At 38.7% G+C, this 57,671-nt stretch carries 49 protein-coding genes, 1 tRNA gene and 1 riboswitch (2 of these 51 running past the window's edge); of the genes, 16 read left to right on the top strand and 34 right to left on the bottom strand.

Annotation, left to right across the window (positions count from 1 at the left end):
- Window positions 1-265, bottom strand: partial view of a M14 family zinc carboxypeptidase gene (locus tag MM214_RS12245; protein ID WP_241295859.1) — the start only. It extends 2,255 nt beyond the left edge of the window; 265 of the gene's 2,520 nt are visible here — the first part of the coding sequence; its start codon is at window positions 263-265; its stop codon lies off the left edge, out of view.
- A gap of 87 nt (window positions 266-352) precedes the next feature.
- Window positions 353-958 (bottom strand): DUF2179 domain-containing protein, encoded by a 606-nt coding sequence (locus tag MM214_RS12240; RefSeq protein ID WP_241295857.1) that lies wholly within the window; start codon window positions 956-958, stop codon window positions 353-355.
- 152 nt (window positions 959-1,110) lie between these two features.
- Here MM214_RS12240 and MM214_RS12235 point away from each other — a divergent pair, with 152 nt between their 5' ends.
- Entirely contained in the window at window positions 1,111-2,304 is a 1,194-nt protein-coding gene (locus tag MM214_RS12235; protein ID WP_241295855.1) for a serine hydrolase, read from the top strand.
- Window positions 2,305-2,446: 142 nt separating this feature from the next.
- Here the strand turns inward: MM214_RS12235 and MM214_RS12230 are convergent, their stop codons facing one another.
- From MM214_RS12230 to MM214_RS12220, 3 genes are all read right to left on the bottom strand, one after another.
- Complete coding sequence (locus MM214_RS12230) at window positions 2,447-3,187, bottom strand: 1-(5-phosphoribosyl)-5-[(5-phosphoribosylamino)methylideneamino]imidazole-4-carboxamide isomerase (RefSeq protein WP_241295853.1); 741 nt, start codon at window positions 3,185-3,187, stop codon at window positions 2,447-2,449.
- 213 nt (window positions 3,188-3,400) lie between these two features.
- The gene (locus tag MM214_RS12225) at window positions 3,401-4,441 is read right to left on the bottom strand and encodes a YCF48-related protein (protein WP_241295851.1); all 1,041 of its coding nucleotides are present in this window, start codon (window positions 4,439-4,441) and stop codon (window positions 3,401-3,403) included.
- A gap of 4 nt (window positions 4,442-4,445) precedes the next feature.
- Complete coding sequence (locus MM214_RS12220) at window positions 4,446-5,099, bottom strand: Tll0287-like domain-containing protein (protein ID WP_241295849.1); 654 nt, start codon at window positions 5,097-5,099, stop codon at window positions 4,446-4,448.
- A gap of 177 nt (window positions 5,100-5,276) precedes the next feature.
- Here MM214_RS12220 and MM214_RS12215 point away from each other — a divergent pair, with 177 nt between their 5' ends.
- Both MM214_RS12215 and MM214_RS12210 read left to right on the top strand, forming a co-directional pair.
- Window positions 5,277-8,087 carry a YCF48-related protein gene (locus tag MM214_RS12215; protein ID WP_241295846.1) on the top strand — a complete coding sequence of 937 codons (2,811 nt, stop codon included), beginning with the start codon at window positions 5,277-5,279 and terminating at the stop codon, window positions 8,085-8,087.
- A 208-nt stretch (window positions 8,088-8,295) separates the two neighbouring features.
- Entirely contained in the window at window positions 8,296-9,540 is a 1,245-nt protein-coding gene (locus MM214_RS12210; protein ID WP_241295844.1) for a cystathionine gamma-synthase family protein, read from the top strand.
- Between the two features lie 17 nt (window positions 9,541-9,557).
- Here MM214_RS12210 and MM214_RS12205 read toward each other — a convergent pair whose 3' ends face one another.
- The 6 genes from MM214_RS12205 to MM214_RS12180 all read right to left on the bottom strand — a co-directional run bounded on the left by MM214_RS12205 (window position 9,558) and on the right by MM214_RS12180 (window position 18,014).
- Window positions 9,558-10,955, bottom strand: coding sequence for an MltF family protein (locus MM214_RS12205; RefSeq protein ID WP_241295842.1), 1,398 nt, complete (start codon window positions 10,953-10,955; stop codon window positions 9,558-9,560).
- Between the two features lie 180 nt (window positions 10,956-11,135).
- A complete protein-coding gene (locus MM214_RS12200; protein ID WP_241295840.1) occupies window positions 11,136-12,464 on the bottom strand; it encodes a TolC family protein in 1,329 nt (442 codons plus the stop codon).
- A complete protein-coding gene (locus MM214_RS12195; RefSeq protein ID WP_241295838.1) occupies window positions 12,464-15,526 on the bottom strand; it encodes an efflux RND transporter permease subunit in 3,063 nt (1,020 codons plus the stop codon). The genes MM214_RS12200 and MM214_RS12195 overlap by 1 nt, the downstream gene beginning before the upstream one ends.
- A 5-nt stretch (window positions 15,527-15,531) precedes the next feature.
- On the bottom strand, window positions 15,532-16,617 hold the full coding sequence (locus MM214_RS12190) for an efflux RND transporter periplasmic adaptor subunit (RefSeq protein WP_241295836.1): 1,086 nt from the start codon (window positions 16,615-16,617) through the stop codon (window positions 15,532-15,534).
- The gene (locus tag MM214_RS12185) at window positions 16,617-17,444 is read right to left on the bottom strand and encodes an alpha/beta fold hydrolase (protein ID WP_241295882.1); all 828 of its coding nucleotides are present in this window, start codon (window positions 17,442-17,444) and stop codon (window positions 16,617-16,619) included. Before MM214_RS12185 ends, MM214_RS12190 begins: the two co-directional genes overlap by 1 nt.
- Before the next feature lie 147 nt (window positions 17,445-17,591).
- Entirely contained in the window at window positions 17,592-18,014 is a 423-nt protein-coding gene (locus MM214_RS12180; RefSeq protein ID WP_241295834.1) for a VOC family protein, read from the bottom strand.
- Window positions 18,015-18,078: 64 nt separating this feature from the next.
- Between MM214_RS12180 and MM214_RS12175 the strand changes: the two genes are divergently transcribed.
- Both MM214_RS12175 and MM214_RS12170 read left to right on the top strand, forming a co-directional pair.
- Complete coding sequence (locus MM214_RS12175; RefSeq protein ID WP_241295832.1) at window positions 18,079-18,990, top strand: patatin-like phospholipase family protein; 912 nt, start codon at window positions 18,079-18,081, stop codon at window positions 18,988-18,990.
- The gene (locus MM214_RS12170) at window positions 18,977-19,597 is read left to right on the top strand and encodes a class I SAM-dependent methyltransferase (protein WP_241295830.1); all 621 of its coding nucleotides are present in this window, start codon (window positions 18,977-18,979) and stop codon (window positions 19,595-19,597) included. The genes MM214_RS12175 and MM214_RS12170 overlap by 14 nt, the downstream gene beginning before the upstream one ends.
- A gap of 7 nt (window positions 19,598-19,604) precedes the next feature.
- Here the strand turns inward: MM214_RS12170 and MM214_RS12165 are convergent, their stop codons facing one another.
- The 4 genes from MM214_RS12165 to MM214_RS12150 all read right to left on the bottom strand — a co-directional run bounded on the left by MM214_RS12165 (window position 19,605) and on the right by MM214_RS12150 (window position 24,971).
- Window positions 19,605-21,530: an OmpA family protein gene (locus MM214_RS12165; protein ID WP_241295828.1), complete on the bottom strand. Its 1,926-nt coding sequence runs from the start codon at window positions 21,528-21,530 to the stop codon at window positions 19,605-19,607.
- A 58-nt stretch (window positions 21,531-21,588) separates the two neighbouring features.
- Window positions 21,589-22,080 (bottom strand): hypothetical protein, encoded by a 492-nt coding sequence (locus tag MM214_RS12160; RefSeq protein ID WP_241295826.1) that lies wholly within the window; start codon window positions 22,078-22,080, stop codon window positions 21,589-21,591.
- A gap of 525 nt (window positions 22,081-22,605) precedes the next feature.
- Window positions 22,606-23,397, bottom strand: a complete 792-nt coding sequence (locus MM214_RS12155; protein ID WP_241295824.1) for a (Fe-S)-binding protein — start codon at window positions 23,395-23,397, stop codon at window positions 22,606-22,608.
- Between the two features lie 239 nt (window positions 23,398-23,636).
- Window positions 23,637-24,971 (bottom strand): 4Fe-4S dicluster domain-containing protein, encoded by a 1,335-nt coding sequence (locus tag MM214_RS12150; protein WP_241295822.1) that lies wholly within the window; start codon window positions 24,969-24,971, stop codon window positions 23,637-23,639.
- A gap of 106 nt (window positions 24,972-25,077) precedes the next feature.
- On the opposite strand from MM214_RS12150, the gene MM214_RS12145 reads away from it, so the two are divergent.
- Window positions 25,078-25,150, top strand: a tRNA-Phe gene (locus MM214_RS12145).
- A gap of 372 nt (window positions 25,151-25,522) precedes the next feature.
- On the opposite strand, the gene MM214_RS12140 is transcribed toward MM214_RS12145, so the two are convergent.
- Window positions 25,523-26,143 (bottom strand): PDDEXK family nuclease, encoded by a 621-nt coding sequence (locus tag MM214_RS12140; protein ID WP_241295820.1) that lies wholly within the window; start codon window positions 26,141-26,143, stop codon window positions 25,523-25,525.
- Entirely contained in the window at window positions 26,136-27,407 is a 1,272-nt protein-coding gene (locus tag MM214_RS12135; protein ID WP_241295818.1) for a DNA cytosine methyltransferase, read from the bottom strand. Before MM214_RS12135 ends, MM214_RS12140 begins: the two co-directional genes overlap by 8 nt.
- 348 nt (window positions 27,408-27,755) lie before the next feature.
- On the opposite strand from MM214_RS12135, the gene MM214_RS12130 reads away from it, so the two are divergent.
- The 4 genes from MM214_RS12130 to MM214_RS12115 are packed head-to-tail and all read left to right on the top strand — an operon-like array spanning window position 27,756 to window position 29,704.
- The gene (locus tag MM214_RS12130) at window positions 27,756-28,241 is read left to right on the top strand and encodes an RNA polymerase sigma factor (RefSeq protein ID WP_241295816.1); all 486 of its coding nucleotides are present in this window, start codon (window positions 27,756-27,758) and stop codon (window positions 28,239-28,241) included.
- The gene (locus MM214_RS12125) at window positions 28,238-28,666 is read left to right on the top strand and encodes a hypothetical protein (RefSeq protein ID WP_241295814.1); all 429 of its coding nucleotides are present in this window, start codon (window positions 28,238-28,240) and stop codon (window positions 28,664-28,666) included. Before MM214_RS12130 ends, MM214_RS12125 begins: the two co-directional genes overlap by 4 nt.
- Window positions 28,667-28,668: 2 nt before the next feature.
- Complete coding sequence (locus MM214_RS12120) at window positions 28,669-29,193, top strand: DUF4252 domain-containing protein (RefSeq protein ID WP_241295812.1); 525 nt, start codon at window positions 28,669-28,671, stop codon at window positions 29,191-29,193.
- Between the two features lie 25 nt (window positions 29,194-29,218).
- Window positions 29,219-29,704, top strand: coding sequence for a DUF4252 domain-containing protein (locus tag MM214_RS12115; RefSeq protein ID WP_241295810.1), 486 nt, complete (start codon window positions 29,219-29,221; stop codon window positions 29,702-29,704).
- Window positions 29,705-29,778: 74 nt separating this feature from the next.
- Here the strand turns inward: MM214_RS12115 and MM214_RS12110 are convergent, their stop codons facing one another.
- On the bottom strand, window positions 29,779-30,726 hold the full coding sequence (locus MM214_RS12110) for a pyridoxal-phosphate dependent enzyme (RefSeq protein ID WP_241295808.1): 948 nt from the start codon (window positions 30,724-30,726) through the stop codon (window positions 29,779-29,781).
- Between the two features lie 83 nt (window positions 30,727-30,809).
- Between MM214_RS12110 and MM214_RS12105 the strand changes: the two genes are divergently transcribed.
- Window positions 30,810-31,478 (top strand): peptidoglycan DD-metalloendopeptidase family protein, encoded by a 669-nt coding sequence (locus tag MM214_RS12105; protein ID WP_241295806.1) that lies wholly within the window; start codon window positions 30,810-30,812, stop codon window positions 31,476-31,478.
- Here the strand turns inward: MM214_RS12105 and MM214_RS12100 are convergent.
- The gene (locus tag MM214_RS12100; RefSeq protein WP_241295804.1) at window positions 31,462-32,244 is read right to left on the bottom strand and encodes a type III pantothenate kinase; all 783 of its coding nucleotides are present in this window, start codon (window positions 32,242-32,244) and stop codon (window positions 31,462-31,464) included. The two genes, MM214_RS12105 and MM214_RS12100, sit on opposite strands and share 17 nt — an antisense overlap.
- A gap of 92 nt (window positions 32,245-32,336) precedes the next feature.
- Between MM214_RS12100 and MM214_RS12095 the strand changes: the two genes are divergently transcribed.
- Entirely contained in the window at window positions 32,337-32,819 is a 483-nt protein-coding gene (locus MM214_RS12095) for a GNAT family N-acetyltransferase (RefSeq protein ID WP_241295802.1), read from the top strand.
- A 523-nt stretch (window positions 32,820-33,342) separates the two neighbouring features.
- Here the strand turns inward: MM214_RS12095 and MM214_RS12090 are convergent.
- The 9 genes from MM214_RS12090 to MM214_RS12050 form a co-directional block, all read right to left on the bottom strand.
- Window positions 33,343-34,530 carry a CynX/NimT family MFS transporter gene (locus MM214_RS12090; protein WP_241295800.1) on the bottom strand — a complete coding sequence of 396 codons (1,188 nt, stop codon included), beginning with the start codon at window positions 34,528-34,530 and terminating at the stop codon, window positions 33,343-33,345.
- Window positions 34,531-34,577: 47 nt separating this feature from the next.
- A complete protein-coding gene (hemH, locus tag MM214_RS12085; protein WP_241295799.1) occupies window positions 34,578-35,612 on the bottom strand; it encodes a ferrochelatase in 1,035 nt (344 codons plus the stop codon).
- Window positions 35,613-35,837: 225 nt separating this feature from the next.
- Window positions 35,838-36,392, bottom strand: coding sequence for an OmpH family outer membrane protein (locus MM214_RS12080; RefSeq protein ID WP_241295797.1), 555 nt, complete (start codon window positions 36,390-36,392; stop codon window positions 35,838-35,840).
- 19 nt (window positions 36,393-36,411) lie between these two features.
- Complete coding sequence (locus MM214_RS12075; protein ID WP_241295795.1) at window positions 36,412-36,945, bottom strand: OmpH family outer membrane protein; 534 nt, start codon at window positions 36,943-36,945, stop codon at window positions 36,412-36,414.
- 2 nt (window positions 36,946-36,947) lie between these two features.
- A complete protein-coding gene (locus MM214_RS12070) occupies window positions 36,948-39,674 on the bottom strand; it encodes a BamA/OMP85 family outer membrane protein (protein WP_241295793.1) in 2,727 nt (908 codons plus the stop codon).
- Window positions 39,675-39,682: 8 nt separating this feature from the next.
- Complete coding sequence (locus MM214_RS12065) at window positions 39,683-40,420, bottom strand: isoprenyl transferase (protein ID WP_241295792.1); 738 nt, start codon at window positions 40,418-40,420, stop codon at window positions 39,683-39,685.
- A gap of 84 nt (window positions 40,421-40,504) precedes the next feature.
- The gene (gene porG, locus MM214_RS12060; protein ID WP_241295791.1) at window positions 40,505-41,272 is read right to left on the bottom strand and encodes a type IX secretion system protein PorG; all 768 of its coding nucleotides are present in this window, start codon (window positions 41,270-41,272) and stop codon (window positions 40,505-40,507) included.
- 199 nt (window positions 41,273-41,471) lie between these two features.
- Window positions 41,472-41,894, bottom strand: coding sequence for an organic hydroperoxide resistance protein (locus MM214_RS12055; RefSeq protein WP_241295789.1), 423 nt, complete (start codon window positions 41,892-41,894; stop codon window positions 41,472-41,474).
- Between the two features lie 7 nt (window positions 41,895-41,901).
- Window positions 41,902-42,342 carry a MarR family winged helix-turn-helix transcriptional regulator gene (locus tag MM214_RS12050; protein ID WP_241295787.1) on the bottom strand — a complete coding sequence of 147 codons (441 nt, stop codon included), beginning with the start codon at window positions 42,340-42,342 and terminating at the stop codon, window positions 41,902-41,904.
- A gap of 434 nt (window positions 42,343-42,776) precedes the next feature.
- On the opposite strand from MM214_RS12050, the gene MM214_RS12045 reads away from it, so the two are divergent.
- Both MM214_RS12045 and MM214_RS12040 read left to right on the top strand, forming a co-directional pair.
- Entirely contained in the window at window positions 42,777-44,189 is a 1,413-nt protein-coding gene (locus tag MM214_RS12045; RefSeq protein ID WP_241295785.1) for an aldehyde dehydrogenase family protein, read from the top strand.
- 7 nt (window positions 44,190-44,196) lie between these two features.
- Window positions 44,197-45,324, top strand: coding sequence for a DmpA family aminopeptidase (locus MM214_RS12040; RefSeq protein WP_241295783.1), 1,128 nt, complete (start codon window positions 44,197-44,199; stop codon window positions 45,322-45,324).
- A gap of 418 nt (window positions 45,325-45,742) precedes the next feature.
- Here MM214_RS12040 and MM214_RS12035 read toward each other — a convergent pair whose 3' ends face one another.
- From MM214_RS12035 to lysA, 4 genes are all read right to left on the bottom strand, one after another.
- Entirely contained in the window at window positions 45,743-47,284 is a 1,542-nt protein-coding gene (locus MM214_RS12035) for a cryptochrome/photolyase family protein (RefSeq protein ID WP_241295781.1), read from the bottom strand.
- Between the two features lie 272 nt (window positions 47,285-47,556).
- The gene (locus tag MM214_RS12030) at window positions 47,557-48,582 is read right to left on the bottom strand and encodes a PorP/SprF family type IX secretion system membrane protein (protein ID WP_241295779.1); all 1,026 of its coding nucleotides are present in this window, start codon (window positions 48,580-48,582) and stop codon (window positions 47,557-47,559) included.
- Between the two features lie 4 nt (window positions 48,583-48,586).
- Window positions 48,587-50,215 carry a T9SS type B sorting domain-containing protein gene (locus tag MM214_RS12025; protein WP_241295777.1) on the bottom strand — a complete coding sequence of 543 codons (1,629 nt, stop codon included), beginning with the start codon at window positions 50,213-50,215 and terminating at the stop codon, window positions 48,587-48,589.
- Window positions 50,216-50,712: 497 nt separating this feature from the next.
- Window positions 50,713-51,945, bottom strand: coding sequence for a diaminopimelate decarboxylase (gene lysA, locus MM214_RS12020; RefSeq protein WP_241295775.1), 1,233 nt, complete (start codon window positions 51,943-51,945; stop codon window positions 50,713-50,715).
- Between the two features lie 226 nt (window positions 51,946-52,171).
- Here lysA and MM214_RS12015 point away from each other — a divergent pair, with 226 nt between their 5' ends.
- A complete protein-coding gene (locus tag MM214_RS12015; RefSeq protein ID WP_241295773.1) occupies window positions 52,172-53,884 on the top strand; it encodes a sensor histidine kinase in 1,713 nt (570 codons plus the stop codon).
- Window positions 53,881-54,576, top strand: a complete 696-nt coding sequence (locus tag MM214_RS12010; protein WP_241295771.1) for a response regulator transcription factor — start codon at window positions 53,881-53,883, stop codon at window positions 54,574-54,576. Before MM214_RS12015 ends, MM214_RS12010 begins: the two co-directional genes overlap by 4 nt.
- A 69-nt stretch (window positions 54,577-54,645) precedes the next feature.
- Here the strand turns inward: MM214_RS12010 and MM214_RS12005 are convergent, their stop codons facing one another.
- Window positions 54,646-57,045, bottom strand: a complete 2,400-nt coding sequence (locus MM214_RS12005; protein WP_241295769.1) for a TonB-dependent receptor — start codon at window positions 57,043-57,045, stop codon at window positions 54,646-54,648.
- A gap of 146 nt (window positions 57,046-57,191) precedes the next feature.
- A riboswitch (TPP riboswitch) is annotated at window positions 57,192-57,288 on the bottom strand.
- 43 nt (window positions 57,289-57,331) lie between these two features.
- Window positions 57,332-57,671: the final stretch of a fatty acid desaturase family protein gene (locus MM214_RS12000; protein WP_241295767.1), read on the bottom strand. 725 nt of this gene lie beyond the right edge of the window; the window shows 340 of its 1,065 coding nt (coding positions 726-1,065); its start codon lies off the right edge, out of view; it ends in the stop codon at window positions 57,332-57,334.

The raw sequence follows: 57,671 nt of genomic DNA, 5'->3' as shown, positions 1-57,671 counted from the left end.
CTTTTCGAATTTGCTCCAAGTTATTCATATTGTCAGAGGATGAAGCTATGGCGACAAATAATGGTCTATGCTCTACTGACTCTCCATAATAAACTAGCAGCACATTGGGTAAAGTACTTGCTAAATGCTCAAAGTATGCCACTACCTTATGATGAGGTGTGAACCTTTCTCCGGCCTTGTAGCCGAGAAATTCATCAGGGCTCTTTTGTGCCCATGAAAACCCAACCACCAAGACAGTCAGGAACAGTGTAAAGATTTTTCTCATAACGGATATCAAAACTCGTACTAAGTATAATATCTTGGAAAGATACTGCCTTTGTTCACATGTTTCAAACCATCCTTGGAAATTCAGTTATTTTCTGATTTTGCTCCAAAGCTTCGTGGTGAATTTTGGTCTATCCTCCATCACATTCAAAACATCATCTTCACTCACCCTTTTGACACTTTCTATTGTATAAAAAGCATTCTGATTGAGCTTCTTAACTTTACTCACAAACTCTGGTAGAGCATCCCTTTTCATCACAGTGAAAAGTAAATTTACTTTACCATATCTCCCTTCAGCGCCAACATTGGTAAATCTAAAATTCTGCTCCTTCATGTAATCAATCAATTCAGGCATAGGAGCAGGGGTGATTACCCTTACCAATACACGACCCAAAGCCAACTTTTCCTCAATAGTCATACCTACAAAAGTCCCCATAGCAAAGCCTCCTGCATAAGCTAAATATGACATTGGGTTATTAATATTTTGGAATATCTGACCGATTGCAAGCAACCAAATAAGGGCCTCAAAAAAACCTAAAACAGGCGCCACCTTCTTCTTCCCATTGAGCATCAGCATGATGCGCAGTGTATTGATAGTCACATCAGATACTCTTGCAAAAAATATCAAAAGTGGCATGATTAAGTAGTTGAATATTTCACTGGATATTCCGAAAGTCTCCAAATATTCTTGCATAGCTTTTTGGTGATTGGATTCTAAATTTAAGTGCAAAGGTAGGCATTTTCCATTGCACCAAAAAAGTATTTGGTCTGGATGGATGTCAAGAGTAAAGTTCTTTCCAAGTTTCAAATAGTTTGATTAAATTAAAAGATTCAAAATGAGGAGTCATGAAAAAAACAATTTACTTATACGCTGCATTTTTATTTTTCATCGCTTGTGAGCCAAGAGAGAATTTGCCATTTGAGAATGTAGGGGATACTTTCCCTGTATTGAAAAGTGTACTTGAAAACACCGAAAAGTACCAAGTTCAAATCCTTTACTCACAAATCAATGTAGATAATGATGGTAAAAAATCACTCGACCATTACTCGTTCAATCTCAATGATAATCAATATTTTTATCCTGCTAGTACTGTAAAATTGCCAGTAGCCATTTTGGCTCTAGAATGGCTTGCAGAACAAAAGAATGACATGCTTTCTATGGATTCCCCTATGCAAACAGACAGTATCAGGCCATCTCAATCAGCTGCGCAATACGATTCAAGTGCTTTTTCAGGTTTTCCAAGTATAGGTCATTATATCAAAAAAATACTTCTAGTAAGTGACAATGACGCATACAATAGACTTTACGAATTACTTGGTCAAGACTATATCAATTCAAAACTCAGTGCAAAAGGACTTGCTAACACCATCATCAACCATCGCCTAAGTATCCCTATGTCTCCTGAGGAAAATAGGCAATTCAATCCCATCACTTTTTATGATGATGATTTCAACCCTATACTTCATATTCCATCCAGTAATACTCAAAAAGTCTATCAAAATAGTAATAAACCACATATAGGGAAAGCCTATTATGAAAATGGGGAAAAGATTGAAAAGTCCATGGATTTTTCATTCAAAAATAGGCTATCGATATCTGACCTTCATGGGATCATTCAAAGGGTAGTTTTTCCTGAAATGTTCTCAAAAGATGAACAATTTCATATCACAGAAAGCGATAGAGATTTCTTGTTGAAATACATGTCTATGTACCCTAAGGCCAGCGATTACCCAGCCTACCCTGAAACTAGCTATCCTGACAGTTATTCCAAATTTTATAAATTCGGCACCAGTTCAGAACCTATCCCTAAGCAATTCAAAATTTATAACAAAACAGGGCAAGCATACGGACACCTTCTTGACTCATCTTACATTGTGGATGAGGATGAAGGGATTGAGTTTTTGGTTTCGGCTGTGATATATGTAAACGAAAATGAAACTTTAAATGACAATCAATATGAATATGACCAAATTGGTTTTCCATTTTTCACTGAACTAGGCGAGTATCTTTATCAACTTGAGTTAAAGCGAAAACTATAGAAACTGTCTTAATCTCGATTCTAGATTCTGTTTCCTATTCAGTGATTGTAGATTGAATTTAATTGGTACATTGTACTTGGTACTTTCTAGACTTTTGTTTCTAAAACGCTCGCTACCAATTTCTCGCCTCTAGCATTTTCGCTTAATTCCCATGCTTTGCCATAAATTGGTCTAAGTCTTTCAGGGTTATTTTCCCTTCGTAATAGGCCCTCCCAAATACAATCGCAGTCACACCTATCTCTTTGAGTTGCTCAAAATCAGCGATATTTCTCACACCACCGTTAGCGGCTAATCGAATGGTAGGGAATTTTTCTACTATTTCCTTATAAAGTTCGAAGTTTGGCCCTTCGAGTACCCCATCACGGGTCACATCGGTACATTTCAAATACTTCAACCCACGACCATGAAAATCTTCTATATGATCAAAAAGGTCTACTTCAGTTTTCTTGGTCCAGCCTCTCGTTTTGATTTTGTGATCAGCAGGGTTGGTGTCGGCAGCCAAAAAAATCTTTTCACGACCATATGACATGATCCATTGGGCAAATCTTTCAGGATAACTCACAGACACAGAAGCGGCAGTAATAGCAACTGCACCATGCTCAAAAGACTTGTTAACATCTCCATCAGTAGATATTCCACCTGTAAAATCGACTTTCAAGTTAGTGTATCCAGCGATTGCTTCAAGGATATGATAGTTCTTTGGTTCACCTCTCCTTGCGCCATCCAAATCCACCAAATGTAGCCATCTAATCCCATGGTCTTCAAAAGCTTGAGCGATTTCAAGTGGATTATTGGAAATAACTTCCTCTGTAGAAAAATCTCCTCTTTTTAGTCGGACACATTTTCCGTTGATTAAGTATATGGAAGGTATGATATCAAACATGGTATTTAGGTTTATAAGTTTCTTAATGATAAATGATTGATTTTCAATCACGAACAGACAATGAAATTGACTCTACTTTTCCCAAAATTATACTAGGTGTAAAAAAGCTTTGGGGGCACGGCTTCATGATTGAATCTCTAAATATAACAGAAGAACTCGTTATTTAGCAAAGTTGTTGAAATTTGTTTGTAGAGAGTTTTGATCAACTAATGATTAATACAACAACTTTCCAATCTTTCCATCTGATCCAGAAGCCCAAACTGTACCTTGAGCTTTGTCCATGACTACGGCATGAAATCCTTCATCTGAAAACCTTGCCCAGCTAGCACCACCATCATTGGAATAATCTGATCCATTTGGACCTACTGCTATAGCCCAATGATATCTAGGAAAGTAAGCTACTCCAGATCTATATCCAGTAGGTAAATCCCCTGAAGGTAAAGCCCATTTTTCACTCAAAAGATTAGCTATAATAACATTACTTTCCGCCAAATCAGGTTGCAAATAATCACCCCCTACACCAATTACATTTTGATCATTCAATCTAGAGAGAGAAAAGATCCCTTGAGAAGGTTGACCTTGAATGATTGGTGTGTTTTTTATTATCCATTTTCTCCCTCCATTTTCTGAATGATACGTCTTGCTTTGACTTCCACCACTACAGAACAGCACATAGCTTTCTTGAGCTATGATCGTAGAGCCACTTGCTGCAAATGAACCCTCACCATCTTCAGCCTTTGGACTAGTGTCAAGCCAAGTCCAACTCTCTCCAGCATCCTGAGTCTCGAGTACCATCCATTTCCCATCAATTGGGTCTCCGATGATGAATCCCTTTTTATCACTGTAAAATGACATCCCGTCAAGAAACGCTTCCTTTGGTCCTTCGTACTTGATCTCCCAAGTTGCTCCACCGTCTGTCGTCTTACATACCAAGGCCGGTTGTCCAGCTGATATCGCTATTGCTGTGGAAGCACTCAAGGCTTCAATATCTCTAAAATCCACTGTATCCAAACCAGCAATGATGCCTGTGGCCCAGTTGCGCCCGCCATCTGTCGTAAGCAACCAGGTACCTTTGGTACCACTAGCCCAAATGATCTCAGAAGTCAACGCTGAAAGACCACGAATAGAGGCATTGCTTGGCACATCCAAAATCTCCCAGCCATAGGGGGATTCAATTTTGCCATCCCTGATTTCGGAACGACAAGCCGCAATAATGCAAAAGGCAAATAAAAATAAATAGGATTGCTTGATCATCCGCTTACAATTTTTTTATTACTTCAGATCTTGGAATTCTGATGCTCCACATACCTCTCAAATCTCCAATTTTGTGCCCTTTAGCTTCGTCTTCAGGATATAGCTCGTCTATCACTCGAAGCGTAGCATCAGAAATATCTTCTTTGGGAGTACCATGGCAATTTAGACACAAACTATTTGGGATTTGAATTGCTTTGGTAAATAATAGTACTTCACCATTTTCCAACTTCTGTATATTGGGTTCATTCTTGATTCCTTCCTCAGCATTGTAAGCATATGCATCCAAAATATTCATTTCGTAATCTTTAGGTTTATCATCTGGATTTCGGTAGTCTTTACTTGCTCTCCTTATTTGAACGTGGTATTTCTCCGAAACTTTTGACAGAATTGGAAGTGCCTCTATATTACAAAAGCTCACAGCATCAGCCACACCCTGCTCTTCTATAGCCTTTTGAAGAGTACTGATCAATTCAGTCTGGGCAGCATTACTGATTTCTTCACCCCATTTCATTGCCGCATCAAGGATTTGAGATTCATTCAGCTTTTTTACTTCCATACTCCTGTTCACATCTTCAAAGACCTCTCTACTAATCCGTTCATTTGAATTGCACGAGATTGAAAGTATGAGAATAGTTAGTAAGTAAGAAATATTTCGCATGGCTTTTGAAGTTTGTTTTTTTAAAAATAGAATGAAAAATTCATTTCTTAAAACCTTATATGCAGTTTATCAAAATATAAATTTTTTAGAAAAAATTACCGCTTGCAATCGTCGCAGAAAGTATTCATTATATGGACAATAGTTCTAATTTTGCAAATATTCAACTTCAAAACCCCTATGACGAAAGTTTTACTTTTGACCATTTGCTTATTCAGTTTAACTAACACACTTCAATCTCAGACATGGCGAAGAGTAGGAGGTTGGGGAAATGAATTCACTGGTATCTCATGGGTAAATGATGAAGTTGGATTTCTTTCTGGAGACAGAATTATTTTAAAAACGGTAGATGGTGGACTAAGCTGGAGCGAGCAAGCAGCACCAGATGATGTAGTGATGAATGGGTTAGATTTTTTTAATCAAAATGTTGGCCTCATGGTAGGCGAAAATGGGATCGTATACAAAACTATAAATGCTGGAAGTACTTGGACACGGATAAAAATCAACACTTCAACCACCCTCAGGAAGGTGAAATTTGTCACCCAAAATCGAGTTTTTGCTGTGGGAGACAATGGGCAGTTGTACAGATCCACCAATGGTGGAGATTCTTGGGCAAGGCAAGATGTAGGCACCACAGCTAATCTTTCAAGCATTTATTTTGCTACATTGGACACAGGATATATCGCACTTCATGACGGCAGATTACTTCGCACATCCAATCAAGGCAACAATTGGATAATTCTTAATACTCCAAATGCACAACCCTTAAACGATGTGTATTTTTCAAATGGAAGAGACGGGTATGCTGTAGGTAACAGAGGAACTATTCTCAAGACAACGAATGCAGGATCTTCTTGGACAGTGATCAATTCAGGAACAGAAAGAGATCTACTGGCTGTTCATTTCAATAAAACTAACCCTAATCTGGGTGTGGTTGTAGGCCAATCCGCAACCTTATTGAGAACGACCAATGCAGGACTTACCTTTGATGGGATCAATGTAAACAATACCCAAACTTATAAAGATGTGCGTTTTAGAGGTAATTCTAACATGGTATTTACCGTCGGGACTAGTGGACACATGCTTACTTCTACGAATTCTGGGGGATCATGGACATTGAGACTGTCTGGGAACAGCGCTGATTACATTGCTGCAAAGTTTCGAACAGAGAACTTAGGCTATTTCGTGGGTCCCGCGGGCAAAATATTCTCGACAAGTAATGGCGGAAGTAGCATAGTAGATAGATCGCGCCCTTTATCCATAGATTTTCACAACCTTTATTTTGTAACTAATGCGCTAGGGTTCGTAGTCGGAGAACAAGGAACAGTTCTGCGAACCAGCAATTCTGGGGGCAATTGGTCATCATTGAACACAAATACTATCGTAAACCTTAGAGGAGTATACTTTTCAAATAATAATACAGGCTATGTGGTAGGCGAAAGTGGGTTCATCAGCAAAACTGAAAATAACGGCGTAAATTGGCAAATGGTAGACGCAAGCAACACCACAGCAAACTTGAATCAAGTTTTGTTTTTTGAAAATTCTATAGGTCTAATTGTAGGAGAGGGAGGACAAATAAGTAGATCAGAAAACGGCCAATTTTGGACCACTGTCAACTCCCCTATCAACACCCATCTTGTAGACTTAGCAAGACTTGATGAACAAAGTGCAATAGCTGTCGGAAATCAAGGTACGATAATCAAGACCACAGATCAAGGATTGACATGGAATAGTATCAACTCCTCCTTTCAAGTTGATTTTACAGGAGTTGACTTTTTAGATGAGTCTGTGGGCTTTATCACAGGATCTAAAGGACTGATATTGAAAACAATGGATGGCGGAGAAACTTGGACTAAAATGCAAACAGGAACATTCCAAAACTTCAAGGATGTAAGTTTTGGTTCCTTAAGTATTGGCTATGCAGTCGGTGACCAAGGAACCTTATTCCAATATAGCTGTGCTGTACCAGTGACACCCACTGTTATCTTTGGGGAAAGTAATATATGCATCAGTCAGCAAATATATACCGTACAGAATTCAAATACACCAGGGGAGACTTTTGAGTGGAGAGTAGACGGTGGAACTATCCTAGAAGGTCAGGGTAGCAACAGAATCGTGGTCAACTGGAATAGCCCTGGCAGAAATGCTGTTTTGGTGCGAGGGCAGAATGCCTGTGGAAATGGCGGTACCAAAGGACTAGAAGTCCTAGTGTCTGTTCAACCTCAAGCTTTACCTGAAATAAGCGGTGAGGGGACAGTTTGTCTCGGCAGTACCACGTCATATGAAGTCATTGACATTCCTGGGACAGATTATGTATGGGTAGCTTCTGGAGGACTTATCAGAGGAGGTCAAGGAACTTCAAGAGTCAATGTAGAGTGGACTACTACTGGAGATAGAAGTCTACAAGTAAGTCCAAGAAATCCTTGCGGCAACGCCCCAGCAACTATCAAGCCTATCTCTATTCAAAGTCCTCCTGAGCAACCATCTGCGATTTCAGGTTCTGACCTAGTCGGCCTAGTAGAAGAAGAGTACGAAGTAGCCTTGACCCCAGGAGTGAACTATACTTGGGCTATCAGTAATTCTGGAGGAGCGATCATTTCGGGTCAAGGGTCAAATAAAGTAAAAGTAAGATGGCAACGTGAAGGTGACTTCGACTTGACTGCTACACCGATGAATGCATGCCATACTGGTACTCCAGCTTCACTGAAAGTCAATGTCAATCTGATCACCAGTATAACAGAAGAGAAATCTCAAAATATCGCTATCAAGGTATATCCCAACCCCTCAAAAGGAGACGTAAAGATAAACACCAGTGGACTAGGAGCTATCATAAAAATTAGTCTTGTCAATAGCTTAGGACAAATCATCAGGGAAATCAGCCCAGATGAAGGAGATTCTAATTTTGAAATCAAGAATCTTCCACGAGGTGTGCATTCAATTTCTGTAAGAACTAGAGACAATGAATTCTTTAGAAAAGTGGTCATTCAGTAATACATACTTTCAGTATAATCTATCAGCCTAATACCCCTAGCCTTGTCATCTCGAAACAATATACTGAAAAACGCAAATAAACTGATTTTTATATTCAATATCAGAATTATATAAATTTTAAATTGATTTTTTCAAAAGATTATATTGGTCTCTAGCTAGGTTTTTGGCAAACTTTTTTGCTGATTTGCGGGAATAAATCCAGCTAACTATGAACAGTAGAGTATTCCATCCAGAGAGCTTAATGATGACTTATGGATACAAGCCAGAGTTATCCGAAGGAGCCATCAAATGTCCCATATTTCAAACCTCCACCTTCGTCTTCAAATCTGCAGAAGAAGGTAAGGCATTTTTTGAGGTGGCATATGGTCAAAGAGAGAAAGAACCAAATGAAGAGCTTGGTCTTATATACAGCAGGTTGAATAACCCTGACTTACAGATACTAGAAGAAAGACTTTGCCTTTGGGATGAGGCAGATGAATGTGCTGTATTTGAAAGTGGCATGTCTGCTATCTCTACGGTAATGCTTGAGTTTCTAAGGCCTGGTGACATTATGCTTTACAGTAAACCTGTGTATGGAGGTACTGATCATTTTATCAATAAGGTACTTCCCCAATACGGCATCAAAGGAATAGGCTTTACAAGTGAGCAGACAAAAGAGGAATTATTAAGCCTAGTAGAAAAACAGAAAGAGAATGTAAAATTAATCTATGTAGAGACCCCTGCAAACCCAACCAATGCGCTTTTTGATTTGGAACTGTGCAGAGAGGTGGCAGATGCCTTATCTACTGATGATCAAGAAGTGGTGGTATGCGTAGACAATACCTACATGGGTCCATTGTGGCAGCATCCTTTGAAGCATGGTGCAGATTTGGTAGTGTATTCTGCGACGAAATACATTGGAGGACACTCAGACCTGATAGCTGGCGCCGTACTTGGTAGATCAAAGTATATGACTAGGGTGCGGACATTAAGAACGTTTCTTGGTAATATGGCAGGTCCATGGACAGGTTGGTTATTGATGAGGAGTTTGGAGACTCTTAAAGTTAGAATGACACAGCAGGCCTCAAACACCATTGAGGTAGCAAAGTTTTTGGAATCTCATCCAAAGGTTGAAAAAGTATACTACCTTGGTAATCTCACTCCTGGAAGTAGACAGCATGATATTTTCAAAAAACAGCTTTATAGTGCAGGTGCTATGATTTCTTTTGATATTAAGGGAGGAGAAAAAGAAGCATTCAAGTTTCTTAATAGTCTAAAGCTTATGAAACTGGCAGTATCTCTTGGAAGTACTGAGTCCTTGGCAGAACATCCTGCTACCATGACGCACAGTGATGTATCAGCTGAAGATAGACAATTGCTTGGGATCTCTGAGAAACTGGTGCGCCTTTCGATAGGTGTAGAGCATTACCAAGATATCATTTGGGATATCGATCAAGCATTGGAAAACGTATAAAGTCAAAAAGCTAATCTCTAAGGTTCTACAAGAACCCTATAGGAATTGTAAAGGATCAAAATATCCTCCACATAGGTCACAGCCACATGGCCTTTGGCATATCCGCTCTTGACAATGGGATCACGATAATATTCAGGATCTGTTTTCAATTTCAGAAAATGACTTACGTGCTCCCAGTGTTGGGGGTTTTTGCCATATTTCAATGTCAATCGCCATGCATCCTCAACATGTCCGTGACCTATGTTATAGGAAGCCAATATGAATTTGATTCTCTCATTTGACTCTGGAATTCTTTCTCTCCAAAATTTATCCAAATACCCTAAAAAATTAACCCCTCCCATGAGACTTTGATAGGGATCATTGGGGTCTTCTACTCCAAACCTATCCAAAGTTACAGGCATCAATTGTAAGAGACCACTTGCTCCTGCGTATGATGTAGCTTCTGCGTCAAACCCTGACTCTTTATAGACCAATGAAGCAAGCAATCTCCAATCCCAACCCAACTTATCTGCTGCCTTTTTGATTATATCATCATATGCTGATATTTTATTGCCAGCCAAAGAAGAGAAAGCACTATTGTTACGGTAATAACTATTTTTGGAGTTTAAGAAGTATTTTGCATATAATGTCGCCAAATATCCAGATCTGGTGCGCTTAAAAATCCAATCATTGATAGCTGACTCTAACTGAGGTGCATTTGTCCTTACTGCCCAGGAAACTGGGGATTTTTCACTTACTTCCACACTCACATCAAGTTCATTATAATAAGTCGCATTGACCAACGCCAAGTCCTTATCAGCTACTGTATAATCGATTTCGCCTTTAACAACTTTTGTGATCAGTTCCTCTCTGCTCTCAGCTACTTCCACGACATTGAGTACAAAAGTGCTGTCTTGATTTAAAAAACACAATTGATCTTTGTAAATAGAACCTTGAGGGATGTAAATCGATTTTTGATCCAATTCCTGAAAATCTCCGATTGAAGCTTTTGATTTACGCTGAATAAGCACTGTACTCATTTCTCCAAGCGGTAATGTGAAATTTGCATAATTGATTCTAATTGGAGTCTGCTCCAGATTCATCGCTATGATATCAGCTTGACCTCTATTGAGTAGAATGAATGCCTCTTCGATATCTGACTTCACAATCAAGTGTAATCTAACGCCTAAATTTGAAGCAAGATTTCTTAAAAGTTCAAACTCATACCCCATTCTCCTACCTCTATAAATATAATAGCTTGTGGAAGAGTTATCCACCACCGCTCTGATGTACCCCCTCTTCTTTATCTCATCCAAATCAAACAATACTGGCTCCTCCCAAAACGAAACTTCTTCTTCCTTCTGAAAAAAAGTACATTGTACTCCGAATAAAAGGAGCATGAAAAATAAAATGGCAATTTGGAATATTCTCTTCATATACTGTAAATGCCCGATTCAACACTCAAAATCATGCATCAAGGAACGACTTTAGCAAATAATATACCAAAAAAAATATTTAAGATAATGCAAACCTTCCTTAATCTAAAAAAGTTTGCCCCTTTGAATCCATCAAAGGGGCAAAAGAATTTCTTAAACTAAAACCGCTATAGTCAAGTATTAAAATCGCTCATCTGCATTTTGAAAATAAATCTTTCCTGACAATCTCAACAACTCTATCTCACTTTCCTTGATATTGTACAAAGACGAAATCAGTCGATCCTCTGCTGTCAAAAGGTTCACTTGAGCGTCTCTGAATTCTAGGTAATTTGCAATCCCAAGCCTAAATCGTTCCAATGCAATTTCAGCATTTTCTACCGCTACTTCATAGTTTTTCTCTTCTATATCTAGCAGTTGATTACTGATTTGGTAGGCATTATAAGCCCTGTAAATATCAGAAGTCATTTGAATCTCGAACTGCTGCATAGCAAGCTCTGCATTATATCGCTGGACTTTGGCACTTTGAATTCTCCTATTAAGGACAAACCCATTGAATAGATTCAAAGAGAGATTCCCTCCAAGGTTGAATCCTTCTCTTTGGTTTTTCAATAGAAACCCAGCTTCTGAGTTTAAGGTATTATTGACATATGCACCACTCAAATTCACAGATGGGAGGCGTTGCAATTGCGCTTCTCTCAATTGAAGAAAAGCTACATTCTCCTGCCTTTGCGCTACTAGGAACTGCTTATTGTGCATGTAGGCATTCTCTACCAAATCCTCCAGCCTCAACTGATCTGAAATTACGATAGTATCCCTGACAAAAAAATCCTTTTCTGGCCCTATTCCTAATAGTTCGTTGAGATTGATCCTAGCGGCTTTGATCACTTGATCCTGATTTACACGAAGAGAAAGATCAGAATTGTAATCAACTTGAGCTGTTAGAAAATCCCTACGACCTGCCCCACCAAGTTCATAACGCGCCTCAGCAATATCCAACCTGTTTTTCGAAAACTCTAATGTCTTCTCCAGCACTTTTTGTCTTTGAAGCTCAAGTACAAGTCTGTAGTATGCCGTAGATATCGCAGCCACAGTATTCTCCACAGCCACTTTGGAATCTAGTTCACTGATTTCTGCTAGCTTGCCTAGTCTTCTCATGGTCACTACAGCTTCTGGATTGAAGCCATATATGGCAGTTACCGTGAAGTTTTCGGTATCGGATTCAGCACCCCTGATCTGATTTGCCTCTGGAGAATTGACAAATTGCTGCTCTACATCTTCCACACTAAAATTCAGTGCATAAATAGCATCTACCTGAGGCATAAAAGCAGTTCCAAACCCAATCTTCTTGTCGTAATTGGCGAGTAACACGTTGTTGATAGCAATCTTCACATCAAAATTTTTCTCCAAGCCAATCATAATGGCTTTTTCCAAATTAAGCTGTTCTTCTTGTGCATTTGCTATAAAAGTCCCCTGTATAAGCAACAGGAGTATAAATATATTTCTTTTCATTACACTCTCGCTAATCTTCCTTGTTTTGATGTAAGGTATGTATATATCGCTGGGATGATGAATAAGGTGAGTATCGTAGAGAAAACCAAGCCACCTACAACCGCTACGCCCATAGGCACCCTTCCTTCTGATCCGGCTCCTAGTGCCAAAGCAATAGGGAGTATTCCCAATATAGTAGACAAACTCGTCATCAAGATAGGTCTAAACCTCGCACTTGAAGCATCCAAGATCGCTTCTTCTACTGAAAGCCCTTGCGCCTTTCTTTGGTTGGCAAATTCTACTATCAAAATACCATTTTTGGTCACCAAGCCTATCAACATAATGATACCAATCTGACTGAATATATTTAAAGTAAAATCAAACAACCATAAAGATGCCAAAGCTCCAAATAGTGCCAAAGGCACAGTAAACATGATAGTCAATGGATCTAAGAAGCTCTCAAACTGCGCAGACAGGACTAAGTAAATCAATACCAATGCAAAAATGAAGGCGAAAATCAAGCTGTTTGAACTTTCTCTATATTCTTTGGACAAGCCCGCAACATCTGTACTGAAAGATTCATCCAATACTTCTGCTGCAATTCTATCCATTTCTTCTAAACCAGTACCGATTGTATAACCTGGCGCCAAATTAGCAGAGACTGTGGCACTGACAAATCTATTGAACCTATACAATTGCGGAGGTGTGCTTCTCTCGTTGATTCTTACCAAATTGTCCAATTGCACCAAACTCCCATTTTCAGCTCTCACATAGAGCGTTCTAAGATTGATTGGCTCATTTCGATCCCTAAGCTGCATCTCTCCCACCACTTGGTATTGCTTACCATTCATGATAAAATAAGCAAAGCGCTGACCTGAATAGGACAGTTGCAACGTCCTAGCGATTTCTTGTACCGATACTCCAATGTTCCTAGCCTTTTCTCTATCGATTTCTACCTCAATTTCAGGCTTTGTGAATTTCAAATTAATATCTGTGAAACTAAAAACACTGCTTTGATTGGCTTTACTCATAAACTCTGGAATCACTTCTTTCAACTTATCCAACGTGGGTGCTTGCAAAACATACTGTACAGGAAGGCCTGCTCTACGATCACCTATAGATGGAGGTTGTGTAGCAAAAGCCCTTACGGCTGTGAATTTTTGAAGTTTTTGATTCACCTCATCATAGATCTCTTGCTGACTTCTCGTACGATCTGCAGCATCTGAAAGTATAAGTCTAAGGAAACCAGAATTCGTACTTGCAGTACCGAAGCCAGGAGAAGTGACTGATATGGTTCCAGACAATTCTTCCTCTGATAAAGAAGACTGGAACTCTTTGGTCATCTCATCCAAAACCCTGTCCATGTACTCAAAGGTAGCTCCTTCTGGGCCACTGAGGTTGATTCTCATTTCTCCCCTATCCTCTATGGGTGAAAGCTCTGTAGGAATAATATTAAATAGTCCATAGATACCTAATCCTGTTAAAATAATTACAATAAATGCTACCCACTTGGCTTTCATAAAACCCTGAAGCAAGTAGAAGTATTTGTCATTAAGCCATACAAAAATAGGCTCTGTCTTTCTATGAATCCAGTTTTGTTTATCTCTACGCTTGAGGAGCTTCGAGCTTAGCATGGGAGTCATAGTCAATGCTACAAAAGAAGAAATGATCACTGCTCCAGCTACCACCACTCCAAATTCCCTAAACAATCGTCCAGTGGTCCCCGTCAAGAAAATCACGGGCAGAAATACTGCTGCGAGAGCCACAGTCGTAGCGATGACTGCAAAGAAAATCTCCTCAGCACCCTTTTCTGCTGCTTTATCAGGATTTTCACCCTTTTCTATCCTGGAATAGATATTTTCTAGAACCACGATAGCATCATCCACTACCAGACCAATGGAGAGTACAATACCTAAAAGCGTCAATACATTGATTGAAAAATCCATCAAGTACATCAAGAAAAACACGCCAATCAAGGAAATCGGGATAGTCAATACAGGGATGAAAGTAGTCCTCCAATCCCTCAAGAATAGGAAGATAATCAGTACCACCAGAAAAAATGCAGTGATAATTGTCTCTTGAACTTCAGAAATAGAGGAGCGTATAAAGCTCGTAGAATCAAATCCTATATCCAAGGATACATCTTCTGGAAGGTCTTTTTCTATAAACTCTAGTCTTCTGTAGAATTCATCTACAATCTCAATATTATTGGACCCAGGCAATGGAATAAGCACCACGCCTACCATAGGAATACCATCCCGCTTGAGCACAGTACGCTCATTCAAAGCTGCTAGCTCTGCCTTACCCACATCTTGAAACCTCACGATATTATTTTGATCCTCTTTGATGATGAGGTCATTAAATTCTTGAGGAGTACTAAGTCTACTTTTGGTTCGCACAGAAAGTTCGATAGCTGACCCTTCTATTCTTCCAGAAGGCAACTCTACGTTTTCACTCTGTACCTTATTCAATACATCCACAGGAGTGACACCATAAGATGCCATCCTCAAAGGATCCATTCGCAGACGAATCGCATATTGCTTTTCTCCCCAAATCTGAACTGTACTTACTCCCGGTATGGTCTGCAATCTTTCTTTGAAAACATTGTTTGCCAAATCCGAAAGCTCCAGCAAGTTTCTCTTGTTACTTTGTACATTCAAGAATACAATAGGCTGAGAATCAGAATCTGCTTTTGAAACCACCGGAGGATCTGCATCAGGAGGTAAGTTTCGCTGGGCTCCAGCTACTTTGTCTCTTACGTCGTTGGCTGCCGCCTCCAAGTCACCTCCCACATCGAATTCAACGACAATATTACTGGTCCCATCATTGGAAGTAGAGGTCAGGGATTTGATTCCTGCTATACCATTGATTGCCTCTTCAAGTGGCTCAGTGATCTGTGCTTCTATTACGTCCGCGTTGGCACCCACATAAGCTGTCCTTACATTGATCACAGGGGGATCTACACTTGGAAACTCCCTTACACCCAAAAAACTAATCCCTATAATTCCAAACAAAAGAATTGTCAGGGACATCACTATGGCCAGTACAGGCCTTCTAATACTTATGGTTGATAAACTTGCCATTCAATTTATTTGGTTTTGGTAACCTCAAGTGGTGAACCCGTTCTTACTTGCAAGATCCCTGTAGTCAGTACCAAATCACCTTCTTTGAGGCCATCGACGATATGTACTTGACTCTCCGTCCTTGTCCCTATACTGACAATACGCTCTTCGGCTTGATTTTCAGCATTTGCTATGTATACTTTGTATCCACTGAGCTCAGGTATGACAGACTCAGCAGGTACAAGCAAGGCATTTTCTTCAATGCCAAGTGTATATCTAATTCTCACAAACATGCCTGGAAGAAAAACCCTGTCTTTGTTCTGACTTTCTGCTCTCAATCTCAAAGTTCGGGTAGCAGCATCTATGGTAGGTTCATAAGCGTAAACAGTCCCTTCTCTTTCCACTCCACTTCCATCATTTGAAAAGATGATTTTAGATCCAAGTTTTACTTGGTTGGAATATCTTTCAGGAATTGAAAACTCAATTTTTATGGGATCTATATTCACAATGCTCGCTATCACATCAGTAGTACCTATTACAGATCCTTCAGAAATCTGCCTCAAACCCAAGACACCATCAAAGGGAGCTCTAATTATCGTCTTGTTCAACTGTGCCTCTACCAATCTCAAATCAGCCAAATTTGTATTGAACTGGTTAAGTGACACATCGTATTCTTCCTGACTTATCGCCTCTTTTGCTAGAAGTTGTTTTTGTCTATTCTCCTGACTTTCATACAGTTTCTTAGTGTAATCTAATCGATCAAATTGTGCTTTCAACTCATCGTCATTGAGGTAAAGCAAAGGTGTTCCCTTCTTGACAAACTCACCTTCTTTGAAAGTAATTCTTTCCACAAGACCAGAAATTTCAGAACGCAGATTCACTGTTTCGTTTGGTATAATGGCGCCAGTAATACTCAGGTTGTTTTCCAATCTTTGGGGCTTGACCTCAACTACATTGACTGGTATGGCTCTTCCAGGTCCTTGCGGAGCTTGTGTCCCGGGTGCACTACCCTCTTCCTTTCCCATCATCACATCTATTCTTGGATAAATAAAAATAATTGCAACAACTGCTATAATTGCAACAATCAAAATAGTTTTGGTTTGTCTTTTCATTAGGAAATATCCACTGAGGTTTTACTGTACTGCTTATAATTTTTTAGCCAACTTAAGGTTAACTGATTGAAGATTTCTGGTTGCTCCACATTCACTACATGCCCACAAGATTTGATCACTTCCAAAAAGGCTTGTTTATGTCCTGCCACTATTTTACGAACTGACTCTAAAAACATTATGTCCTCTTCTCCCATCACATAGAAAGTGGGGATATTCAAGTCTTTCTCTTTGAAAAATCGAAGTAATGGATTAATATCTTTGGTGAGCTTAAACCACCTGATGAATTCCTTTTGACATAATCGCTTAGCCTCCCGGATAAACAAATTTCTGGATTCAGCATGGTGATTCAATGGCATGATGATAAAGGCAAACAACCTGTATAACCACATGTAAGGAAGAACACTTTTGAATGTATTGCCTAATACGACAAGAAGCCTAGAGGTAAAATTCAGCTTAGTCACTGCCCCTGCCATGATCAAGCTTTTTACCCGATGTGGTTCCATTTCGGCAAGTTGTCTGGCTAAAATTGTCCCTAATGAGACCCCCATAAAATGTGCTGGCGGCAGGTTTAGATGGTCTAATACTTCAATGATATCCTTAGTAACATTAGGGAATGTGTATTTCTCATTCCACAAATTACGGAAAGAGTTTGCCGACCTGCCGTGACCTCTAAGGTCAATGAGTAGCAAGTTATAATGTTCCTTGAATTCCCTGATTTGCTTATACCAAATCGATGAAGAGCCACCAGCTCCATGGATAAAAACTATCCATTCAGAATGGTTTTCTTGGGTATAGGTTTTGTAATATAGTAGCTCTTTTTTGGTCATCATGGTGGTATAACCCCAATTAGGGAAACAAAGTTACCAAGTGCAAAATTAAATTTATTTAATCCCAAGAAAAATCAATAAAGATATAGGTGGCAACTCAAAGCCATCAGTGGTTTGTCATGCATTTCGTGACCTTAACTCAAAAATCTACTTTGCAAACACCTGACTAGGGTCTTGAAAAGACTTAAACTCTAAGGCATTACCAGCAGGATCTAAGAAAAACATGGTAGCTTGCTCACCCACTTCACCCTGAAATCTGATATATGGCTCTACAATGAACTCAGTATTGTTTGCTTTTAACTTTTCTGCCAAATCATGCCATTCCGTCCAAGGCAAAATCGCACCAAAATGTCTTACAGGCACATATTTCCCATCCACTTGATTAGTTTTGGCTTCAGCTAACTCTTCAGGCTTGACATGTGCTGATAGCTGATGTCCAAAAAAATTGAAATCTATCCACTTGTCAGTACTCCTTCCAATCTCGCATCCCAAGAGATCTGCATAAAACTTTCTTGTCTCTTCAATATCGTTTATTGGAAAAGCGAGGTGAAATGGTTTAAATTGCTCCATAATTAAGATCTTTATCTCCCAAAAGTACCAATATCAATGTGGACTTTCAAAATCATTTTTAATCATGGGTAAAAAAACCGTCTCGTTGGTTCTATCAAGTGGTGGTGCTAGAGGAATGGCACATATTGGTGTCATTGAGGCTCTGGAAGAGGCCGGCTATGAGATAGTTTCTATTTCAGGAAGCTCAGCTGGGGCTTTGGTAGGAGGGATATATGCTACTGGCTTTCTTCCTGCTTTCAAAGATTGGATTTGTAACCTAGATAGAATTGATGTTTTCTCTCTCATGGACTTTACATTATCCACTAAAGGATTTATCAAGGGTGAGAAAGTCTTTTTAGCCTTAAAAAAACTGATAGAAGATTGCAAAATCGAAGAGCTGAAAATACCATTCAATTGTACAGCTGTAGAAATCCCTCAAGGAAAAGAAAAAATCTTTGATAAAGGCATGCTCTTCGATGCGATAAGGGCATCAGTCTCGATACCTACCGTACTTACACCAGCTAAGATAAAGGATAGGGAATATGTCGACGGGGGAATCCTTAACCCTCTTCCCTTATCTCTTATTCCAAAAAAAAGAAGAGGAGAAATTGTCATAGCAATTGATCTCAATGGACCTAAGGAATCCTTTATGGATGTGATCACGGCCCCTAGTCCAAAAGTAGAAACAGACAGATTAATAAAAGTCCCGCAATGGGTAAAAGACTACAAAGATAAATTTGCCAAATATTTCGAATCAGATGCTAAAGTTGAAAAATACAAAGGAATGAGTTCCCTAGAACTTCTCAATTATTCATTTGATATCTTACAAGACAAACTGACATCGGTAATTCTAGAAAGGCATAAAGTGGATATACTGGTGTCAATCGCGAGAACACAGGCAGGTACTTTAGAATTTCATCGAGCAGCAGAACTTGTAGAGATAGGCAAAAAGAAAATGGAAGATGCTATTAAAGAATTTGAAAATGGAAATCAATAAACTTAACGAGCTTTTTGGCAACATTGACATTTACCTCCTAGATCAAATACTTAAGGGGAGATTTACTAAAGAAATGAAAATCTTAGATGCTGGTTGTGGAGAAGGAAGAAATTGTATCTATTTTCTAAATCAAAATTATCAAATCTTCGGTGTAGATTCCAACCCCATTGCTATACAAATGGCTAGAATCTATGCCCAAACGATCAATCCTACCTTCGATGTACAGAGATTTCAAGTAGCTACAGTTCAAGACATGCCTTTTCACAAGGGAGCTTTCGATGTAGTGATCAGCTCAGCAGTATTACATTTCGCCAAAAGTGAGGCTCAATTTTTCGAAATGATAGATGAAATGATGCGTATTCTGAAACCAGGGGGAATATTTTTCTTAAGAATGACCACAGGGTTTGGAGGCATACTTGCGAATTCGCCAGAACTTGGTAATGGCGTGTACCTACTTCCGGATGATAGTGAGCGATTTATCCTTACGCCTACTTTGATCGAGAAACTGACCAAAAAACACCATTTGGGAAATCTAGAATCTCCCAAAAGTGTATTGATTCATGATCAAAGGGCAATGGGGGTCTTCGTCTGGAAAAAACTAGACTAAGTCCCGATCATTTCACCTCAATCACTTTAAATTCTGTCCTTCTGTTTACCTGATGTTCTTCCTCTGTCTTCGCATCCTTGATGATGAGCTGTCGCTTACCATACCCCTTGGCAACCAATCTATCAGCAGAAATACCTTTTGACACCATGTAAGCCACTGCAGATTCTGCTCTTCTCTGAGAAAGTGCGTCGTTGTATGCATCCGTAGCACGGGCATCTGTATGAGAGCTCAGCTCTATGGATATCGTAGGATTATCTTTCAATATGGTCACCAACTTATCCAACTCCTCCGCAGCATCAGGTCTGATATCCGCCTTGTCCAGATCATAATAAATATTCTCCAAAACGATAGCTTTATCAAGAACGAGGAGATCCAATACGATTGTGGTATCTAGAACTATATTGGTAACATCTTGGATCAAATCCTCCTGTTTAGGCGTTTTACCTCTGGTGTCGTAAGTGATGCTCTTGGTAAAATATCCAGTTTTGGAAGCTATCAAAGAGAAGTTCGCATCTGGAGCTAAAGTGAATCTTACTCGTCCATTTTGATTGGTAAAATCCCCTCCCGTCATTTTGTTTGAGGCATCATATAATGCAACCCTTGTTTGAGGCAAAATCTCCTCAGAACCATCCTCTTTCTTTTCCAAAGTGGTCACGTTAAGCAATATGTTAACAACTTTAGGCTTTGGTGTTTTATCTTCAAAAGAATAAATATCATCATCTCCGGCACCTCCATCTCTATTGGAAGTAAGAAAGCCTTCTTGAGGATAGTTGGTGAAAAATATCCCAAAATCATCAGCTGTAGAATTGACTTTAGGTCCAAGGTTCTTTACTTCATACCCTCCTCCATCTATAGGCTCTGCTACAAAAAGATCTAACTTACCCAATCCAGGATGCCCATCTGAGGCAAAGAAAATCTTACCATCTCTTGTCACTCTTGGGAACATTTCATTGCCTGGAGTATTAATTTGAGCACCCAGATTTACTGGATTACCGAAATCTCCATTTGCCAACTTGCTGGCTTTGTACAGGTCTGTACCACCCTGACCTCCAGGTCTATTTGAAGCAAAATATAACGTATTTCCATCAGGGCTAAATGCCGGTGTGCTATTCCACCAAAACTCATCTTCATTCAAGGGCATCCAAATAGGCTGAGTAAAACCTCCACCCCTAAAATATGAAGCAAATAGATGTACATCTGGTAAGTCCTTGTTTGATGTGGAGTTTCCTCTTGCATAAATGATCGTATTTCCATCTGGACTGATCGCGATTGCTCCTTGGTTTAGGCCTTCTTCATTGCGAAACTCAGGCATGGCTTGGATATTTTGAACATCCACACGTACTCCTTCTGCTTTGGCTCTGAAGAGCTTGGTATACGGCACACCTGTGGCTGGATAGATGCCAGAAGCTTGTCTAGAACTTGCAAAATAAAGGTAACCTTCATTTGCCACGGGGCCGTAGTCTGGACCAGCGGTGTTCAATGAAGTGTAATTCTGTATTTCAATATTTGGCCAATAATCTGTGATCTCTCCGACCTTTTTCAATACGCTCAGCTCATGATTGACTAATCTCAAATAGTCATCATCTAAGGTCATACTTTTAGCCCTCTCGAAGATTTCCGTCGCCTTTTCGTTTTCGCCTTGAGCTTTGTAACTAAGACCTAGTCTGTACAAATTTTCAAACTCAGGCTCATTTTCCACCAACTTTTCATAGTATGTGGATGATTTTTCTACTCGATTGGATAAGCGATAACTTTCCGCTACATAAAAATTAGCATCTCTGTTGTCTGGATCTTTTTCTAAAATTCTTGAAAAAGTACCGATTGCATATTGGTATTCACCAGAGGCAAATTGTTTCTGTCCTTTTTTGGGAAGGCTTGTACAAGATATTCCCAACAGTGAAATCAAAAAGAATACTAGGAGGCTTCGCTTCATTGCAATGAAAATCGGATATGTTCTTAGTTTTTTTCTAAATATAGGATAATTATAATAATTAATTTTGAAAGTATTTGTTTAACCAACTTTCTTTGGCAAGAAGAAGCCAATTATTTTCCAAATCACCTTTCAACTTTACCAAAGGATTCAAAGTGATAGAATCTGGATGCAATTCACCTTTGGCTACTTTATCTTTGATACCAAAGACGGAATTGACCACCAGGCTGTCCTCATTTTCCAAAAAAGACACTTTCCCTTGATCCAAAAGGTTGACTTCAAACCTTTCTTCTATCTCCCTCATTACGCGCACAGAGCTATCAATCGAACATCCACTAGCACCCAACTTGGATTCATCTACAGCCAATATCACCACTTGCCCAAATTTCACTTGAAAAGAAGTAGGCATCATGCTGCCATGTGTATTCCATTGATCACAAAATGAAGTCAACCTTTCCTCTATCCAATATAACTCCTCTTTAGTAAACCTTCTGTCTGCCTGATACACCCAAACCCTAGCATGAGCTGGCATTTGATCAAATTCCAAATACATATTTCAAATATTATTGTTTTTCTGTTTTCTATGTGGCTATGTGTTTTGTTTTTTTTACCACATAGACACATAGGTGCACATAGTTTTTTATTCAGTTCATACTTAACTTGATATTTAAAGCGGAAAAATACGCAATAAGTTCTTTTTATTAACGAAGCCTTAGAAGCTTTGGGTGTATTTGCGAAAAAAGAAATGTGAATACCTGAAGGTCGCTCCTATGGAGCTATTTATAATGGTTGCTGTTTCCCTTTCTACAAACAGTTTGCTCCGCTATATAAGAAGTGGGAAGGATGAGGGTTGAAGGATGAAGAATTTGATACTTGGTACTTGGTACAAATAATAGATTACTATGGGGTTAGTATCAACTAATATCCAGTATCAATTAATATCTGGATCTTGAAAACCCCAAATACGACTTAGTTACTGGTATCTTTCTGGATATAGATATTATTCTTTTTGAATAAAAAAATTCAAGGAAAAAAAACTTAAGTCCACGGGTAATTACCAACCGTGGACCTAAGCCAACTAAATCCCCATGTCTTTTGCGATCATCTCTGCCAAGTCATAAACTTTGACATCGTGCTCACGCTCTTTATTTTTGACTCCATCGGTCATCATGGTCAAGCAAAAAGGGCAACCTACTGCAATAGCAGCAGCACCTGTAGCTAAAGCTTCTTCTGTCCGCTCTACGTTGATGTCTTTATTCCCTGGCTCTGGTTCCTTGAACATTTGTGCTCCGCCAGCTCCACAGCACAATCCTTTTGTTCGACAACGCTTCATCTCTACCAGCTCTACATCCAGTGCTTTGATCACTTCTCTTGGTGCTTCGTACACATTATTGGCTCTGCCCAGATAGCAAGAATCGTGGAAGGTGATTTTTTTACCTTTGAATTCACCTCCACCTTTCAATACTACTTTACCTTCATTGATGAGTTGTTGGAGAAATTGGGAATGGTGAATCACCTCATAATTCCCACCCAATGCTGGATATTCGTTTTTTATGGTATTGAAGCAATGAGGACAAGCTGTGACTACTTTCTTCACTTCGTATCCATTCATCACTTGGATATTGGCTACAGCTTGCATTTGAAAAAGGAACTCATTACCAGCTCTTCTGGCAGGGTCTCCTGTACATGCTTCCTCAGGTCCTAGCACTGCAAAACTTACACCTACTTTATTAAGGATCTTAACAAATGCTTGGGTGACAGCCTTGTACCTATCATCAAATGATCCCGCACATCCTACCCAGAATAGTATCTCAGGACTTTCTCCATTTGCGGCCATTTCAGCCATTGTTGGTATTTTATATGTTGACATAGTATGGATTTTAGATTGTATTCCGATAGCTATCGGGATTAGATTGTAGATCTGTATTGATTGTCTTATTCTATCTACATATTCATCTTGGCTTCAATGCAAATATTCAATGATCTTTGAGCTATTCAAATATACTTCGGCGGACTCGCCTACCTTTTGAAAAGCTACATCTCAACTTTTGATTATTGAGCAGCAAATCTTTTTGGCCGCTAACTCTTCCTATCAGTTTATAAATTTTATTATTTCAATTCTTCATTTTTGAGCTGCTCAGCCCAGTTGAATCTATCTGTTGGGGCAAATTTCCATGGGGAAAAGCTCGTTTCCATGTTTTGAAACATCGCGTTCCATTGTGCTGGAGTGCTAGATTCTTCCATAGCAACATACCTACGCATCTGTATTATAATGGATAATGGATCTATGTTTACAGGGCAAGCTTCGACACAGGCATTGCAAGAGGTACAAGCATTAAGCTCTTCCTTTGTAATATAATCACCCAAGAGAGACTTCCCATCTCCCAGGCCTGCACCACCTTGATCGATGCTCTTTCCTACTTCTTCAGCACGATCTCGTACATCCATCATGATTTTGCGAGGAGACAATTTCTTCCCTGTGATATTTGCTGGACACTCGGCAGTACATCTACCACATTCGGTGCAGCTGTATGCATTCATGATATTGACCCAGCTAAGGTCATTGATATCCTTTGCACCAAACCTCGCGATCTCGGCAGGTGGCGCCTCCGCATCTTCCACTGGAATTCCAAGCATCATGTTCACTTCTCTGGTGACATCAGGCATATTTTCAATTTCACCTTTTGGCTTGAGATTAGAATACCATGTATTTGGAAATGCCAAGAATATATGCAAATGCTTAGAATAAGTCACGTAAATCGCAAAAGCTAAAATACCAATAATATGAAACCACCATGCGAACCTCTCTATGGCCACCAAGGTCGTATCACCCAAACCAGCAAATAAAGGCTGCATCATATCACTGAAAAACAGGCCATTCAAAAGAACATAACCCTCTACTCCTCTTTCAGCGAGTAGCTGATCGGTAGCATTCATTGTCAAGATAGCAACCATCAAAACGATTTCAATGATTAAGATCAAATTCGCATCCATTGCTGGCCAACCCTTAAGCTCTGTCTTAACCAGCCTAGGAACTTTTAGTACATTTCTTCGAATCAAGAAAGCTATACAAGAAATCAAAACTGCTATCGCAAGAACTTCGAATACATTCATCGCAAGACCATAGATGCTCCCAAGGTATGGAGCAAATATCCTATGGCTACCTGTGAGACCATCGATCACGAACTCCAGAACCTCCAAGTTGATCACAATGAAAGCTACATAAATCATGATGTGCAATATAGCTGGGATCAATCTCTTGAACATTTTCTGCTGTCCTAAGGCCACCAGCAACATCGTCTTCCAACGTGCTTCGGGTTGATCATTTCTGCTTTCAGACTTCCCCAGTAGGATGTTTCGCTTGAGATAAGCCACCCTTTTGTATAGAAAGTAACCTGCTATCGCAAAAATTATGAGAAAAACTATTTGAGGTAAAATGCTCATATTGATTAGATTAGTATATTTTGGTTAAATTTACTGTAATTTTTTTATTAGAATCATTTGCAAGAACAGAACAAATATCTACCTTTGCATCACCTTAAACGGTCAGGGTGATGTAGCTCAGTTGGTAGAGCATCGGACTGAAAATCCGTGAGTCGGTGGTTCGAATCCACTCATCACCACAAGTCCCGAGAAATCGGGACTTTTTTTATGCCCGAATCTCAAAGATTCTTTCTTGCTCTCACTGGCATTTGCACCGGTGACAAACAAATAGCATATATTCGACTCATTATTTTTCATACAATAATTATATTTCTATTTAATCCGTTCTTTAATAGATTTTCACATCCATTCACTTAACATTTGAAAATAATCAAGAAGTGAATTAACTAAGCTATTGCTATATATTTGTTGGATTTTAAAGCTTTTTTATAATCGTATTTTACAATGATTTGTTTATTTAGAAACAGACTGTCATTTCTTTGTCCTAAAATCTCTTAAAGTAAATCACTTTGCGAGACTGTTGACAAAGTTTAACTATCATTATCAGCTATTTAACTGAAAAATGAATTAACTTTTTCAATATTTACAACTTGGCTAGATTCTATTACCTTTACAGTGGGAGGTTCTTCAAATTGAAAAGATTTTAAGTCAGCAACTAGTTGATCAAATTCAGGCTCTGTTGCTACAATTACATCATCTAAACCAATAACATCACCTGATTTTATTTTACTTTTTACTCCCCTTGCTTCTCTTTCGTCAAGTGTAATCAAATAACTTAATGCTTTTCTGTGTACATATTTAAGGGCAATCGATTCCAAATCAGCTTGTTTATATCTTTCTCTCAAACTTGTTTTCACACTCCAACATATTGGGCCACGTTCAGCGGTGTAAAACATTAAGTCATAAACAACATTAGGAACAAAAGCAACTTTAGCACTTAAATACAAGGGTAAAATATTTTCTCTTATACAAAGTGTTGCTAAGATATATTCAAAAACCTTCCCGTTTAAATTGCTGTTTGAGTCAGTGATTTTTTTGTATTCGTCCCAATATGTTCTCACATATTCTGAAGGTGTATTATACTCAATATCCATGAAATTTGGGAATAGCGATTCAAACACCAAGCCCGCTTTTGTGTTAGTTCCTAAAATAACTCCTAATTCCTTAAGCATTTTTCAAAATTAATTTAACAATTTCACTTGCAGTTGCTTGAATTGCTGGAATTGCAACTGAATTTCCAAACTGCTTATAGGCAGAAGCGTCGGCAACTGGAATAATAAATTCGTCAGGAAAACCTTGAAGTCTAGCCCATTCTCTTGGTGTCATTTTCCTTATTCCTTGTCTATTAACTTCTCCTTTTATATGAGTAACTGGAGTAAAATCTTCTAACCTATCGTCATAAACCAAGTTTCTTTCTCTGCCCATCCCCCCACATACAACTGCATTGGCTGTCCCATGATCAGGAATAATTTCGTAACCAAAACCATTACCCTTGCTTTCATGCCTTTTTTTATGATTTACCAGTGTATTTAAATAAGTATCTGAAAGATAATATTTTACAGAAACTGGGTTTTCTTCCTTAACTTCCTCAAAAGTAATGTTTTGGTTTGTCGGCTTCGGGTAATCAAAACTTTCGATTCCTAAGTCCGATCTAAAACCTACAATAAAAATCCTCTCACGGTTTTGCGGAACTCCAAAGTCTTTTGCATTCAAGACTTGTGGTAAAGGGACGAAATAACCAAGATCTTCTCGTAAAACATTCAAAATAGTTTTCAGTGTTTTGCCTTTATCGTGATTGAAAAGCCCTTTTACATTTTCTAGGAAAATTGCCTTTGGTTGCTTTCTTTTTATAATTTCTGCTACCTCAAAAAACAATGTTCCTCTCGTATCCTCAAAACCTCCTCTTTTCCCAGCTATTGAGAACGCTTGACAAGGAAACCCCGCACATAAAACATCAAAACCATCTGGAATAAATTTCTTTGTCTCTTCTTTAGTTATATCTCCAAACGGAACATCTCCAAAATTGACCTCATAAGTTCTTTTCGCTTGTTCGTCCCATTCACTTGTAAAAACACACTTCCCACCAAGGTTTTGCATTGCAATTCTAAAACCTCCAATTCCAGCAAACAAGTCTATAAATTTAAACTTAGGCTTTGTAGGTTTAGGAAAAGGAACATCCTTCTTAAAATCAAAAAGCATGTACTGTAATGCTTCTTCTGCGACCAACGAAGAAATTTCCTCTTTAGGATATTTATATTCTAGAGCACGTTTCACATGCTGAACAGCTTCTTTTTTATAAAAGCTCGAGACACCATTTTGGTGGTGATGCAGATAGTGTGTGAATGCGGCTTTTCCATTATCAGATGCTTCTACCGTCCTGATTTTGAAGGTCTTTCCGAACACTTCCTCAAGTGATATTTTCTCTTTTAACCCCATTTATACTTTTACAATCTTTTAAAACGCAATTTACTTATTATGTTTCTATTTTTTTCTTTACTCAAACGGAGAACTTTAAACCTTCTTTTCATTAGCGACTTTATGATATAAATCGGTCATAAAACTTCATGAAAGTTCTTGATCTTTAGCTTAATCGTTCAAATATACAGTTCTTTTGTTTTGGACAGCAATCAAACATCATATCATTACCCACTGTATAATTGTCCATGCAAAATAAGAAATAGTAGGCATGCATACTATTTTTGATGGCAATTTAAAATTATTCTAAGTTTAAATTTTTTCTCAAATTGCTGTAACATTTTCACTTCTCATGCATCACCTACTCGAATGAAGTCATTCTTTGAGACACATATCTGGCCACTCAAGAGCAAGCTCTACCGCATGGCATACCTCTGGGTCAAGGATCAAGAGGTAGCCAATGATGTCCTGCAACAAGTATTTGAAAAAGCATGGCTTAAAAAAAGTGACTTAGAAAAAATGGAAAACCCTACAGGCTGGATTGTCAAATCACTGAAAAATGAAAGCCTGCAACACTTCCGATCCAACAAGAGACTTGAGCCGCTTGGGGAGATAGAACGAGAAGATACAATTCATTGTGAACATGATGAGGATACAGCCTCAAAATTGAAATTAGTCTATCACTATCTAGAGTCATTGCCAGAGAAGCAAAGGGAAGCTTTCCATCTTAGAGAAGTAGAAGGATTAACTTATGAAGAAATAGCCTCTTATCTCGACATTAGTTTAGATGCAGTAAAAGTGAACATCTATAGAGCAAGGCAAGCACTAAAAAACTATTTGACACAGAAAAAATGATAAATAGAATTTCATATTTAATCGAAAAATATTGGGATGGCAACACTTCCCTAGAAGAGGAAGCAGAGCTCAAAGCTTTATTGAAAAATTCAAAAGGTCATGAAGCAGAGAAAGAGTTCTTCTTGGGAATAGATCAAATCAAGTCCATATCTCCTCAAAACATACAAAATCCAGGGATCAAAAAGCTTAACATGAAGCTCTATTGGACTCAAATAGCTGCAAGTCTGATCCTATTGCTGGTTGCTGGCATCAGTATTTTTTCTTATAAACAAAAAGAAGCTGAAAGACATGCTTTTGCACAAGTCATGGAGGCTTTCAGCCTAATACAGCATAATATGAATAAGGGGACAGAAAATCTGCAATCTCTTCAAGAGTTTCGCCATCTCAACACGACCAATCAAATCTTTGAAATAGAAACTAATTAAACATGAAAAAATATTCTCTTATACTCATTACACTTTTCCTGTTCACAGGTGTACAGGCTCAAGACGATGCCATCGTGAAGTTCTTTTCCAAGTACATGGAAGATGATCGCTTCTCTAGGGTATACATCAGTCCAAAAATGATGCAAATGGCTGGAGGATTCCTCAAGTCTGACGCCAGCAACGACAAAGAAGCAGCTGATCTTGGAGAGCTAATTTCAAAAGTAAAAGGTATCAGAATACTATCTGCTGATAAAGTGAATGGTAAGCCACTTTACAACGAAGCCATGTCTACTTTGACCAAAAATAAGTACGAAGACCTCATGGACGTCCAAGACAAAAATTCCAATGTCAAATTCATGGTGAGAGAAGAAGGAGGCAAAGTCAGAGAGCTATTGATGATAACAGGTTCCGCTGAAAACTTCACCTTGCTCAGCATGCTTGGAAACTTCACTTATCAAGATCTAAACATGCTTTCCGAAAAAACCAATATTCCAGGAATGGAGAACTACAAATCAAAGAATAAATAAAATCTTAACTATAAAACATCAAATCATGAAACTGAAGCTAACATTCATTGCATCTATGCTTTTACTGATTGTCCAATCATCTATCGCCCAAAGCAAAGCTGTCGACGCACTATATCAAAAACACAAGAGCAATCCTGACTTCTTCCACTTAGATCTTGGAGGGAACTTCATGAACTTTGCCAAAGGATTCAATATCGATCTAGATGAAGCTCAATCCTCTATACTCACCAAGTCGATTGAGAAAATGAAGTTTTACAAACTTCCCAAGCAATCATCGAATACTACAGAATTCAATGGACTCAAAAGAGGGCTAGAAAAAGAGAAATTTGAACTGATGATGGAAGTATCCGAAAAATCTAATGATGTCATTATTTTCACCAAAGGCTCTAAAAAAATCAGTGATATCGTGTTGCTTATCAACGATAAAAACAGTGATTTTATAGTACTCGAGTTTCAAGGTGATTTTGACGCCAATGCATTGGCTGACATCGGAAAAAAAATCCAAAAATAAATCGATTCAACAAAGCAAGAAAAGTGCATTAAGAAATCTAGTAAAAGGAAAGGTTTCTTAATGCATTTACTTTTTTAAAATGGCAATTTCCCCAAATCCACATTACCTCCACTTAAGATAATGCCAACTTTTTGGTTTTGAAACTGCTCTTTATGTTTTAATAAAGCCGCCAAAGGTACAGCACAGCTCGGCTCAACGACAATCTTCATCCTTTCATAGATTAACCGCATAGCTTCTATTATTTCCACATCTCCAGCAGTAAGTATATCATCTACATGCTCTAAGATGATTGCAAAATTCAACTTTCCAAGAGATGTCAGAAGTCCGTCAGCGATAGTATTTGGGCTTTGCATGGGAATCAGCTCTCTGGCTTGAAAAGACCTAAAAGCATCATCTGCCCCCTTAGGCTCGGCTCCTATCACCTTCGTATTTGGTGAGATATACTTACTTGTAAGTGCTGTACCTCCAAGAAGTCCTCCTCCCCCCACTGGTGCCATGATGGTATCAAAAGGTATACCTTCTTCCCACATCTCTAGCGCACAAGTAGCTTGACCTTCGATGACATCAAAGTAATCATAAGGAGGAATGAAAATGGCTCCTGTATCAGCCACCACTTGCTGTAGGGTAGTTTCTCTAGCAAGCAAGTTTGGCTCGCACTCTATGATCTCACCTCCATAAGAACTAACTGCTTTCTTTTTGATCTGGGGAGCAGAAGAAGGCATTACGATGTATGATTTGATCCCCGCCACGCTAGCCGCACGTGCCAAAGCTGCGGCATGATTTCCCGAAGAATGAGTTGCCACACCATTTCTCTTTTGCCCTTCATTAAGCTTGGCTACTGCATTGGCAGCTCCTCTAGCCTTGAATGCACCAACTTTCTGAAAATTCTCACATTTGAAAAAAATCTCACATCCCGCCAATTCATTGATAGCGGTAGATTTCATAATTGGCGTGCGATGAATAAAAGGCTGGATTCGCTGATGAGCAACCTGGATATTTTCTAAGGTCGGAAAAACGTGCATAAAGTACTATTTGGATTTTCTCTGTTAAAGGTAGCAAGTTTCAGACGTTTGATTTATATCTTTAATCCAAATTCATAAATCCTATGCTTGAACAGCTTTTAGCAAATTTGGAGATTGCACCCCTGATGGGAATACCTCTCAATGAAAAAAACACCATGAGGATGGATTTTTCTCCCTCCAACAGAAAACTTCTTGAAGTAGACCTTAGTAATACAGCTTTATTCGACAGCTATGTGTTTGGGCTACTAAACTCATCACAAAAACAATACGGAATAGGCGGCTATTTCGAGCATCGAGCGATCTATCAGCGCAGTAAGGTTTTCGCCACTGCTGTAGAAGACTTTAGAGATATTCATTTGGGAGTGGATATTTGGACAAAAGCTGGGCATCCTGTATACACACCTATAGACGGAGTCGTACATAGTTTTCAAGACAATGTAGGTTTTGGCAACTATGGCCCTACGATCATCTTGAAGCACAAGCTAGGAGGCAAACTTCTATACAGCCTTTATGGTCATTTACAAAGGGCCGATTTAGAAAACTTGGTGGTAGGTAGGCTATTCAAAAAAGGGGATTTACTTTGCCATCTAGGTGAATTCCCTGAAAATGGAGACTGGCCAGCTCATTTACACTTTCAATTGATGTGGGATATGATGGGAAATGTAGGGGATTTCCCAGGTGTGTGTTCACATAGGGAGCAAGAAAAGTACCGTCAAATATGCCCAAACCCTCATGCTATAATTGGCTATTGATATTTGTTAAAGTAATCAGCCTAATTCCCTCTAATGTCAGGTTGCGATCCACATCATCAAAACTACCTTTCAAATTTGACAAAATAGTCGAAAGTCCACCTGTTGCGATCACCTTTACGGGAGTCTTAAGCTGTTGCTTTATGGTTCCGAGCATGCCTTGCACAAGACCTGTGTAACCATAAAGTATACCTGCCTGAATGGACTCGACTGTATTAGTTCCAATTGCAGATTTGGGAAATTTGAGCGGAACTTCAGGAAGCTTTGATGTATTTGAAAATAAAGATTTGACAGCTGTTTTTAGCCCAGGAACAATATTTACCCCAACTACTTTACCCTCATCATCTACAACGGTAAAAGTCAAAGCTGTACCAAAATCTACGATAATATTTGCTTGCCTATTCCTCTCGTATGCAGCTGTCACATTGCACATCAAATCAGTCCCTATTTCATTTGGTCTGCTGGTACTTACACTTAATTTTCGATAGCTATCACCATTGATAAAGTAACAAGGTTTGCCGAGAAATTCCTTGCAAAATTGATTAAGTAGCTCATTCAACTCTGGCACAACAGAACTAACACCTACCGATGAGACTGCATCTATTTTTAGATTATTTTCTAAAAAGAACAAATGCATGGCTCTCTCCAAGCTCAGAAGTGTTAAGCTACCTTTGCTTTCTATCCTAAATTCATGTATCCACTCCCCTATGTTTGAGTCATAGAACCCAATTGTAATATTGGTATTGCCTGCATCGATAGATATAAACATAAGGTTGAGGTTAAGAATCACCTTTCTAGCACAAAGGAATCCAAATATAAAAATTGATTTTAAGCTTTTTCAATTTTTGCTTACATTCGGATATGTATACAATCAGAAAAGGAGAAAAAGCGGATTTACCGAGAATTCTAGAGCTAGTTATGGAACTAGCTATATATGAAAAAGCACCCGAGCAGGTGAGCAATACTGTTGAAATGATGGAAGCTGATGGTTTTGGTGAAAACCCTGTGTTTGGAAGTTTTGTTGCTGTAAAAGATAGCACAAATGAAATCATTGGGATTTCCATTTTTTATTACAGATACAGTACTTGGAAAGGCAGAAGGCTTTATCTGGAAGACATAGTAGTCACCGCATCTGAAAGAGGAAATGGAGCTGGAAAACTCCTTTTTGACAGGACTATGCTAAAATGTTTGGAGGATAAATGTACGGGCATGATGTGGCAAGTATTGGATTGGAATGAGCCAGCAATCAATTTCTACAAAAAATATGGTGCTGACCTAGACGGTGAGTGGATCAATTGCAACTTACAAGCAGAGGACATCAAGAATATCTTGGAAAAGGGCTGAATTGGTTTAAACGCTAAAGTTTAACGACTTCTGTGGTTTACTTTTTTTTAACCGCAAAGAATTTGAAGGTTACGCTAAGAGCGCTGAGGAATGTATTTACCTAGATGGATAAAATATACTTTGTGACCTTGGCGAAAACTTGGCGTCCTCTGCGGTTTACTTTTTTTTAACCGCAAAGAATTTGAAGGTTACGCTAAGAGTGCTGAGGAATGTGTTTGACTTGATGGACAAAACATACTTTGTGACCTTGGCGAAAACTTGGCGTCCTCTGCTGCTTACTTTTTTTTAACCGCAAAGAATTTGAAGGTTACGCTAAGAGCGCTGAGGAATGTGTTTGACTTAATGAATAAAATATACTTTGTGACCTTTGCGAAAACTTGGCGCACTCTGCGGTTTACTTTTTTTTTAACCGCAAAGAGTTAAAAGGTTACGCTAAGAGCGCTGAGGAATGTATTTAACTAGATGGATAAAATATACTTTGTGACCTTGGCGAAAACTTGGAGCACTCTGCGGTTAAAAATCTTTAATCCACCGATCTTGCTCGTCCACTTTTGACACCAAAAAACATAAAAAGAATGGTGCTAGACAGCATCAAGTAAATAAGGTGATTCCAATCTGAAAAAACATCGAACACTACTCCAAACAGCAATGGCCCCAATGCTGCAAGGTAATAGCCCGCAGACTGGGACATTCCAGAAAGTGAGGCAGTTACTTTTTCAGATCTGGTTCTCAACCCTATTAGGGTATAGGCCAGTGAGATACTTGCTCCTAACCCTAACCCTATCAAAGTAAGTCCAATATAATTGACCCATAACACTTGGATAAAAAGAGAAGAAAATCCGAAAAGGTAAAAACTACCCAAGGTTAAAATTATCCCTACTTGATCTTTATATTTGACGGCAACTATAGGTGCTAGAAAAGTCCCTACCAACCCAATGATCTGCATCAAAGACATCAAAGCACCTGCTTCCACTGGACTCAATCCACGGGATATCATCATATCAGGAAGCCATGCAATCAATGTAAAAAACAATAAAGATTGCACACCCATAAACATACTTATCTGCCAGGCAAGTCTTGACTTCCACACATTTACTTTGAGCTCTGGAATGGCATGAATAGGCACTGCTTTTGGCATTTTAGCTTGAGGAGACCAAAGCAATATTCCAAGCACAATCAATATAGCCCATGACAATAAAGACCCTCTCCAACCTAGGCCTAAGTCCAAAGCAAGAGGTGCACTTATGCCGGAAGCTATAGCCGCTGTCAGAGTCATCCCCGTAGTATAAGAAGCTGTGACTATCCCTGTCTTTTGAGGAAGTCTATTCTTGATCAGCGGTATCAGCAAAACATTACATATCACAATCCCTATACCTGTCAGTCCAGTACCAATGTATAACCACATGGCTCCTCCAAGCACCCTAATTACGGATCCAATCAGGAGAATGAAAAGTGCCAACAAAATAGCTTGGGCATTACCAAGTCTTTTACCAATTCCAGCTGCAAACAGCGAAAAGGTAGCGAATGTAACCAGTGGCAAAGTAGTGAGAAAACCCGCCCAACCGTTGGAAAGCCCCAAATCAGCACGAATCATAGGAATAAGAGGCCCCACAGCCGTGATGGATGGCCTGAGGTTGAAAGCCACCAACATAATCCCTACAAAGAGAAAAGTTGAATTATGATAAATAGGCTGCTGCCTTGACGCTGACATAATAAGAATAAAATTGTTGCAATAATAAAGAGGACTGAGAATGATCTCTAGGAATTAGTGATTACTAAATCCTTGACGCATTCCACCCAAGTATCATTAGAATTAAGGCTGGGAACTAGATCCCACTTCTCTCCGCCAAGCTCTTCGAACTCTTCTTTATACTCTTGACCTACTTCCACTGTGGTCTCCAGACAATCTGCCACGAATGCTGGAGAGAACACCAAGACCCTCTTGATACCCTTATTTGCAAGTTCTTTGATCACATCCTCTGTATAGGGCTTGATCCAAGGATCCTTTCCAAGTCTGGACTGAAAACAGGTCATTACTTTCTCTTCAGGCAAGCCAAGTTTTGAAGCTAGCAGGCGTGTGGTATGAAAGCATTGTCCACGATAGCAAAATTGATTTTTCTTGGTATAATTTCCACAGCACTTGTCAGAAAGCTGACAGTACCCACCTACAGAACCTTTTTTGATCTGACGCTCTGGTAAGCCGTGATAAGAAAAAAGGTACATATCATATTCATCTTTTGCCATCATTTCCCTTCCAAGTTCTGCCCATGCTTCTAAGAAAAGTGGATGCTCCACAAAGTTGTTGACAAAAGTAATATTAGGAATGATTTGCCAAGTTCTGGCTATCTCCATTACCTTATCTACTACGGAGCCATTCGTAGCTGATGCATATTGAGGAAAAAGTGGAATAACGATGATCTTACTTACATTCGCTTTATTTAACTTGTTCAAACCTTCTTCTATGCTTGGGGTCTGATACCTCATGGCCATTTCCACAATGTATTTACTATTGTCCAGCTTTGGGATGAGTTTTGCTTTCAAATCTTCGGTATGAAATAGTAATGGAGACCCTCTATCTGTCCAAAGCTTTCTGTATTCATTGGCAGATTTTGGAGCTCTGAAAGGAGCAATGATCAAATTAACAAGCATCCAGCGCGGAATGAGGGGGATGTCTATCACTCTTCCATCCATCAAAAATTCTCTAAGATATTTTCTCACATCCCCTGTTGCAGTGCTGTCAGGGGTACCTAGATTTACAAGTAATACGCCTGTTTTGGCCTTAAGATTTCCCATAGTTGGAGTATATACGATAAGTTTTACTAATCAGAACCAAAAATACACCCTTTGGTTAGAATATAATAATTGAAAAGATCAATCTTAGATAGAAGAGTATTTACATAATCCTATTCAAGTTAAAAAATTAATGATTAAGTTAAGATTTATCCTCTATGTAAAAAAAACCATAAGCAAAAAAAAGTCCCTCGAAAGGGACTTATAATTATATATCTAATCTATAGGTTAGTTAGACCCACTTGGAACACCACCTTCTGGGATAGCAACTCCTAGTTTTTTCAATACCAATTCAGTGAATTTATCATCATCTTTGGTGTATAGAAGCACAGGATTATTTCCTACAGAATCAGAGAAAATATGTGTGTAGTTGTTTTCAGCAGCAACAGCATTGATCGCATTGAAGACCTTAGTCTGAACTGGCTCAAGCAACTGCTGAAGTTTTCTTTGGTAAGAAACTTGTGCATCTTGCTCAAATTTCTGAAGCTCTTCTTGCAATTTTCTCAATTCATTTTCCTTTGCAGCTCTAGCGTCTTCTGTCATCGTGGCAGCTGCTTGCTGATAAGTCTGTACTTGTCTTTGGAAGCTTTCACCTTTGGTTTGGATGTTGGTCTGAAGCTGTTGCTGGTAATCTTGAATATCAGCACCGATCTGCTCCATCTCTGGCATCATATCCATAATCAACTCCACATTAGTATACCCAATCTTGATATCCTGGGCCTGTACTACAAATCCTACGCAAAAGATTGCAATTGCAGTTAGGATAAACTTTGCTTTCATCATTTTAATTATAATTTGTTATTTATTTGTTTTCTATTCCTAATTCCTCTAGTACAAACTCCGAGTAATCATGCCTTGGGTCAGTATAGATCAATCCTAAACCAGCTGCCTTGTCAAAAAGCCCAGCTAGACCATTGCGCTTGGCTACTCTATCAATGGCTTCGTAAATTTTGGACTGCAAAGGCTGCATCAACTCTGTCTGCTTTTGATAATACTGACCATTGATTCCAAAGGTTCTATTATTGAAAGCTACAGCTAGTTTCTGCTTATCTTCGATCATTGCCAATCTTTCCTGATACATCTCTTCGGTGAGCAAAACTTCCTCAGCTTTCAATGCACTTCGCATCTCTTTGATCTCCTGTTCCAAATTTTGTGCCTCTTTTTTCCATTGTGTACTGTAAGCCTCTAACTCTTGCTGAACAAGCTTATAATCAGGATGCTTGTTCAGTATAAACTCAGTATCAATGTAGCCCCATTTTTGGGCAATTAGTGGCGTCATACTTGTCATCAAAAACAATACGCCCGACAAAAATAACAATTTCATGCATTTTTCCATGATTACCTGAATTGTTGTCCTATAGTAAAGTGGAATTGTGGTCCAGACCTTACGCCTCTTTGGTTTGGATTGGTAATAAACTCCTCACCAAGTGCGTCAAATCCATAACCCCAATCTATTCCTAGCAATCCAAAAGCTGGCATAAAGATTCTAGCTCCTATACCTGCTGATTTATACAAAGTGAACGGATTATATTCCGCATAAGATCCCCAGTTATTACCTGCCTCTGCAAAACCTAGCAAAAATATAGTAGCAGATGGATTTGGAGATACTAGGAATCGCAGCTCCATCACGTGTTTGTTATAAACGATCCCACCATATGGTACATTTGAGTCTGGATTAAATCTATCAGCTGCACCAGGTGTGAGCACTTGATTTTCATAACCTCTAAGCCCCACTATTTCTTGACCCAGTGCAAAGTTATTGAAAGTCATACCATCACCACCTAACACAAAGCGCTCGAGTGGGATCATTCCGATTCTATTTCCATATGATCCCAAGAAGCCCATGTGTGTCCTGGCACTTAGTACCCATTTATTTGAGCCGAAGACTGGGCTGTAGAATGTCGCATCAAACATCCACTTATGATACTCTAGCCATTTGAATCTCTCTTGATCTGGTGACTCTCTGTCGATGTTTTTGTTCAAAGAGGAATATGGAGGCGTGAATGAAGTAGCAAGGGAAATATTCGAACCCATCCTCGGGTAAATTGGGTTGTCCACATTGTTACGAGAGATAGTAGTATTGAATGTCAAACTATTTGACCTACCTGTCTCATAGCTTAGTCCAAAACTCCTACCAAATCTATCAAAATCATAAACTTGATATTGAAGTGAGTTACTAATCATGAAATAGTCATCTGGCCAGGTTACCCTTTTTGCCAATCCAAGAGTGGCTCCTGTGATCTTGAAAGATCCTCCACTCATCATTTGCGCAGGAGTGAAAGCACCAAAATTCATTTGACGCTGTACAGAGTGATTGAAGCTAAAGCTAAGTGCATTAGGTTTCTTACCACCAAACCATGGCTCAGTCAGAGACACACTATAATTTTGGAAAGACCTACCATTTGCCTGCACTCTCAAAGAAAGCTTCTGACCATCTCCTACAGGTAATGGCCTCCACTTGTCAAAGTTTCTAATATTCTTGATGGAGAAATTATTGAAAACTAAACCGACAGTACCTACGAATCCAAAGAATCCACCCCAACCACCGGAGAGTTCGACTTGGTCATTAGGACGCTCTTCCAATTTGAAAATGATATCCACAGTTGCATCTTCAAAGTTAGGACGCATATCCGGCTCGATATTTTCTGGATCAAAGTACCCAAGCTGAGACAGTTCCCTGATTGTCCTTACAAGGAGACTTCTGTTAAATTTTTGCCCTGGAAGTATCCTGATCTCTCTCATCACCACGTGGTCAGAGGTACGTTCATTCCCTTCGATAGTCACTGAGTTCACGGTCACTTGCGGACCTTCTACGATTCGAAGCTCTATGTCTATCGAGTCATTTTGAACGTTGGTTTCTACAGGATCTATATTGAAAAATAAGTATCCATTATCTTGATAAATTGATGAAATATCATCTCCTTTTTGTGGGTCATAGTTCAACCTTTTATCAAGTTTTTCTTTGTTGTATACATCACCCTTTTCAATCCCTAATTTGGCAATCAAAAGACTGTCTGGATGGATATAATTTCCAACAAAGCTTATATTTCTATAATAGTACTTTTTACCTTCTTCTATTTTTAGACCGACGTTGACTGTATTTTCTGAATACTTATAAAGTGTATCTGAAAGTATTTCCGCATCTCTAAATCCTCTTGCGTTGTAGAAATCAATTACCTTCTTTTTATCATCTTTAAAATCTTTCGCAACAAATTTCGAGGCATTGAAAAAATTCAACTTGAAATTTTTATTGATATAAGTTTTTACTTCTTCATCTGAGACAGGATTGCGATAGACTATAGCTTCTTTGGCAGATTCAGGCGTAGTATTTGTAGCCCTAGAGAATACCTCACGTACAAAGTGCATACGGGGATGTTCTTTTGTCCCTTTGAGCTTCCCTTTGATCTTGCGATCTGAGATTTCCTCATTACCATCTACGATAACTTCATTGATTTTCACCTTGGTCTTGGTGTCGACATCAAATCTAAGCTTGACGCTATTTGGGAGTGTGGTATCTCTTTCTTGAGTTACCTTTACTTCAGTATTCAAAAAACCCTTATCCACGAAATATTGCCTAATATTTCTCTGAGAGGTGTTCAATACATCGTCCCTTACTACTCTACCACGTATTTTAACTTTATCTTTCAGGTCTGATTCTTGAGTTTTGTTTACACCTGAAAACTCCACCTTACTAAACCTTGGTCTTTCGGTCAGATCCAATAACAAATAAATGTCATCCCCCTCTACTTTGGTCACTAAGATCTTGACGTCGCCAATGATACCTTGACCCCAAAGCTTCTTCAATGCATTTGAAATGGCATCACCGGGAACAGTTATTTCATCATCAACCCTCAAACCTGAAAGAGAGATGATGGCAATTTCATCTAGTGTAGCAAGACCTACAGCCTTGATTTCTGCTATCCTATACTTTTTAGGTTTAGAATAATCCAACTCTAGGATATTCACCGGCTTGCTTGAGGTGTAGCGACTTTGACCCAGACGAATCTGAGCCTGCAAAGAGCCTGCAAGCAGGAGAAAAGCTAGGATAAATAAGTACTTCTTCATCAATTTTATTATGATTTAATCTGAGAACCGGTTTTCCCAAACCTTCTTTCTCTGCTTTGATAATCCAGAACGGCCTCTTCAAGGTCCTTTCTCCTGAAGTCTGGCCATAACACATCTGTAAAGTACAGTTCTGTATAAGCCATCTGCCAAAGGAGAAAATTGCTGATTCGCAACTCTCCACTTGTCCTGATCAAGAGCTCAGGATCTGGCATATCTTGTGTATTCAAATGAGAAGCTATTGCTTCTTGATTTACATCTTCTAAGGTCAATTGACCATCGACTACTTTATTGACAAGTTGCTTTACTGCTTGCTCTATTTCCCATCTGCCACTATAGCTCAAAGCCAAGTTTACACGAACGCCAGTATTGTTTTTTGTTTTTTCTACTGTGTTCGCAAGATTCTCTTGCATGCCCTTAGGCAAGCTTTTGATATCTCCGATTGCAGTAAGTCTTACATTGTTTTGAAGCATTCTGGGCAATTCGGATATAAAACTATTGATCATGATCTCCATCAATGCGCTCACTTCATCAGCTGGCCTAGACCAATTTTCTGTAGAAAAAGCGTATAAAGTCACGATTTTGATACCCAAATCATCGGCTGCTTCTATGGTATCTCTCACTGCTGCGAGGGCATTTTTATGCCCAAAAATCCTCATGGCACCTTTTTTCTGAGCCCATCGCCCATTGCCATCCATGATAATCGCTACGTGTTGGGGGATTTTTGCACTATCTATTTTTTCCTTCATTCCGATCAAATCCAAATACGGTATTTTTTTGGAGGTACAAAAATGCTATTTCTTTTTCAATATTCTAACCTATAGGTCAATTAATTAATAGATGTAGCATTTTACAGAGGAAATCGAATAACTTACTGTAATACCTAAAAAATAATACCAGTCACGATCACTCGAGTTGGCTTGATATGGATAATAAATTTGTTCAATTGGTTCAATTTGCCCTGGAGAAGGTCCAGTTCTTCTAAAACTCACACTACCATCTACTCTATCTAATAAATCTGTGAAGGAAGCTCGAAACCCCATCTCCAAAGCAAGACCCCACTTATCTGTCAATTTATATTTCACTCCTGCTCCAAATGGAATGACAGGAACTCCAATACTATACCCCCCTCTATCTGGCTGATCTGGATTGAATCCAAAGCCTCCATTTCCATTGAAATAAGATATTCCTATTCCAAAAAAACCATACGGTGAAAAGCGATTGGGAGATTGTGGGTGCAAATAATCCAAGAAGTGATACTCCATCACAGCCGACAGCTCGAATAGATTACCCTTGAAGTAAGCATCACGAACCAAAGCCACTGGGTCTATTGGGTTGATACTATCAGCAGCACTCAGTCTACCATACGAGAGTCCCACCCTGAGTGACCACACATTGTCAAAATTTCGTCTGCCAAATAACGTTCCTTGAGCCCCAATTCTTCCTTTGTCCAATCTACGAACAAGATCACCTGAGTAAGTCGCCACACCTAATCCTCCTCCAAATTCATATTGTTGCCCATTTACATTTGGTACTGCAAATAGATTCAGGCATCCAAATAACACAAAAATGAAGATCGAATTAAAGTTGACTTTTTTCAAGACGTTGCAATTTATAAAGTACCAAACGATATAAAAACCTACTTTCGTATTTAGGCGGTTAATTTATGTTAAGACTCATTACTATCAAATGATTCTGTACAAAAAAGCCTGATAATCCTAATTGTTTTTAGGTCTATCAGGCATTGCAAATGTACTAATTTTGTTTAGGAGAAAAAATCACTCCTAAATTTTAAATATCTTAAGCTACAGCTTTTACATTCACTTCAATATTTCCTCTTGTTGCTTTGGAATATGGGCATACCTCATGTGCTGCTTCGACTAGTTTTTGAGCAGCTTCCAATGATTCTGCTTGTGGGATTTTGCATATAATATCTACTGCAAGTCCAAATCCACCATTCTCTGTTTTACCAAGATGAGCTTTTACAGTGATCTCAGCATCATTTAGCTTCACACCTTTGGCTACCGCTCCTAATGCTCCGCCAAAACAAGCTGCATAACCTGCGGCAAAAAGCTGCTCTGGATTAGTCTTGCCGCCTTCGCCTCCAATTTCTTTTGGCATGGCTACATCAAAGTCTAGCTGACCATCATCTGTTTTGACATGTCCTTTTCTTCCTCCTGTATTTACGGCGGTTGCGGTGTAATCAATTGTGATTTTTTCCATTTTGTTGTTAAGATTGGTTTAAAGTATCTATTAATTGATGAAGTTGTAATTTGAGTCTATCTAACGATTCTAAATCTATTGTGTTCAATGCCTGTCTTAATTTTTCTGGAATTGTACCAGCCTTGTTTTTTAAAGCTTTCCCTTGAAAAGTAAGCTCTATTTCAACTTTACGCTCATCCTTATCACTGCGAACTCTTTTTATCAGATTGGAAGACTCTAATCTTTTGAGCAATGGGGTTAGCGTTCCTGAATCTAAATGAAGCTTTTTACCTATCACATTCACCGCCAAACCATCTTCTTCCCAAAGAACCAACATGACGAGATATTGAGGATATGTCAGGCCAATAGCCCCCAGAGGCTCGTGGTAAGCTTGAATCAACATTCGTGACGCTGCGTATAAAGGAAAGCATATTTGATTTTCGAGTAAAAGGGCGTCTTTTTTGCTCATCACATCATTTTAATTGTTAACAATTAAATCTACTACAATTTTTATAAGGAACAAAATATAAGTAAAAAAAACTTTGATCAAATAACTCCCCATAGTATATACCCCAAAAGATCCCTGAAAACAAATCCAATAAGGCTTTATCAAGATTCAGGTATTATATCTAATTGGATTCTAATGAATTTTGACCTTGAAGCTAAATTTTATTTGCACAAAACACCTTCTATGGTCTAACTCTGCACAAACTCATTTGTTAAAATCATTTGGTACAGAATGAACATAAACTAAATGACGGTTTAATTTTTCTCCACGAATTACCTATCTTTCTGAAACAAAAAGGAATTCTTTTGAGGTAGATTGTCTGTAAAGATTAAAAAAAATCATGCATGGCATGATAGTGGTTTGTAAATCATTGAACAACTAGAATTTCAAAAACTATGGATAAGGCAAATATTGATCAGATTTTCGATGCTCAAAAATTACAATCACTTAAGCTTAGGACAAGCAGTAAGGCTCAGAGGGTAAAAAAACTTGAAGACTTACAAAACTGGATAGATACAAATCAAGAGGACATTCGAAAAGCAATTTTTTCTGATTTCAAAAAGCCATACACAGAGACCAATATCTCTGAAATTTTTGTGGTCAGTTCTGACATCAAGCATGCCATCAAAAATTTAGGTGACTGGATGGCTCCCCAAAAAGTATCTACCCCACTGACCATGCTTGGAAGCCGTTCTTTTATTGAATATGAACCCAAAGGCGTTTCACTAATCATAGCACCATGGAATTACCCATTCAATCTGTCTATCGGACCACTCGTGTCGGCGATTGCAGCTGGATGTACGGCTATTATCAAGCCCTCAGAGCTCACACCCCATACCTCAGCACTAGTTCGTAGATTGGTGGATGAAGTATTTGAAAATCAAGAAGTAGCAGTATTCGAAGGAGAAGCAGAAGTAGCTCAGTATTTACTTAGCAAGCCTTTTGATCATATTTTCTTTACTGGAAGTCCAGCCATAGGTAAAGTAGTGATGAAAGCAGCTGCAGAGCATTTGAGCTCTGTGACTCTGGAGCTTGGTGGCAAATCCCCAGCTATCATTGACAGCAATACCGACCTCAAAGATGCTGCTGATAAGATCATTTGGGGTAAATTTGTGAATTGTGGACAAACATGCATTGCCCCTGATTACATTCTGGTACAAAATAGTATCACCGAGCAATTCGTCGTAGCATTGACAGATTCCCTCAATAAGATGTACAATCCCAAGGGGAAGGGTATAGAAAAATCAAAGGATTATGCCAGAATTGTAAACAATAAACATTTGCAAAGACTTCATCGCCTTCTAGCAGATGCTACTGAAAAAGGAGCCCGAATCATCACTGGTGGTCAAGTGAATAGCAATGAGAATTATTTTGAACCTACATTACTATCCGATGTGAATGCAAGTATGCTGGTGATGCAGGAAGAGATATTCGGCCCCATACTTCCGATCGTCCCTTACGAAAGCTTGAATGAAGCTATTACTTATGTAAATGCACAGCCAAAACCGCTGGCTTTATACGTCTTTTCCAAATCTTCAGAGATTACGGATGAAGTAATCGCAAAAACTTCCTCAGGAGCTGTAGTGGTAAATGATTGCGTCCTTCACTATTTACAGCACGAACTGCCCTTTGGAGGGGTGAACAATTCCGGAATCGGTAAAGCACATGGCAAATTTGGCTTCCTTGCATTCAGCAACGAGAAAGCAATTTTGAAGCAGAGAATTGGCTTAACAGGTTCCAAACCGCTTTACCCTCCATACGGATTTTCTGCAAAAAAAATCACAAAACTTCTACTTAAATGGTTTTAAAAACTTCATGAAAAAATCCATAATCCTTATTCATTTCCTTTTTATCACATTATACTCTAATTTTTCTTTTAGTCAAGATCGACCTAGAGACATGGGAATACACATAGGTGTACTGAAACCCGGCGAAAACAATGCCATCACTGATGTCGAAGGTGTAAGTGTGGGCCACTTCACCAAAATAGAGGGGGATAATATCCGAACTGGTGTCACGGCGATACTTCCCCACCAAGGCAACATATTTCAAAAAAAAGTGCCAGCGGCAATTTTTGTAGGAAATGGCTTTGGTAAACTGGCGGGAAGTACTCAGGTAGAAGAGCTCGGAAACATAGAATCTCCGATCATTCTTACCAATACACTCAGTGTAGCTGCGGCATTAGAAGGTTTGGTAAAATACAGTCTTAGTCAAGAAGGGAACGAACATATTCAATCTGTGAATGCAATAGTCGGAGAAACAAACGACGGACTTCTAAATGACATCAGAGGGATGCATATCAACAGTAAGGAAGTGGTGAAGGCTATTGATGCGGCTAGAAGTGGGCCAGTAGTAGAAGGAAATGTCGGAGCTGGTACAGGCACTGTATGCTTTGGATTCAAAGGTGGAATAGGAACCGCTTCTCGAAAGCTTCCAATATCTTTGGGAGGATACACCGTGGGTGTACTTGTCCAGTCAAATTTCGGAGGTGTACTTCAGGTAAATGGAACACCAGTAGGAGTTGCTTTGGAACAATATGCTTTCAAAAATCAACTCGAGTCTGCTGATGGCTCATGTATGATCATCGTAGCTACTGATGCTCCTCTGGGAGAGCGAAATCTCAAGAGAATTGCACAAAGAGCCATGCTTGGCTTAGCAAAAACAGGCGGGATAGCTTCTAATGGTTCTGGAGATTATGTCATTGCATTTTCAAATTTTGAAGACAACTTGATTCCGCATCAATCTTCGGATACTTCGATAAAGCGAGAGGAGCTGAGAAATGATGATATGTCGGCACTGTTTCTTGCGACCATAGAGGCCACCGAGGAAGCCATCATCAATTCTTTGTTTGCCGCAGAAGACATGATTGGAAAGGATGGAAGAAAAGTCTCCGCACTACCAGTTCATAAGGTACTCGAACTGATGAAAATCAAAAAAGATTGATTTTGAAAACAACATAATTGAATTTAAGAAGGATAATTTTTTCTATTCTCAATCACCTTAAGAAGGTTGGATTAAAAGGAGTCGATTTACTTTTGATTTGGTCTAAATTGAAAATTAATAATTTGATATACAAAACTTTACTAGTAAAACATACAATGGTCGATTAGGCTTAGCGATGACATGATATGATATTGGATGTACGTTGATAAGGGTAAATAGAATCAGTGATATCAAATAAATTGATAATACCAGTATGGTGGTATATAATCTGTGTTATGAACCTAAGAAATGCTTAAAATACATCTTCTGATTTGAGAACATAGGTTTTGAATGGTTCTTCTTCTTTCTTTCTGAACATTCAAATGCCACCAAAACCAATTTAAACAGGAGCTTGAGTCTTTGATGATATTCATCCATATCACAACTTTTCAATTTGGTTAAGATAATCCTCTGCCTGTTTCAAGATGGCCTCTGCATCTTTCATCTTTGCTAAGGTCCTGTAAGCCATTCCTATTCTTGGGTTTTTCGAAAGTTTCTCTTCATTTCTTGCATAAAAATGCCAGTAAAGACTATTGAAAGGACAAGCTCGATCACCTATTTTTTGATTCTTTTTATAAAAACATGATTCACAATAATTGCTCATTTTGTCGATGTAATTTGCAGAAGAGACATAGGGCTTAGTACCTACAATACCACCGTCTGCAAACTGGCTCATTCCTCTGGTATTGGTAATCTCTACCCATTCGATCGCATCTATGTAAATACCTAAGTACCATTGATCCACCTCATCTGGATCAATACCAGCTAGCAGCATGAAATTTCCTGTAACCATCAGCCTTTGGATATGATGGGCATAGGCCGACTTGAGAGATCCCTCTATCGCATGTTTGAGACAATTCATTTTCGTCTTACCGGTCCAAAAGAACTGTGGAAGTTTTCGTTTATGATCAAAAAAATTGAGCTTTGCAAACCCAGGCATTTCTGCCCAATACACACCTCTCATATATTCTCTCCAGCCGATTATCTGACGAATAAACCCCTCTACCTGAGCCACATCTATCGCATCCTGATGCCTCAGCCAATACTTTTCCACATACTCCACCACTTCAAGCGGTGAAATCATCTTGACGTTCATGGCAAAACTAAGTCTACTATGAAACAGGAAACTATCACCATCATACATGGCATCCTGATATTCGCCAAAGCGAAAAAGAAGCTTTTCACAAAAGTACTTTAGGGCTTCCATAGACTCTTCTCTACTTATTGGCCAATCAAAATTCTTCTCATCAATTTCACCAATTGTCTTGACTCCTTTCGATCGAATCATATTCACGACCGTGTTCACATCTTTAGAAAATGTCTTAGGCTTAACCAGCAAAAGTGGATCTTTGAGTTTGTTTCGGTTTTCATGATCATAGTTCCATTTGCCAGTGAGCGGCTCTTTACCATCCATCAACACATCATGCTTTGATCTCATCGACCTATAGAATGTTTCCATGAGATAGGTTTTTTTACCTTTGAAAAAATCCTTCAAAAATCCCCTTTCCGTTAAAAAATGTTCAGTGTCCACGACTCTAACTGAAAAACTCTTTTTTGATTCTAACTTCTTAGTCAACTCTAAAAGCAGCTGATCAAGACGGTACTCATCAGGCAACTGGTATTCAAACCTATCAAAACCATGTCTATCAATCAGTTTTAGAATATTTTCCTCAAGTTTCTGAGAATTGTCTTGATCATCTAAACTAAAGTAGATTACCTTATGTCCTTGTCTTTCGATAGACTCAGCAAAATTTCTCATCGCTAGAAAAAACCCAACTACCTTTTGAATATGATGATTAGTGTATTCTGCTTCCTGCATCATCTCCATGATCAAGTAAGTCGCATTTTTATCTATCTCACTGAACCAGCTATGATTGGAATTCAATTGATCTCCTAAAATCAGGCGAAGTATTTTTTTCATATACTATTTATTAGAATTAATTGAAGCGATTTTGAGCTTGATTTGTTTTTGGGCTTTTACAAAAAAGTACCTATGTATATATGCAGCCTTGATAATAACTAAAGAAAATATCGTTTCAACTTAGCTTTACTTTTCATTGATAATGATCATTAGCAACTGATTTTGCCAAAAAATTGATACCACTGCTAAAGAAGCATAAAATCAAAAAAATACCTCCACGATTAAGAAAGTGGAGGCAAATAAAATTTAAAAATATCCCTAACCCAAGTTTCTCAATATTTGAAACATGGCATCATGCTAACTCTTCTATCCTGATAATCTCTACCACCGGCTAAAAATGCAAACCTCAAAGAAACCTCATGTGCTCCTCCAGAACTGGCTTGATTAAGCTTGGAAAGTGTATAATCATAACTGTATCCGACATCTAGACCATTACCCAATGAAAATCCAACCAGACCAATCAACGATTCATTATTGGCTGATAGGTCACTGATAGTAGGAAGTCCCCTATACCAAATGCCAAATACTATTGGCTGGAGATTAACTTGAGCTCCAAGATCCAGCTGATTAAAAGGGTCTTGGTGTTTATAATTGAAGGCCAAAAACAACTCTCTAGACCCCATCATATTATTCCTAAACTGTTGTGATGCGCCTTGAGAAAGGTCAAACTTGACACCTCCATGGGCAGAAAGTCTGACAGGCAATTTGGAAATACTCTCTTCCAAAAAAGAAACACTTGGCTGCGTGACATGATGGGCTGACAAACCAAACCATATCAACTCATTGTGAAAAAGCACTCCAAAGTTATAATCTGCAAACCTGTGTCGACCGTCAAAGGCAAGGTTCTCTCCACTGAAATCTCCAATACCGCCATGAGCATCTATTTGACTCCCAAAAATCAATTGACTGAAATCATGGTCACGTGACACCATACTGACCTGTCCCCCAAACCTTAAAAAACTTCTAAATCCTAGTTGCAATCTGTAAGAATAGACCGCTCCTACCTCCATTGTGCTTAAGTGGGACATTGACTCCTGAGTGCCATTCACAATCAATCCTATGCCACTATTCCAGTCAAACAAATAATGATCAATGTATGCTGAGTAAGAATTGAAAGTGTAGCCAAGTCCCGGCCATTGGCTTCGATAGTTGACTCCAACACGAGTCATTTCAGATGAACCTGCAAATGCAGGATTAAGATAGAGAGGTGCTGCATAGAACTGGGAAAACTGTATGTCTTGCGCAACGACGTTGGAGAAGAACATCAAATAAGCAAAAAGGAAAAACAGCTTTCTCATGACCTTACCTAATTAATGTGACCGCACCTGTTTGATGAACCATATCACCTTCTATCGAATGATATGAAATCTTATAGATATAATTGCCTGACGGCAAAAACCTGCCTTTGTGCATCCCATCCCATCCATTAATTTCTAATCCACTTTCTGAAAAAATATGTTCTCCCCATTGATTAAAAATATCCATTTGAAAATGCTTAATACGTTTCATTACAGGTTTCAAAATGTCATTTAATCCGTCACCATTTGGACTAAATGCGTTAGGCATCACGGCTATACTCAGATGGGAACTTACCTGGACTGTATTGGTTTCAGTCACAGAGCATCCATATATGTCGTAAGCAGTCAATCTCACATCGTATGACCCAGCTTTGCCATAACTGTGCACAGGATTCAAATCTTTACTCTGATAACCATCACCAAAATCCCATTCCCAAGACAGATAATCATGAGCTATAAAACTTGAAAAAGCAATGCTGTCATTTACAAAAATCTCATCTCCGTATTCAATAGATGACTTCAAGAACTCAAAGCCTATTTTACGTGACTCGTATTCCTCTGGAAAATCAGTTCGAATCTGGTCAAAAACAACGCAACCGTTGGCATCAGTCACCTCAACCAGAATTTCAGAACTAGCATAAAACTTAAATTCACGACTGTTCGATTCTCCATTGTTCCAATTGAAAGAGTACGGAGGCCTACCTCCTTCGATATCGATCCATAAAATGCCATAATATGCTCCATTCTCACAATCCACTTCAATGGAACTATCAATTTTTGCTAATAATGGTTCAGATGCTATTGCATCAATTTTAATATCTTTACTAACTGTGCATCCAGCAGCATCAGTAACTTGAACAGTATAAATACCTGCGGATAGTTTTTTTAAATCTTTGGTAGTAGGTCCGTGTGACCATTGAAAACTATACGGTGCTTGACCTCCAGAAACATCCAGATCTATAGAAGCTGTATACTCAAGCCCACAATTACTTCCATACACAGCTTCATCTATCCTAATACCCACATTATCTGTCTCTATAGAAAATGACACTGCTGTACTACAATTGAAGATATCAAAAACCGTGACAGTATAATCGCCCGGAGGAAGGTCCTTGGCTTCAAACTTATCCACCAGACCGTGGCTCCACACCACCCTATATCCACCTTCGCGACCGAGTGCAACATTTATCTTTGCAGAACCATTTCTGCTACTAGCACAAGTAGCATTTTTCGTCTGAATAGCTCCCAAGACCAAAGGAAAAGGCGGTTGAATAATGATTTGTTCAGTGATTTGAGTTCCATTGGAATCTGTAATGTAGACCGTATAAGTCCCCGCATTCAGATTGACTCGACTTGGGTTTGTGTCGTTATTGTTCCACCTAAAAGTATACGGAGGAACTCCCCCCTGCACATCCAAGTCTATACTACCACGATCATGATGAGAACAAAGTGCTAATTTACCAGACACGAAAACCTCCAGATTTCCAATTCCAGTTTGCTTTGAAACCAAAGATTGATTATTTGAGGTTTGTATATTCAAATTTTGGGAAAAAGCTTCAGGTAAGTGAAACGTATTGATCATGATCAATAAAATCCAATAATAGCTATCATATTTAATCCTTCTATGCTTCATAAATTGGGTTTTCGGCAAAATTTCAAGGACTATATTTTGAACTTGACAACCAAATTTTTGTAGTAAACAATTTGGAATATTATATTATGTTTTTTATAAATACCAAAATGATATTCTACAGATAAGAGGTTTTAAATTAAAATATGGAATTACATCCTGAAATTCAAAAAAAATAGTCTATGATTTTCAAAATAATTTTATTAAAAAAATTATACTAATCACAAAATAATGCATGTTTCAAAAAACAGATCATAACCAGCTTTTTTATAGTTCTGAAAATTAAAGGAGCTACATATTCTTTATCACAAATCATGGGTTAATAAAAAATCCCATCAAAAAAACCCGGCATTTAAACCGGGTCTTTCAAAATAATTACTACTACTAGGGAATATCTAATGAGGATCAAACCCCAATTGTAAAACTACGACTAAATAAAATTAGTTCAAAAACATTCTTTAAATATAAACGACTAATTTGCTGTATTTAAACTCTTTAGATCATAGTCCAATGTCTACTTGATGACGCAATATATCATCAAATGTCTCACGCTCTCTGATTAGGTGATCCTTACCATTCAGGATCAAAACCTCAGCAGGTTTAAGTCTTGAATTATAGTTTGAAGCCATGCTGAAACCATATGCACCTGCATTTTTGATAGCCAATATGTCTCCTTCAGAAACTGATGGCAGCTTCCTATCAGCTGCTATGGTGTCTGTCTCACAAATATATCCTACTATCGTATACACATGCTCCTCACCTCCAGTATTGCTCACATTAATCACTCCATGATAAGCATCGTACATCATAGGTCTGATAAGGTGGTTCAGACCAGAGTCTACACCTACAAAAGTGCTCACTGGAGTAGACTTAATTACATTTGCCTTTACCAGTAGGAAGCCTGATTCACTGACTATAAACTTCCCTGGCTCAAACCAAATCTCAAGATCTTCTCCATAAGATTTACAAAAGTTTTTGAAAGCTTCGGAAACCTTTTGACCTACTTGTATAATATCGGTAGTGATATCACCATCTTTGTATCCTACCTTGAATCCACCTCCAAAATCCAAGAACTTCAACCCAGAAAACTCACTAGCAGCATCAAATAAAATCTCTGCCCCTTTCAAGAACACTTCTGCTTCTAGAATGTCTGAACCTGTATGAACATGCAGCCCCGCCACATCTAATCCATAGGTCTCTACTACCTTCAGCACATGCTTAAGTTGCAAAATGGAGATCCCAAATTTGCTATCAATATGACCAACGGAGATCTTGGCATTTCCTCCAGCCATGATGTGTGGATTCAATCTGATACAGATAGGCACTGTCTCTCCATATTCAGCACCAAAATGCTCCAACATAGGAATATTATCAATATTGATCATCACGCCGATACTGACAGCTTCCTTGATCTCTTCAAAGGAAACACAATTTGGTGTATACATGATGTCCTGAGGATCAAAACCAGCATGTAGTCCTAATTTTACTTCCTCTATCGAAACAGCATCTATCCCAGCCCCAGTTTGCTTCAAAAGTTTCAATATATTGATGTTTGAAAGTGCTTTTGTCGCATATTTGATCTTCAGCTTTACCTCACTGAATGCTTGCTGCATCAGTTTGACTTGATCTTGAATCTTGGCACCATCATATACATAGACAGGTGTTCCATATTTTTGGGCAATGTGATCTAGAGGCAAGCCCTGGATCTGATAGGTGTTATTGATTAATTCCATGATTTTGAATTGAACCGCAAAGATACGGATTGAGCACTAATAAAAAAGGAAGGCATACACCTTCCTTTTTCGATTTATATTAGCAATCTGCTTATATTAAGAAACAATTAAACAACGATCAAAAATAACAAAGGTTTGCCAATTTGACACCTTTATTACATTATAAATTGCTGTTAAATAATGTTAACCACACATTAGGCTACAGTTTAAGGTATAAATTTGCATTATGTCAAAATCCAACATGAAATTGATCATCATCCTGATGTCCCTAGCTACCATTGGCTTGCTAGGGTTTCAATTTTATTGGATAAGCAATGCCTTGAGAATTAATGAAGAAAGATTTGAACAAAACATCTACCAATCCCTCAATACTGTGGTGTCTCAACTTGAGAAAGGAGAGACGAATGATATTTTTCTAAATTACCTTGCCCAAGACACCACATTACAGCAGTCTTTGTTTGAACCTATAGAACCTATAGAAATTCAAATAAGCCAAAGGCCAGTCATTAGAAGAAGGCCCTCACTGGTGGATTCGATGATGCAGATGCCCATACCTCAATTCAGTCAAAGATTTAGAAGAATCATTGAAGCTGCTCGAATCGACATAGAGATATTTAATGATTGGGAAAATGTATTAGGAAATTTAACACCTGAAAGAGCATCTTCTATATTTACCCCTGACGAATTGCAAGTACTCTTACAAGAAAGAGAACGGCAGTTTGATTACCTAAATGAAGTAGAGCGAAATCGAAGGAATTTTTATAACAGACCAAGAGAAGTAGAAACAGAACTGGAGGTCAATCTCCCTAGGGATTTTTATGACAAAATAAGACGTACAAATCTCAAAATCGAAGCCATGAATCAGGCATGGGAAGAAATCCTAGGGGGACAAAAAGATGTCTTGAGTCGCTTAGACACCAACTTCGTAAGGCAACTCATGGCAAATATCCTACAGGCTAGAGGTCTTGAACAAGTATTTGAACTTGCCATTATTGATGACAAAAAAGGAATAATCCCTATCACCTCAGTGAAAGACAACTTCAAACTCCTACGAGAAGGACAGCAAGCAAGGCTCTTCCCTAGCGACATCGTAGGTCGAGAAAATTATCTAGTGATCAATTTCCCTGAGAAAAAACAATACATCATCAATCAGGTGTGGATTCCTGTCATGAGTTCGTTGATATTTGTAGGCATTATCATTTCTTGTTTTATCTATGCTATAAAAGTTATCATCAGACAAAAAAATCTGTCTGAAATCAAAAATGATTTTATCAACAACATGACTCACGAATTCAAAACACCTATTGCAACGGTGAGTTTAGCAGTGGAGGCTTTGCAAGACCCTGAGTTGATCAATCAAGACACCTTTCGTAATAGGTACTTGAGCATCATCAAAGATGAAAATAAGAGACTCGGTGCGCAAGTAGAGAAAGTACTTCAATCCGCAACACTTGACAAAAAGGATTTCAAACTAAAAATAGAGCCTATTGACATCAATGAGCTTATCAGTACTGCCAAGAAACAAATCGAGCTGCAAGTAGAAAACAAGGGAGGAAAAATTACCTATGACACCAACATCGCAAATACTTGGATTCAAGGAGATCATTTTCACTTATCACACATGATCAATAACTTACTCGATAACTCCATCAAGTACGCGAAAGACAAGCCTACTATTGATATCAAATCATGGGATGATGCAGATCACGTATTCATTTCGATTGAAGACAATGGCATAGGTATGTCCAAGGATGCAGTAAAGAAAATATTTGACAAATTCTATAGAGTACCCACTGGCAACCTCCATGATGTAAAAGGATTTGGACTAGGATTGTCCTATGTCAAAACCATGCTAGAAGCTCATCATGGCGATATCCAAGTAAGCAGTGAACTTGGAAAGGGAAGTACTTTCACTTTAAAACTACCTAGAAAACAATGAGCAAGGCAAAACTTTTGATAGTAGAAGATGATCCTAATCTAGGAGATATACTCAAAGAATATCTCACGATGAAAGGCTATGAAACTACTCTCTGCAGAGATGGCGAAGAAGGCTGGTCCAAATTCAAAAAAGACAAATACAATCTATGTATTCTGGATATCATGATGCCTAAAAAAGATGGGTTTACACTTGGAAAAGAAATCAAAAAAGTCCAAGAAGACTTACCAATCATTTATCTCTCAGCCAAAAACCTCAAGGAAGATGTCATCGAGGGGCTTAGAATAGGTGCTGACGATTACCTCACCAAGCCCTTTAGCATGGAAGAGCTTCTTCTTAGAATAGCAGCAATACTAAGGAGGTCTCAAAAGGTGGACAATAATGAGGGCTTGAAGGTACTTAAATTCGGAGACTTTACTTTGCACTATGATGAGCAACAACTCGAAAGTCCATCAGGTAAGCATAAACTCACTTCAAAGGAAAATGAGTTGATCAGGCTTCTTGCATCAGAAATCAACAAACTCGTCAATAGAAGCCATGCGCTCAAGCAAATATGGGGAGATGACAGTTACTTCAATGCAAGAAGCATGGATGTATATTTGAGCAAAATCAGAAAACTTCTAAAGGAAGATCCAAAAGTTCAAATCATCACTGTTCACGGAGAAGGATTCAAAATGGTGGTGACTGAGAGTTGAATAAATTCATAGATGAGCGAATAGCGACTGTATATCAAAACGAAAAGTCACTATTCGCCCATCATCTTATCAAAATCTTACTTTCATCCCTGCGAGGAAGTTAGTACCAGCCATTGGATAATAGAAATTTTCTGTAACCAATTCTCTACCTACATTTCCTTCCCCAGCTACAAAATAAGAAAAAGTGTATCCATTGGGCTCATATAGTCTATTGAAAATATTATATACCATCACGGTGAACTCTAGGTTATTTATGAATCTAGGTCTCAAAGCATAATTCAACCTCAAGTCAGTGGTCCAAAAAGAATCCAACATCCTGTTTTCGTTCATTGTATTGTCCATGAACTGTCGACCCACGTACTTATTGAGCAAGCTCACTTCAGCATTTTTGAAAGGTCTATAATCCAAAATCGCAGACCCTACAACATTAGGAGAGAACGCTATATCTGTCTTGGTGTAATTGACTTCTTCTTGAAAAAAATCCACCGCAGAGTAGTCATCCAGAAATTCCGTAAAGGATGCAATTTTATTTCTACTTACTGCAAGATTCCCTCCCAAAGAAAACTTCGAAGACAGTTTATAGCTGCCATCTACTTCAACACCTAGCCTATAAGAATCATCCACATTGTCTCTCACGTAAGCACCTACATCATTGAGCTGACCAGTAAGGACAAGCTGATCGCGATATTTCATATAGTAGATATTCACGTTGTAAGCTAAGTTCCTTTGATTTACTTTTAGTCCCATTTCGATATTTTGTAAGTTCTCTGCCTGAGGAGCCCTATCGATGATAGGTGAGTCTGTAAAATCTCTCCTCACTGGTTCACGATTGGCTACGGCATAAGAAGCGTACCAGGATTTGCCATTGGTAGTCTGATAAGTAAGTCCGAATTTGGGATTAAAGAAATTATAATTGACTTGGCCTGAAATGTCTCTTAAGTCATTATTGACCCCATCAAAGCTGTAATCAACACCTCTCCACTGCAAGTCTCCATATATAAACAAACCCTCTGCAGCTTCAAAAGTCCCTTTCAGATATAAGTTCTTATCGTCTTTGATTGCTACGTTATCATAGTATCTATCTCTGATGTTGACACCTGCTGCATATTGCATCCATATGATCTCACCAAAATGATCCCCATCGTATCTATTGGCTCCTCCACCTATCACTACATCCCAAAGGGCATTGTCCGAGATATAATTGAAAGAAAATACACCTCCATAAAAATCATTGTCAAGCCATCTCCTGCGAATGATATCCATGCGAGGTATGCTTACGCCTCCTATTTCTACAGGCTGTAAGTTATAGCTACTCAACCTATCATTTGGCCTGAACTGCTCATAATACCCTCGGCCATAAGTATAGTGCAGTGCCGCATTTGCTTTCCAGTTAGAATTGATCTCTCCAGCATAGATAAATTGATAATGATCTTGCTGGTAATTGTCCGTCTGATTGTCGTAAGTGTAAAGGTTGAATGTCCTATTGGTTTCAAGCAAATGTTCTGGAACTCCTTCCCAAGATTGATAAGTCTGTTCAGCACCGGCGAATATATTTACTTTGAAAATATGTTTGTCACCATAATATCCCCCACTGACAAAAAAGGATTTTAGATCTGAAAAACCACGATCTATATATCCATCCGAAGAGATTTGGGATAGCCTAGTATCAAATGCCCACCTATCTTTGATCAATCCTGTACCAGCCTTCACCGTATGCCTTCTGGTGTTGAATGATCCAAAGGAATTATCTACCTCACCATAGGCATCTTCTTGTTTGGTATCCGTCTGAATGTTGATGCTTGCTCCAAAAGTAGCCGCACCATTGGTGGATGTCCCTACCCCTCTTTGGATTTGCATATTGTCCACAGAGGAGGCAAAATCTGGCATATTTACCCAGAATACTCCATGAGACTCTGCGTCATTCATCGGTATTCCATTCACTGTGACATTGATTCTGGTCTGATCAGAGCCCCTGATCCTCAATCCAGTATATCCTACCCCTGCTCCAGCATCTGAAAAACTAACCACTGAAGGTGTGTAATTAAGTAGCATAGGAATGTCCTGTCCAAGATTGAGTTTGGCAATTTCTTCTTTTTGTATGTTTTGAAAAGTAGTAGGGGTCACATTGCTCGCCCTTGTCCCATAGACGACAAACTCTTCAGTAAAAATCCCGCTTTGTGAAAGCAAAATTTCAATTGGAGAACTAGAAGGAATATCAACATTGATCTTGCTACGCTCGTACCCTAAGTAGGTTATACTTATAGTATAGGTACCACTGGGTACATTTATTATTTCGAATTTTCCTGATAGATCCGAGGTAGCACCTCTTCTCGAACCCTCTATGATCACATTAGCTCCTACTAATGCCTCTCCTGTCTCTTTATCCTTTACTTTTCCACTGACTAAATGCTGGGCATCAGCATTCACATAGACGTAAAATAATACAAATAATAAACCTAACTTTCTCATGCAATTCGATTTTGTTATGTTGCAAATGCAACTTTTCAATAAACAAAATCAAGAGAAGAGGCCTAACTGAGGCAACGTAGCTTTGAAACCTTCAATAATCTCCAGATTTACACATATGAATGCCTAAATCAGGAAAAGATTACTAAGATTATGGTTGTTCATTTCCCTCCGCCGGTACTAACCGGATCAGGTAATATGGGTATGATCTCAGCCCGAATTGTTAAGGCACCCCTCATGATCTCTGGTGCAAATGTATAACAATTGATCGAAAATCAGTGAAAGATGATTAGCCTTTTCCTAAAATCTTCAAATGATTGACATGCGAAGCAAAAGCAAGTCTAAATTTTGGGTGTTCAAGATATGGAATACCATACTCTAGACAAGTTTCTTTGATAATCTTGCTAATGGCAGGATAATGAACGTGAGAGATGTTTGGAAATAAGTGATGCTCTACCTGAAAATTCAGCCCTCCGACTAGCCAAGACAACACTTTATTGTGTGTTGCAAAATTTGATGTAGTTTTCAATTGATGAATTGCCCAGTCATCTTCAAGCTGATTGGAGACTACATCAGGCAAGGGAAAAGAAGTCTCTTCCACAGAGTGGGCCAACTGAAATACGACACTA

Origin of the sequence: Belliella kenyensis (assembly GCF_022549675.1) — a bacterium.
Taxonomy (GTDB): Bacteria; Bacteroidota; Bacteroidia; order Cytophagales; family Cyclobacteriaceae; genus Belliella; species Belliella kenyensis.
The sequence above is the reverse complement of the archived record's forward strand: the minus strand, read 5'-3'. Positions and strand labels throughout refer to the sequence as shown.

Excerpts from the sequence above, each read along its gene's own strand:
- MM214_RS12090 (WP_241295800.1), bottom strand. The coding sequence starts at position 34,530 with ATGTCAGCGTCAAGGCAGCAGCCTATTTATCATAATTCAACTTTTCTC.
- MM214_RS12120 (WP_241295812.1), top strand. The coding sequence starts at position 28,669 with ATGAAAAAATATTCTCTTATACTCATTACACTTTTCCTGTTCACAGGT.
- MM214_RS12110 (WP_241295808.1), bottom strand. The coding sequence starts at position 30,726 with ATGCACGTTTTTCCGACCTTAGAAAATATCCAGGTTGCTCATCAGCGA.
- MM214_RS12205 (WP_241295842.1), bottom strand. The coding sequence starts at position 10,955 with ATGAAGAGAATATTCCAAATTGCCATTTTATTTTTCATGCTCCTTTTA.
- MM214_RS12225 (WP_241295851.1), bottom strand. The coding sequence starts at position 4,441 with ATGATCAAGCAATCCTATTTATTTTTATTTGCCTTTTGCATTATTGCG.
- MM214_RS12005 (WP_241295769.1), bottom strand. The coding sequence starts at position 57,045 with ATGAGAAAGTTAGGTTTATTATTTGTATTATTTTACGTCTATGTGAAT.
- MM214_RS12200 (WP_241295840.1), bottom strand. The coding sequence starts at position 12,464 with ATGAAAAGAAATATATTTATACTCCTGTTGCTTATACAGGGGACTTTT.
- MM214_RS12190 (WP_241295836.1), bottom strand. The coding sequence starts at position 16,617 with ATGAAAAGACAAACCAAAACTATTTTGATTGTTGCAATTATAGCAGTT.
- MM214_RS12130 (WP_241295816.1), top strand. The coding sequence starts at position 27,756 with ATGAAGTCATTCTTTGAGACACATATCTGGCCACTCAAGAGCAAGCTC.
- MM214_RS12075 (WP_241295795.1), bottom strand. The coding sequence starts at position 36,945 with ATGGAAAAATGCATGAAATTGTTATTTTTGTCGGGCGTATTGTTTTTG.
- MM214_RS12100 (WP_241295804.1), bottom strand. The coding sequence starts at position 32,244 with ATGTTTATATCTATCGATGCAGGCAATACCAATATTACAATTGGGTTC.
- MM214_RS12240 (WP_241295857.1), bottom strand. The coding sequence starts at position 958 with ATGCAAGAATATTTGGAGACTTTCGGAATATCCAGTGAAATATTCAAC.
- MM214_RS12115 (WP_241295810.1), top strand. The coding sequence starts at position 29,219 with ATGAAACTGAAGCTAACATTCATTGCATCTATGCTTTTACTGATTGTC.
- MM214_RS12155 (WP_241295824.1), bottom strand. The coding sequence starts at position 23,397 with ATGTCAACATATAAAATACCAACAATGGCTGAAATGGCCGCAAATGGA.
- MM214_RS12050 (WP_241295787.1), bottom strand. The coding sequence starts at position 42,342 with ATGAGCAAAAAAGACGCCCTTTTACTCGAAAATCAAATATGCTTTCCT.
- MM214_RS12095 (WP_241295802.1), top strand. The coding sequence starts at position 32,337 with ATGTATACAATCAGAAAAGGAGAAAAAGCGGATTTACCGAGAATTCTA.
- MM214_RS12035 (WP_241295781.1), bottom strand. The coding sequence starts at position 47,284 with ATGAAAAAAATACTTCGCCTGATTTTAGGAGATCAATTGAATTCCAAT.
- MM214_RS12150 (WP_241295822.1), bottom strand. The coding sequence starts at position 24,971 with ATGAGCATTTTACCTCAAATAGTTTTTCTCATAATTTTTGCGATAGCA.
- MM214_RS12175 (WP_241295832.1), top strand. The coding sequence starts at position 18,079 with ATGGGTAAAAAAACCGTCTCGTTGGTTCTATCAAGTGGTGGTGCTAGA.
- MM214_RS12170 (WP_241295830.1), top strand. The coding sequence starts at position 18,977 with ATGGAAATCAATAAACTTAACGAGCTTTTTGGCAACATTGACATTTAC.
- MM214_RS12105 (WP_241295806.1), top strand. The coding sequence starts at position 30,810 with ATGCTTGAACAGCTTTTAGCAAATTTGGAGATTGCACCCCTGATGGGA.
- MM214_RS12165 (WP_241295828.1), bottom strand. The coding sequence starts at position 21,530 with ATGAAGCGAAGCCTCCTAGTATTCTTTTTGATTTCACTGTTGGGAATA.
- MM214_RS12135 (WP_241295818.1), bottom strand. The coding sequence starts at position 27,407 with ATGGGGTTAAAAGAGAAAATATCACTTGAGGAAGTGTTCGGAAAGACC.
- MM214_RS12045 (WP_241295785.1), top strand. The coding sequence starts at position 42,777 with ATGGATAAGGCAAATATTGATCAGATTTTCGATGCTCAAAAATTACAA.
- MM214_RS12080 (WP_241295797.1), bottom strand. The coding sequence starts at position 36,392 with ATGATGAAAGCAAAGTTTATCCTAACTGCAATTGCAATCTTTTGCGTA.
- MM214_RS12065 (WP_241295792.1), bottom strand. The coding sequence starts at position 40,420 with ATGAAGGAAAAAATAGATAGTGCAAAAATCCCCCAACACGTAGCGATT.
- MM214_RS12160 (WP_241295826.1), bottom strand. The coding sequence starts at position 22,080 with ATGTATTTGGAATTTGATCAAATGCCAGCTCATGCTAGGGTTTGGGTG.
- MM214_RS12195 (WP_241295838.1), bottom strand. The coding sequence starts at position 15,526 with ATGGCAAGTTTATCAACCATAAGTATTAGAAGGCCTGTACTGGCCATA.
- MM214_RS12010 (WP_241295771.1), top strand. The coding sequence starts at position 53,881 with ATGAGCAAGGCAAAACTTTTGATAGTAGAAGATGATCCTAATCTAGGA.
- MM214_RS12070 (WP_241295793.1), bottom strand. The coding sequence starts at position 39,674 with ATGAAGAAGTACTTATTTATCCTAGCTTTTCTCCTGCTTGCAGGCTCT.
- hemH (WP_241295799.1), bottom strand. The coding sequence starts at position 35,612 with ATGGGAAATCTTAAGGCCAAAACAGGCGTATTACTTGTAAATCTAGGT.
- MM214_RS12015 (WP_241295773.1), top strand. The coding sequence starts at position 52,172 with ATGTCAAAATCCAACATGAAATTGATCATCATCCTGATGTCCCTAGCT.
- MM214_RS12235 (WP_241295855.1), top strand. The coding sequence starts at position 1,111 with ATGAAAAAAACAATTTACTTATACGCTGCATTTTTATTTTTCATCGCT.
- MM214_RS12230 (WP_241295853.1), bottom strand. The coding sequence starts at position 3,187 with ATGTTTGATATCATACCTTCCATATACTTAATCAACGGAAAATGTGTC.
- MM214_RS12210 (WP_241295844.1), top strand. The coding sequence starts at position 8,296 with ATGAACAGTAGAGTATTCCATCCAGAGAGCTTAATGATGACTTATGGA.
- MM214_RS12180 (WP_241295834.1), bottom strand. The coding sequence starts at position 18,014 with ATGGAGCAATTTAAACCATTTCACCTCGCTTTTCCAATAAACGATATT.
- MM214_RS12185 (WP_241295882.1), bottom strand. The coding sequence starts at position 17,444 with ATGACCAAAAAAGAGCTACTATATTACAAAACCTATACCCAAGAAAAC.
- MM214_RS12040 (WP_241295783.1), top strand. The coding sequence starts at position 44,197 with ATGAAAAAATCCATAATCCTTATTCATTTCCTTTTTATCACATTATAC.
- lysA (WP_241295775.1), bottom strand. The coding sequence starts at position 51,945 with ATGGAATTAATCAATAACACCTATCAGATCCAGGGCTTGCCTCTAGAT.
- MM214_RS12215 (WP_241295846.1), top strand. The coding sequence starts at position 5,277 with ATGACGAAAGTTTTACTTTTGACCATTTGCTTATTCAGTTTAACTAAC.
- MM214_RS12140 (WP_241295820.1), bottom strand. The coding sequence starts at position 26,143 with ATGCTTAAGGAATTAGGAGTTATTTTAGGAACTAACACAAAAGCGGGC.
- MM214_RS12025 (WP_241295777.1), bottom strand. The coding sequence starts at position 50,215 with ATGAAGCATAGAAGGATTAAATATGATAGCTATTATTGGATTTTATTG.
- MM214_RS12055 (WP_241295789.1), bottom strand. The coding sequence starts at position 41,894 with ATGGAAAAAATCACAATTGATTACACCGCAACCGCCGTAAATACAGGA.
- MM214_RS12220 (WP_241295849.1), bottom strand. The coding sequence starts at position 5,099 with ATGCGAAATATTTCTTACTTACTAACTATTCTCATACTTTCAATCTCG.
- MM214_RS12125 (WP_241295814.1), top strand. The coding sequence starts at position 28,238 with ATGATAAATAGAATTTCATATTTAATCGAAAAATATTGGGATGGCAAC.
- MM214_RS12030 (WP_241295779.1), bottom strand. The coding sequence starts at position 48,582 with ATGAGAAAGCTGTTTTTCCTTTTTGCTTATTTGATGTTCTTCTCCAAC.